The 55,845-nt window shown below is 60.7% G+C and carries 55 protein-coding genes (2 of these 55 only partly in view); 28 read left to right on the top strand and 27 right to left on the bottom strand.

Annotation, left to right across the window (positions count from 1 at the left end; all coding sequences use genetic code 11):
- Positions 1-155, top strand: the 3' portion of a protein-coding gene (locus HPQ64_RS10230; protein WP_172888236.1) for an SCO family protein. It extends 589 nt beyond the left edge of the window; 155 of the gene's 744 nt are visible here — the last part of the coding sequence; its start codon lies beyond the left edge, outside the window; it ends in the stop codon at positions 153-155.
- An 87-nt stretch (positions 156-242) separates the two neighbouring features.
- On the opposite strand, the gene HPQ64_RS10225 is transcribed toward HPQ64_RS10230, so the two are convergent.
- Both HPQ64_RS10225 and HPQ64_RS10220 read right to left on the bottom strand, forming a co-directional pair.
- Positions 243-1,019 (bottom strand): HpcH/HpaI aldolase family protein, encoded by a 777-nt coding sequence (locus tag HPQ64_RS10225; protein WP_172888235.1) that lies wholly within the window; start codon positions 1,017-1,019, stop codon positions 243-245.
- Between the two features lie 149 nt (positions 1,020-1,168).
- Positions 1,169-1,492 carry a DUF1476 domain-containing protein gene (locus HPQ64_RS10220; protein ID WP_172888234.1) on the bottom strand — a complete coding sequence of 108 codons (324 nt, stop codon included), beginning with the start codon at positions 1,490-1,492 and terminating at the stop codon, positions 1,169-1,171.
- A gap of 288 nt (positions 1,493-1,780) precedes the next feature.
- Between HPQ64_RS10220 and purC the strand changes: the two genes are divergently transcribed.
- From purC to purQ, 4 genes are all read left to right on the top strand, one after another.
- Positions 1,781-2,578 (top strand): phosphoribosylaminoimidazolesuccinocarboxamide synthase, encoded by a 798-nt coding sequence (purC, locus tag HPQ64_RS10215; RefSeq protein WP_172888233.1) that lies wholly within the window; start codon positions 1,781-1,783, stop codon positions 2,576-2,578.
- 110 nt (positions 2,579-2,688) lie between these two features.
- Positions 2,689-2,928 carry a phosphoribosylformylglycinamidine synthase subunit PurS gene (purS, locus tag HPQ64_RS10210; RefSeq protein ID WP_172888232.1) on the top strand — a complete coding sequence of 80 codons (240 nt, stop codon included), beginning with the start codon at positions 2,689-2,691 and terminating at the stop codon, positions 2,926-2,928.
- Between the two features lie 10 nt (positions 2,929-2,938).
- A complete protein-coding gene (locus tag HPQ64_RS20615) occupies positions 2,939-3,046 on the top strand; it encodes a phosphoribosylformylglycinamidine synthase-associated small membrane protein (protein WP_281358263.1) in 108 nt (35 codons plus the stop codon).
- Positions 3,047-3,233: 187 nt separating this feature from the next.
- On the top strand, positions 3,234-3,908 hold the full coding sequence (gene purQ, locus HPQ64_RS10205; RefSeq protein WP_172888231.1) for a phosphoribosylformylglycinamidine synthase subunit PurQ: 675 nt from the start codon (positions 3,234-3,236) through the stop codon (positions 3,906-3,908).
- Between the two features lie 22 nt (positions 3,909-3,930).
- On the opposite strand, the gene HPQ64_RS10200 is transcribed toward purQ, so the two are convergent.
- The gene (locus tag HPQ64_RS10200; RefSeq protein WP_172888230.1) at positions 3,931-4,719 is read right to left on the bottom strand and encodes a helix-turn-helix transcriptional regulator; all 789 of its coding nucleotides are present in this window, start codon (positions 4,717-4,719) and stop codon (positions 3,931-3,933) included.
- A gap of 201 nt (positions 4,720-4,920) precedes the next feature.
- Here HPQ64_RS10200 and HPQ64_RS10195 point away from each other — a divergent pair, with 201 nt between their 5' ends.
- Positions 4,921-5,457, top strand: a complete 537-nt coding sequence (locus HPQ64_RS10195; RefSeq protein ID WP_172888229.1) for a peroxiredoxin-like family protein — start codon at positions 4,921-4,923, stop codon at positions 5,455-5,457.
- A gap of 57 nt (positions 5,458-5,514) precedes the next feature.
- Positions 5,515-6,627 carry an enolase C-terminal domain-like protein gene (locus HPQ64_RS10190; protein ID WP_246270398.1) on the top strand — a complete coding sequence of 371 codons (1,113 nt, stop codon included), beginning with the start codon at positions 5,515-5,517 and terminating at the stop codon, positions 6,625-6,627.
- Between the two features lie 228 nt (positions 6,628-6,855).
- On the opposite strand, the gene HPQ64_RS10185 is transcribed toward HPQ64_RS10190, so the two are convergent.
- Complete coding sequence (locus HPQ64_RS10185; protein ID WP_172888228.1) at positions 6,856-7,101, bottom strand: DUF1127 domain-containing protein; 246 nt, start codon at positions 7,099-7,101, stop codon at positions 6,856-6,858.
- 105 nt (positions 7,102-7,206) lie between these two features.
- Here HPQ64_RS10185 and HPQ64_RS10180 point away from each other — a divergent pair, with 105 nt between their 5' ends.
- The 5 genes from HPQ64_RS10180 (at position 7,207) to HPQ64_RS10160 (ending at position 12,169) form a co-directional block, all read left to right on the top strand.
- A complete protein-coding gene (locus tag HPQ64_RS10180; RefSeq protein WP_172888227.1) occupies positions 7,207-8,643 on the top strand; it encodes an aminotransferase-like domain-containing protein in 1,437 nt (478 codons plus the stop codon).
- 130 nt (positions 8,644-8,773) lie between these two features.
- The gene (gene purL / locus HPQ64_RS10175; protein WP_172888226.1) at positions 8,774-11,002 is read left to right on the top strand and encodes a phosphoribosylformylglycinamidine synthase subunit PurL; all 2,229 of its coding nucleotides are present in this window, start codon (positions 8,774-8,776) and stop codon (positions 11,000-11,002) included.
- A gap of 26 nt (positions 11,003-11,028) precedes the next feature.
- A complete protein-coding gene (locus tag HPQ64_RS10170) occupies positions 11,029-11,262 on the top strand; it encodes a BolA family protein (protein WP_172888225.1) in 234 nt (77 codons plus the stop codon).
- A 62-nt stretch (positions 11,263-11,324) separates the two neighbouring features.
- The gene (gene grxD, locus HPQ64_RS10165; protein WP_172888224.1) at positions 11,325-11,657 is read left to right on the top strand and encodes a Grx4 family monothiol glutaredoxin; all 333 of its coding nucleotides are present in this window, start codon (positions 11,325-11,327) and stop codon (positions 11,655-11,657) included.
- Between the two features lie 236 nt (positions 11,658-11,893).
- Complete coding sequence (locus HPQ64_RS10160) at positions 11,894-12,169, top strand: antitermination protein (protein ID WP_172888223.1); 276 nt, start codon at positions 11,894-11,896, stop codon at positions 12,167-12,169.
- 66 nt (positions 12,170-12,235) lie between these two features.
- Here HPQ64_RS10160 and HPQ64_RS10155 read toward each other — a convergent pair whose 3' ends face one another.
- From HPQ64_RS10155 to HPQ64_RS10130, 6 genes are all read right to left on the bottom strand, one after another.
- Entirely contained in the window at positions 12,236-13,501 is a 1,266-nt protein-coding gene (locus HPQ64_RS10155) for an Hsp70 family protein (RefSeq protein WP_246270396.1), read from the bottom strand.
- A gap of 151 nt (positions 13,502-13,652) precedes the next feature.
- Positions 13,653-14,606: a tRNA 2-thiocytidine(32) synthetase TtcA gene (gene ttcA, locus HPQ64_RS10150; protein WP_246270656.1), complete on the bottom strand. Its 954-nt coding sequence runs from the start codon at positions 14,604-14,606 to the stop codon at positions 13,653-13,655.
- A gap of 157 nt (positions 14,607-14,763) precedes the next feature.
- Entirely contained in the window at positions 14,764-15,381 is a 618-nt protein-coding gene (gene rpsD, locus HPQ64_RS10145) for a 30S ribosomal protein S4 (RefSeq protein WP_172888220.1), read from the bottom strand.
- 212 nt (positions 15,382-15,593) lie between these two features.
- Positions 15,594-16,370 (bottom strand): glutamate racemase, encoded by a 777-nt coding sequence (gene murI, locus HPQ64_RS10140; protein ID WP_172888219.1) that lies wholly within the window; start codon positions 16,368-16,370, stop codon positions 15,594-15,596.
- Positions 16,367-17,179 carry an RNA methyltransferase gene (locus HPQ64_RS10135; RefSeq protein ID WP_172888218.1) on the bottom strand — a complete coding sequence of 271 codons (813 nt, stop codon included), beginning with the start codon at positions 17,177-17,179 and terminating at the stop codon, positions 16,367-16,369. The genes murI and HPQ64_RS10135 overlap by 4 nt, the downstream gene beginning before the upstream one ends.
- Before the next feature lie 76 nt (positions 17,180-17,255).
- Complete coding sequence (locus tag HPQ64_RS10130; RefSeq protein ID WP_172888217.1) at positions 17,256-18,989, bottom strand: hypothetical protein; 1,734 nt, start codon at positions 18,987-18,989, stop codon at positions 17,256-17,258.
- A 729-nt stretch (positions 18,990-19,718) separates the two neighbouring features.
- Here HPQ64_RS10130 and HPQ64_RS10125 point away from each other — a divergent pair.
- Together HPQ64_RS10125 and HPQ64_RS10120 are read left to right on the top strand one after the other, a co-directional pair.
- Entirely contained in the window at positions 19,719-20,300 is a 582-nt protein-coding gene (locus HPQ64_RS10125) for an HdeD family acid-resistance protein (protein ID WP_246270395.1), read from the top strand.
- Positions 20,301-20,515: 215 nt separating this feature from the next.
- The gene (locus HPQ64_RS10120; RefSeq protein WP_172888216.1) at positions 20,516-21,727 is read left to right on the top strand and encodes an NADP-dependent isocitrate dehydrogenase; all 1,212 of its coding nucleotides are present in this window, start codon (positions 20,516-20,518) and stop codon (positions 21,725-21,727) included.
- A gap of 93 nt (positions 21,728-21,820) precedes the next feature.
- Here HPQ64_RS10120 and HPQ64_RS10115 read toward each other — a convergent pair whose 3' ends face one another.
- A complete protein-coding gene (locus HPQ64_RS10115; protein WP_172888215.1) occupies positions 21,821-23,125 on the bottom strand; it encodes a cyclic nucleotide-gated ion channel in 1,305 nt (434 codons plus the stop codon).
- A gap of 393 nt (positions 23,126-23,518) precedes the next feature.
- Here HPQ64_RS10115 and HPQ64_RS20610 point away from each other — a divergent pair, with 393 nt between their 5' ends.
- Entirely contained in the window at positions 23,519-23,647 is a 129-nt protein-coding gene (locus HPQ64_RS20610) for a hypothetical protein (protein WP_281358262.1), read from the top strand.
- A 78-nt stretch (positions 23,648-23,725) separates the two neighbouring features.
- Here HPQ64_RS20610 and alaS read toward each other — a convergent pair whose 3' ends face one another.
- Together alaS and recA are read right to left on the bottom strand one after the other, a co-directional pair.
- Entirely contained in the window at positions 23,726-26,386 is a 2,661-nt protein-coding gene (gene alaS / locus HPQ64_RS10110; RefSeq protein WP_172888214.1) for an alanine--tRNA ligase, read from the bottom strand.
- Between the two features lie 280 nt (positions 26,387-26,666).
- A complete protein-coding gene (recA, locus tag HPQ64_RS10105; RefSeq protein ID WP_172888213.1) occupies positions 26,667-27,731 on the bottom strand; it encodes a recombinase RecA in 1,065 nt (354 codons plus the stop codon).
- Positions 27,732-27,989: 258 nt separating this feature from the next.
- Here recA and HPQ64_RS10100 point away from each other — a divergent pair, with 258 nt between their 5' ends.
- The 5 genes from HPQ64_RS10100 to HPQ64_RS10080 all read left to right on the top strand — a co-directional run bounded on the left by HPQ64_RS10100 (position 27,990) and on the right by HPQ64_RS10080 (position 33,681).
- Entirely contained in the window at positions 27,990-28,934 is a 945-nt protein-coding gene (locus HPQ64_RS10100; protein ID WP_172888212.1) for a PfkB family carbohydrate kinase, read from the top strand.
- Positions 28,935-29,029: 95 nt separating this feature from the next.
- Positions 29,030-29,944, top strand: a complete 915-nt coding sequence (locus HPQ64_RS10095; RefSeq protein ID WP_172888211.1) for a pseudouridine-5'-phosphate glycosidase — start codon at positions 29,030-29,032, stop codon at positions 29,942-29,944.
- Between the two features lie 143 nt (positions 29,945-30,087).
- Entirely contained in the window at positions 30,088-31,257 is a 1,170-nt protein-coding gene (locus HPQ64_RS10090) for a cell surface protein (protein ID WP_172888210.1), read from the top strand.
- 18 nt (positions 31,258-31,275) lie between these two features.
- The gene (locus HPQ64_RS10085; protein WP_172888209.1) at positions 31,276-32,214 is read left to right on the top strand and encodes a DUF6384 family protein; all 939 of its coding nucleotides are present in this window, start codon (positions 31,276-31,278) and stop codon (positions 32,212-32,214) included.
- Between the two features lie 24 nt (positions 32,215-32,238).
- Positions 32,239-33,681: a coiled-coil domain-containing protein gene (locus tag HPQ64_RS10080; protein WP_172888208.1), complete on the top strand. Its 1,443-nt coding sequence runs from the start codon at positions 32,239-32,241 to the stop codon at positions 33,679-33,681.
- A 3-nt stretch (positions 33,682-33,684) separates the two neighbouring features.
- On the opposite strand, the gene HPQ64_RS10075 is transcribed toward HPQ64_RS10080, so the two are convergent.
- Entirely contained in the window at positions 33,685-34,116 is a 432-nt protein-coding gene (locus HPQ64_RS10075) for a MarR family winged helix-turn-helix transcriptional regulator (RefSeq protein ID WP_172888207.1), read from the bottom strand.
- Positions 34,117-34,197: 81 nt separating this feature from the next.
- Here HPQ64_RS10075 and HPQ64_RS10070 point away from each other — a divergent pair, with 81 nt between their 5' ends.
- On the top strand, positions 34,198-34,623 hold the full coding sequence (locus HPQ64_RS10070) for a DoxX family protein (RefSeq protein ID WP_172888206.1): 426 nt from the start codon (positions 34,198-34,200) through the stop codon (positions 34,621-34,623).
- Between the two features lie 204 nt (positions 34,624-34,827).
- A complete protein-coding gene (locus tag HPQ64_RS10065) occupies positions 34,828-35,328 on the top strand; it encodes a hypothetical protein (protein WP_172888205.1) in 501 nt (166 codons plus the stop codon).
- A 31-nt stretch (positions 35,329-35,359) separates the two neighbouring features.
- Here HPQ64_RS10065 and cckA read toward each other — a convergent pair whose 3' ends face one another.
- The 7 genes from cckA to HPQ64_RS10030 form a co-directional block, all read right to left on the bottom strand.
- Complete coding sequence (cckA, locus tag HPQ64_RS10060; RefSeq protein ID WP_172888204.1) at positions 35,360-37,906, bottom strand: cell cycle histidine kinase CckA; 2,547 nt, start codon at positions 37,904-37,906, stop codon at positions 35,360-35,362.
- A 112-nt stretch (positions 37,907-38,018) separates the two neighbouring features.
- Positions 38,019-39,110 (bottom strand): flagellar biosynthesis protein FlhB, encoded by a 1,092-nt coding sequence (gene flhB, locus HPQ64_RS10055; protein WP_172888203.1) that lies wholly within the window; start codon positions 39,108-39,110, stop codon positions 38,019-38,021.
- Between the two features lie 13 nt (positions 39,111-39,123).
- A complete protein-coding gene (gene fliR / locus HPQ64_RS10050) occupies positions 39,124-39,897 on the bottom strand; it encodes a flagellar biosynthetic protein FliR (RefSeq protein WP_172888202.1) in 774 nt (257 codons plus the stop codon).
- Positions 39,898-39,927: 30 nt separating this feature from the next.
- The gene (fliQ, locus tag HPQ64_RS10045; protein WP_172888201.1) at positions 39,928-40,194 is read right to left on the bottom strand and encodes a flagellar biosynthesis protein FliQ; all 267 of its coding nucleotides are present in this window, start codon (positions 40,192-40,194) and stop codon (positions 39,928-39,930) included.
- Between the two features lie 28 nt (positions 40,195-40,222).
- A complete protein-coding gene (gene fliE / locus HPQ64_RS10040) occupies positions 40,223-40,540 on the bottom strand; it encodes a flagellar hook-basal body complex protein FliE (RefSeq protein WP_172888200.1) in 318 nt (105 codons plus the stop codon).
- 68 nt (positions 40,541-40,608) lie between these two features.
- The gene (gene flgC, locus HPQ64_RS10035) at positions 40,609-41,019 is read right to left on the bottom strand and encodes a flagellar basal body rod protein FlgC (RefSeq protein WP_172888199.1); all 411 of its coding nucleotides are present in this window, start codon (positions 41,017-41,019) and stop codon (positions 40,609-40,611) included.
- A 37-nt stretch (positions 41,020-41,056) separates the two neighbouring features.
- Positions 41,057-41,467 carry a flagellar basal body protein gene (locus tag HPQ64_RS10030; RefSeq protein ID WP_172888198.1) on the bottom strand — a complete coding sequence of 137 codons (411 nt, stop codon included), beginning with the start codon at positions 41,465-41,467 and terminating at the stop codon, positions 41,057-41,059.
- Positions 41,468-42,039: 572 nt separating this feature from the next.
- Here HPQ64_RS10030 and HPQ64_RS10025 point away from each other — a divergent pair.
- Positions 42,040-43,686, top strand: a complete 1,647-nt coding sequence (locus tag HPQ64_RS10025; protein ID WP_246270394.1) for a FliO/MopB family protein — start codon at positions 42,040-42,042, stop codon at positions 43,684-43,686.
- A gap of 65 nt (positions 43,687-43,751) precedes the next feature.
- Positions 43,752-44,450: a flagellar type III secretion system pore protein FliP gene (gene fliP / locus HPQ64_RS10020; protein WP_246270649.1), complete on the top strand. Its 699-nt coding sequence runs from the start codon at positions 43,752-43,754 to the stop codon at positions 44,448-44,450.
- A 160-nt stretch (positions 44,451-44,610) separates the two neighbouring features.
- Here fliP and HPQ64_RS10015 read toward each other — a convergent pair whose 3' ends face one another.
- From HPQ64_RS10015 to HPQ64_RS09995, 5 genes are all read right to left on the bottom strand, one after another.
- Positions 44,611-48,345: a tetratricopeptide repeat protein gene (locus tag HPQ64_RS10015; protein WP_172888196.1), complete on the bottom strand. Its 3,735-nt coding sequence runs from the start codon at positions 48,343-48,345 to the stop codon at positions 44,611-44,613.
- Between the two features lie 105 nt (positions 48,346-48,450).
- Complete coding sequence (locus HPQ64_RS10010) at positions 48,451-49,209, bottom strand: MotE family protein (RefSeq protein WP_172888195.1); 759 nt, start codon at positions 49,207-49,209, stop codon at positions 48,451-48,453.
- Positions 49,206-49,694 (bottom strand): DUF6468 domain-containing protein, encoded by a 489-nt coding sequence (locus HPQ64_RS10005; RefSeq protein ID WP_172888194.1) that lies wholly within the window; start codon positions 49,692-49,694, stop codon positions 49,206-49,208. Before HPQ64_RS10005 ends, HPQ64_RS10010 begins: the two co-directional genes overlap by 4 nt.
- A complete protein-coding gene (gene fliM / locus HPQ64_RS10000; RefSeq protein ID WP_172888193.1) occupies positions 49,691-50,914 on the bottom strand; it encodes a flagellar motor switch protein FliM in 1,224 nt (407 codons plus the stop codon). Before fliM ends, HPQ64_RS10005 begins: the two co-directional genes overlap by 4 nt.
- A 7-nt stretch (positions 50,915-50,921) precedes the next feature.
- On the bottom strand, positions 50,922-51,428 hold the full coding sequence (locus HPQ64_RS09995; protein WP_172888192.1) for a flagellar basal body-associated FliL family protein: 507 nt from the start codon (positions 51,426-51,428) through the stop codon (positions 50,922-50,924).
- 278 nt (positions 51,429-51,706) lie between these two features.
- Between HPQ64_RS09995 and flgF the strand changes: the two genes are divergently transcribed.
- Genes flgF through flgH form a run of 4 tightly spaced genes read left to right on the top strand, consistent with a single transcriptional unit; the run spans position 51,707 to position 54,984 of the window.
- Entirely contained in the window at positions 51,707-52,444 is a 738-nt protein-coding gene (flgF, locus tag HPQ64_RS09990) for a flagellar basal-body rod protein FlgF (protein ID WP_172888191.1), read from the top strand.
- A gap of 26 nt (positions 52,445-52,470) precedes the next feature.
- A complete protein-coding gene (flgG, locus tag HPQ64_RS09985; RefSeq protein WP_172888190.1) occupies positions 52,471-53,253 on the top strand; it encodes a flagellar basal-body rod protein FlgG in 783 nt (260 codons plus the stop codon).
- A gap of 13 nt (positions 53,254-53,266) precedes the next feature.
- The gene (flgA, locus tag HPQ64_RS09980) at positions 53,267-54,232 is read left to right on the top strand and encodes a flagellar basal body P-ring formation chaperone FlgA (protein ID WP_172888189.1); all 966 of its coding nucleotides are present in this window, start codon (positions 53,267-53,269) and stop codon (positions 54,230-54,232) included.
- Positions 54,232-54,984 (top strand): flagellar basal body L-ring protein FlgH, encoded by a 753-nt coding sequence (gene flgH, locus HPQ64_RS09975; RefSeq protein ID WP_172888188.1) that lies wholly within the window; start codon positions 54,232-54,234, stop codon positions 54,982-54,984. Before flgA ends, flgH begins: the two co-directional genes overlap by 1 nt.
- 164 nt (positions 54,985-55,148) lie before the next feature.
- Here the strand turns inward: flgH and HPQ64_RS09970 are convergent, their stop codons facing one another.
- Positions 55,149-55,845: the 3' portion of an HD-GYP domain-containing protein gene (locus HPQ64_RS09970; protein ID WP_172888187.1), read on the bottom strand. The gene runs 461 nt beyond the window's last position; only the last 697 of its 1,158 coding nucleotides appear in the window; its start codon lies beyond the right edge, outside the window; the stop codon is at positions 55,149-55,151.

Raw genomic sequence — 55,845 nt, 5'->3', positions numbered from 1 at the left:
ACATTCAGGTGGTCGGCCATGATGAAAAAGGCGGCGCGATCTATTCGCACGGCAGCCTCATCTACCTGATCGGGCCGGACTCGAAGCTGATGACGATACTGCCCCCGGTCTATGGCCCGGAGCATATGGCCAAGATTATCTCGCGATATATCTGACATATGGCCTTACAAAAAAGCCGATGCATCGATGGATAACCGGTGCATCGGCTATTGCGCATTCTGCCAAGGGCGTATCGGCCTTCCCTATCCCTCCAACGTCGACAGCAGCTCAGCCGCGCCTCCGGTGATGAAACCCGCATCCGAGCCGAGCGTGACGAATCGAAATCCCATCCCGATCGCCGCCTTGGCATGGTCCGGCGACATGCAATAAATCGCCGCGATCTTGCCCTTGGCATTGACACGCGCGGCGATTTCAGCGCTTGCGTCCATCGCCACCTTGCCGGTCGGATCGACACCCTTGCCTTCGGACAATGTGAAGCTGAGGTCGCTTGGACCCACATAGATGCCATCCAGCCCCTCCACGTCCAAGATGTCGTCGAGCGCGGCAAGCGCGGTCGGCGTTTCGACCATGGCAAAGGCGAGCGTTTCCTCGTTCGCGCGGCCCGTATAATCGGGCAAGCCGTTATAACCAAGCCTGCGCGCGGCATGATGAGGAGCCCAGCTGCGCGCGCCGAGCGGCGGAAATTTCATCGCGGCGACGAGCGCCATCGCATCCTCGGCGGAATTCACCATTGGCATGATGACCGCCTCAGCACCGAAATCGAGCACGCGCGAGGCCGTCGCAAAATCGTCGACGGCAACACGGACGGCCGGATGCGCGCCGGCGGCGATAATCGTGGCGATCGCATCGCGCGCAGACGCGATGTCGTGCAGCCCATGCTGCATATCGAGCGTCACCGCCTCGTAGCCGGCGTGGGCCATCAATTCCGAAAGGATCGGCGCGGCAAGGGCCGACCAGGCCGTTACCACGGTCTCACCGGCGCGAAGCCGGCTTGCAAGCGAAATGCGGGAATCGGTCATGAAATCCAGGATCCAATGAGTCGCGAAGGCAGGCAGCAATGAAATCCTGCCCCGGGCACGCCCGCAAGGGCTACATCAAAAAAAGTAAGACACCGCCCAATGCAGGGACGATGTCTTCTCTCAAGAATAACTCCGCGGAAAAGCCGGTGTCAGCCTTCGGTGCGGATCTGCTCGATCGCCTTCTGGAGGAGTTCCTGCATCGTCCGGCGGATCTGGTGATCGGACTGTTCCACGCCGGCTTCGTCGAAATCGGCGCGAACCTTGCGGAACACGTCCTCGTCGCCCGGCTCCTCGAAATCGGCGCGCACGACCGATTTCGCATATTCTTCCACCTTGTCGCCCTCATAGCCGAGCTTTTCAGCCGCCCAGAGGCCCAATAGCTTGTTGCGCCGCGCAATCGCCTTGAAGCGCAATTCCTCGTCATGCGCGAATTTGTTTTCGAAGGCCTCTTCACGCCTGTCGAACGTGCTCATCAGCTTGTCTCCTGCCAATCGACGATCCGCGGAGAGAATACTCCCCCCTAACCCCATATGGGCGCTCGATGCCGTTTTGCATATCCCCCATGGCTTGCCAAATCAACGCGGGATCGCCCTGACCATAGGATGTATTGGATAGCCATATACTAAGATCACACACATGATTGTGCTTTTTCCGGCGATCGTGTAGGTTCCGCGCCACAAAAGTGGGGGCCGAAAGACCGTTCGCCGCCAATCCGTCCTCCCCGACACCGGCGAACCAATAAACGGAGTTCCTGCTGGAACATGGATTTCCTGTTTACAACACGGTATGTGCCAATGAACCGCCGTCGGCGAATATATGAGGGCAAGGGCAAAATCCTCTATGAGGGCCCGGAGCCGGGAACGCTCATTCAGCACTTCAAGGACGATGCGACTGCTTTCAACAACAAGAAGCACGAGATCGTCGACGGCAAGGGCGTGCTCAACAACCGCATCTCGGAGTTCATCTTCAACCAGTTGAACGCCATCGGCATTCCGACGCACTTCCTGCGCCGGATGAACATGCGCGAGCAGCTGATCCGGGAAGTGGAGGTCGTCCCGCTGGAGGTGGTCGTGCGCAACGTCGCCGCCGGCTCCCTTGCCAAGCGGCTCGGCCTTGAGGAAGGCATGCAGCTTCCCCGCTCGATCATCGAGTTCTACTACAAGAACGACGAACTCGACGATCCGCTCGTCTCCGAAGAGCATATCACGGCCTTCGGCTGGGCGACGCCCCAGGAGCTTGACGACATCATGGCGCTTGCCATTCGAGTCAACGACTTCCTGACCGGCCTTTTCCTGGGCGTAGGGATACGCCTTGTCGACTTCAAGATCGAATGCGGCCGCCTTTACGAGGGCGATCTGATGCGCATCGTCGTTGCCGACGAAATTTCGCCGGACAGCTGCCGGCTGTGGGACATCCAGACTAACGACAAGCTGGACAAGGACCGCTTCCGGCGCGATATGGGCGGCATGCTCGAAGCCTATCAGGAGGTGGCGCGCCGTCTCGGCATCCTGAACGACAACGACCGCCCCGCAGGATCCGGGCCGGTGCTCGTGAAGTAATCCGGGAAAAAGGCCGCAACACTGCGGCCTTTTTCTTTGCCGCGCATGAATGTATGGATTGGCGGCCAAAAGTTCCCTTAATGGCAGATCACACGATCCGGAAAAGACAGATGAAAGCACGCGTTACCGTCACGCTGAAAACCGGCGTTCTCGACCCGCAGGGCAAGGCCATCGAAAACGGGCTTGCCTCCCTCGGTTTTGACGGCGTGGGCGAGGTGCGCCAGGGCAAGGTCTTTGATATCGCGATTTCCGATCGCGATGCGGAAAAGGCCAGGGCGGACCTTTCCGCCATGTGCGAAAAGCTTCTGGCCAACACGGTGATCGAGAACTACGCGATCGAAATCCTTTAAGACCGGCACAATGGATGACGACAATGCGAAGGCAATCCGATTTCTGGCGATAAAGGCTGCTGTTTTCGTCCTCTTGCCGGCTGTTCTTGCGCTAATTGCCGCGCTCTTGCTCGTCTGACACGATACTAGTCACGCGAATCTGAAGTTCGTCTTTATTCGCGGCATACGCTGAACGAACTTCAGATTCAAAAAGGGTGACTAGCCAAATATATGTTTCCAGTGTGGTTTCCGGATTTGAAATACGCTCCGGAGGCTGCTGCTATAATGAAGCGTATTTCAAATCCGCCACACTAGGGCTCCGCACCATGAAATCCGCCGTCATCACCTTCCCCGGCTCCAACCGCGAACGCGACATGATGAATGCGCTGAAGCTGATCACGGGACATGAGTCGGCAGCCGTCTGGCATCAGGACACGGCGCTGCCCGATGTGGACCTCGTGGTTCTTCCAGGCGGATTTTCCTATGGCGACTATCTGCGGGCCGGCGCAATCGCCGCCCGCTCGCCGGTCATGCGCGCGGTTGCGGAAGCCGCAAACAAGGGCGTGCTCGTATTGGGCGTTTGCAACGGCTTCCAGATGCTGACCGAAGCAGGCCTTCTTCCAGGTTCGCTGATGCGGAACGCAGACCTCCACTTCGTCTGCCGGGAGGTGAAGCTTGAAACCGTCAACACCGCTTCCGCGTTCACGCGTGGATTTAAACCCGGCCAGGTCTGGCGCTGCCCGGTCGCCCATCACGACGGCAATTATTTCGCCGATTCGGAAACGCTTGAGCGAATCGAAAGCGGAGGCCAGGTCGCCTTCCGTTATGCCGACGGCACCAATCCGAACGGGTCGGTCAACGAAATCGCGGGTGTTCTAAACGCGACGGGCAATGTGCTCGGCATGATGCCGCACCCGGAAAACCTTGTCGATCCGCTGCAAGGCGGCACGGACGGGCGCTCGCTTTTCGCAAGCATCGCAAACCTCATGGAAACCGCCTGAGGCGGTAGCGCCGCGCCCAGCCCTATTCCGCGGCTTCCAACGCGGGCCTGCGGTCGGCGCGCGGCGGATGCCCGTAAGCGCGCTGATACGCACGGGTGAAGGCAGCGGCGCTTGCGAACCCCACTCTTCCCGCCACCGTCTTGAGCGGCAGGCCGCTGGCAATTTCCTGACGGGCAACGATAAGCCTCCACTGGGCGAGATAAGCGCCCGGCGTCTGGCCCACGACATCGCGAAAATTAGTGGCGAAAACTGTGCGGGACATGCCCGCCACTTCCGCCAGATCCTCAAGCTTCCAAGTACGCTCCGGCGCCTCGTGCATTGCAACCAGGGCCAGCGCGATCTGCGGATGCGACAGGCCGGCGATTAGCCCATGGCTGGCCGCGCCGGTTTCCATCGCATAGCGCAGGAGGCGGATCACAACGACCTCGCAAAGCCGGTCCACCGCCGCCTGGCGCCCGCAGCGCGGCGACTCCAGCTCATCACGCAGAACACAGGCGACCGCGGCAAGCGCGGGCGCCCGGGAAAGCTCCACGCGCACCTCTTCAGGCAACGCAAGCGACAAGGGAGAATCCTCGCCGCCGAGTTCCACCCGTGCGGCCACAGCCACGCGGCCGCTCGCGCAAAGCGAGCCTCCGTCCCTGGGGCGGAAAATCAAAGCTTCCAGCGGCGGCCTGCCCTGCCTACCGTCAGCTGAAGTCGTGATGTAGAGATTTGGCTTTGCCGTCGCACCTTCCACGCAGGCCACATGGGCGCGGATACGGAAGCGGTCGATCAATGCCGACAACCGGTCGACACCATGGCTGATGGTCATGTTCACACTCTCGGCATCCGAACGCAGGATCAATAATCGAGTATGGAATTTTGCGAAATGTACGCTAATTGAGCATCCGATGCTAGCCGCTTGCCGGGTTATTTCTCTTCAAATCAACGGCGCGGCGATCATCTTAGGGCCTGGACCCTAGCCCAGCGAATCCGACAAACGCCATCGAAGCAAAGTGCAGGAGAGTATTTCATGCTGACACCGCGCCAGCCCGTGCCCGATCTGAAAGTCGAAACCCTGAACCATGGTACGTTCGACTTGCAGGCGCAAAAGCCAAAATTTGCGACGATCGTCGTTTTCTACCGCGGCCTGCACTGCCCGATCTGCGCGACATACCTGAAGGAACTGCAGCGGCTTCTTCCCGATTTCGCCGAGCGCGGCATCGAGGCGGTAGCGATTTCCTCCGACACCAAAGAGCGGGCCCAGGATTTCGCGGAGCGCGCCGAACTGAAGGAACTTCGCCTTGGCTATGGCCTGTCGTTGGCGGATGCCCGCAAATGGGGCCTCTATATCTCCACGAGCCGCGGCGAAACCTCCATCGGTGTCATCGAACCCGACCTCTTTTCCGAACCGGGTGTCTTCATCGTCAAGCCCGACAACACGCTTTACTTCGCGTCGGTGCAAACCATGCCGTTCTCCCGGCCCGTCTTCAAGGATATGCTGCCTGCGCTCGATTTCGTGCAAAAGGTGGACTATCCGGCGCGCGGCGAATACACGGGCGCAGTGTAACGCTCGAGCGCAATCTGCCGTAAAATTGGCCGCCGGAAATTTCCGGCGGTCTTTTTCATGGGGCTTGAGACTATGACAAATGCAGAACGCGCTTCCCTGACCGGCAAGATCGACAGGATAACCGCACGAGCCGTGAATGCCCCGATAGAAGCTCCGGTCAAGACCGCGTCGGGGGAAATCCGGCAGGCACCGCTTGTCGTCATCGACATCGATACAAGCGACGGCATCCGGGGAACGAGCTACATTTTCGCCTACACGCCGCTAACGTTGCGCGCACTTGTGACATTCATGGAAGATCTGGGCCCGACGCTCATCGGCGAACCGGCGGCGCCGGCATCGATTTACAAGGAGTGCGAAGGCAGGTTCCGCCTTCTTGGCCGGCAGGGTGTCGTCGGCATGGCTCTTTCCGGTATCGACATGGCTTTATGGGACGCGCTGGCGAAAGCGGCTGGCGTGCCGCTGGCAGTTCTGCTCGGCGCCGACATCGCGCCCATTGAAGCTTATGACAGTTATGGCGTCGTCGATCCCAAGCGCGACGCCAAGCGGCTGGAAACGACGCTGGAGCGCGGCTTCGGGGCGATAAAGATCAAGCTTGGGCTCGGCGCAATCTCCGACGACGTCCATACGCTAAGCGAGTTGCGGCAAGTCGTCGGGCCGGAAGTGCGCATCATGGTCGATTACAATCAGTCGCTCGGCGTGACCGAGGCTCTGGAACGTATCGAGGCGATCACGGAATTCGATATCACCTGGGTGGAAGAACCTGTTCCCGCCGAAGACCTGACAGGCCATGCGCTCGTGCGGGAAAAATCGCCGATCCCGATACAGACCGGCGAAAACTGGTGGTTTCCGGAAGGAGCGGCGAATTCCATTGCCGCGGGAGCGAGCGACCTCGTGATGCCCGATCTCATGAAGATCGGCGGCGTGACGGGCTTCATGCGGGCAGCGGCGATGGCGCAGGCAGCTTCGCTTCCCGTTTCCAGCCATCTCTTTATCGAAGCTTCGGCCCATGTTCTGGCGGCAACCTCGAACATCCAATATCTGGAATATCTCGATTTCGCAGGTTCAGTGCTCAAGGAACGTATGCTGCCGGAAAATGGCCGCGTCATCGCGCACGGGCCCGGCCTCGGGCTCGATTGGGATGAGGACGCGCTGAAACACTACGCCGCGTGAAAAGGGTTCAGCAGCCGCTTCATTGCGGAAGATGGAAACGCCAGGCCCCGGACCGTGCGCGGACAATGAACAAACCCTTGATGCGGCGGTTCAAGAAAATCTTACGTAGTGCTTGAATTTGACGCACAAGAGTTCGACCGGCCCGCGGCCTGAATTTTACTTCCGGCCACGGGCCGCCAAAGCGGGCAGGCTGCAGGTTGCCCGCTGTGCCTGGAGACGGCCGACCCACTACATCCAGAAGGGCTTGCGTGCTTCAGCCTCTGCATCGGCGCGACCAAGGCCGATATCGGCCAATTGTTCATCCGTGAGCTTTGCCAGGTCGCGGCGGGACAACTGCTTGCGGTAACGGGCGAAGAGATAGCTCGTATTCGAGCGTGCGAAACCAAGCGGAGATGGAATTCGTGGGTCGCAGGTCAGCGATTCAACCAGACCCAAAAACCGCTGAACCAACGATATTGTACCTATTGTACCCATTCCAACCTCACAAATTTACTTAGAAGAGGTAAGATTGCTCCCCTTCGATTGTGATTTCTTATATCAATTGACTCTTAATATTGATCAAGATAGATAATTGTCACCATGACAAATTGGCTCCCCGATATATCCGAGGGCGAAGGGCCGCTCTATGTGCGTCTGGCCGACCGGATCGAATCCGATATCGACAAGGGCGTTCTGCCGGGCGGCGCAAAACTGCCGCCTCAACGCGATCTCGCCTACGACATCGGGGTGACGATCGGCACCGTGGGCCGGGCCTATGCGCTGGCACGCGAGCGCGGACTTGTGAGCGGAGAGGTCGGGCGCGGCACTTACATCCGTTCCCGTGACAACCTGATGTCCGGAAACAACGCGCTGGTGGAGGGCAAAGGCCTTGCCACCAGCATAGAATTCGCGGGAACGCGTGCGATCCTGCCCGAACCGGGCACGATCATGATGGACAGCAGCGCGGCGCCAGACATTGGCCAGTCGGCAATTCTTGAACGCATCCTTATGGATATCAGCCGAACGCATCCGCATGAAATCGCCAGCTACTCGCGCACGCACCCGCGCAACTGGCTGGAGGCGGGGAGCCGCTGGGCCGCCTGCGGCGGCTGGACACCCCCACCGGAAACAGTCGTTCCGACAATCGGCGCCCATGCGGGGATCTGTGCCGTTCTCTCCGCAATGACAGCACCCGGTGATCTTATTGCTTTTGAGAACCTTACCTACAGCTCATTCGCGCGAACCGCGCCGTTGCTTGGACGACGCGCGATTATCGTCGATTCCGATGAAGAGGGGGTGCTCTCGGAAGACTTCGAGCGGCTATGCGCCCAATGGCACCCGAAAGTACTGTTCCTCATGCCGGCCATGCGCAATCCAACCCTCGGCATATTACCTGACGCGCGCCGCCGCGAGATCGTGGAGATTGCCAGGCGATACAACGTCTGGCTGATCGAGGACGGCGTCTACGGCGCCATGATCGAAGATCAGTCCACGCCAATTGCCGCGATGGCTCCGGAGCGGACCTTCCACGTCACGAGCCTTTCCAAGGCGATTGCCGCCGGCGTTCGCGGCGGCTACGTGGTCTGCCCTCCAGCCTATGTCCAGCGCATCCTGACCGCACACAAGATGACGGCTGGCGGCATGATCTTTCTGCTGGCCGAACTTGCAGCGAGGCTCGTGCTTTCGGGTGCGGCGGACCAAATCCGGGAGAAGGTCAGGGAAGTCGTCGCCGAGCGCGAGGCTCTGGCGAGGGAAGTGTTCGCGGGCTTCGATTTCCGCTCTCACCCCAGAGTGCCTTTTCTCTGGATGAAACTGCCCGAGCCGTGGCTTTCCGGAACATTCAAGAAAGCCGTCCTGCAGAATAACGTGCTCATCGACGATGAGGACGAATTCAAGCCTGCGCGCACCGACAAGGTCCATCACCGCGTCAGGTTCGGATTTACGGCACCGAAAACGCTTGAAGATGTAAGGACCGGTTTTGAAGTGATACGGCGTCTCCTGGCCGAACCGGCGGCAAGCTACGACGATTATTCGTAAGAATCCGGGCATCGATAACTCGATAATCGGGAATTGCGCACTTTCGCGCAGTTCCCCTCGGTCATCGCATCTGCTAACAAGGCGCGGCAATTCGGACCCTCGCGACCAACGCCGCTGCCCCGGACGAAACATGATCCCCAACGACATCAAGATCACGCCAGACCTCATCGAATCCCACGGGCTGAAACCCGACGAATACGAGCGCATTCTCTCTCTCATCGGCCGTGAGCCGACTTTTACCGAGCTTGGCATCTTTTCCGCCATGTGGAACGAGCACTGCTCGTATAAATCTTCGAAGAAATGGCTGAGAACGCTGCCGACCAAGGGGCCGCGCGTCATACAAGGACCTGGCGAGAACGCTGGCGTCGTCGACATAGGCGACGGCGAGGCGGTGGTCTTCAAAATGGAAAGCCACAACCACCCCTCCTACATCGAGCCTTATCAGGGTGCGGCGACGGGCGTGGGCGGCATCCTGCGAGACGTCTTCACCATGGGCGCAAAACCGGTCGCGGCCATGAACGCGCTGCGCTTCGGCGATCCCGACCACCCTCGAACGAAGCACCTTGTTTCCGGCGTTGTTTCCGGCGTCGGCGGATATGGCAATTCCTTCGGCGTACCGACCGTGGGCGGCGAAGTGGAATTTCACCCAAGCTATAACGGAAACTGCCTCGTCAATGCCTTCGCGGCCGGCATCGCGAAGACGGATGCGATCTTCTACTCCAAAGCGGAAGGTGTCGGCCTGCCCGTCGTTTATCTCGGCGCCAAGACAGGGCGCGACGGCGTCGGCGGCGCGACGATGGCAAGTGCGGAGTTCGATGAAACCATCGAGGAAAAGCGCCCGACCGTTCAGGTCGGCGATCCTTTCACCGAAAAATGCCTGCTCGAAGCCTGCCTTGAACTCATGGCGTCCGGCGCGGTGATCGCGATTCAGGACATGGGCGCCGCCGGGCTTACCTGTTCCGCCGTCGAAATGGGCGCGAAGGGGAACCTCGGCATCGAACTCGACCTCGACGCCGTGCCGGTGCGCGAGGAGAACATGAGCGCCTATGAGATGATGCTCTCCGAAAGCCAGGAGCGCATGCTGATGGTGCTGCGCCCGGAGCAGGAAGCGGAAGCCGAAGCGATTTTCCGCAAGTGGGGCCTGGATTTCGCAATTGTCGGAAAGACGACAAACGACCTGCGCTTTCGCGTGATCCACCAGGGCATCGAGGTTGCCGATCTTCCGATCAAGGAGCTTGGCGACGAAGCGCCGGAATACGACCGCCCGCACGTCGCAGGTACGGCGCGCCCGGTGATCGCGGCATCCGATGTCGCGGAACCGGATAACTACGCTGAGGCGCTCCTGACGCTGATCGGTAATGCGAACGGCTCATCCCGCCGCTGGGTCTATGAGCAATACGACACGCTGGTCCAGGGCAATTCAGTTACGACGCCCGGCGGCGATGCCGGGGTCATCCGTGTGCCGGGCGAAAACGGGAAGTCGCGCAAGGGCCTGGCGTTTTCAGTCGACGTCACGCCACGTTATGTCCTTGCGGACCCGTTTGAGGGCGGCAAGCAGGCGGTTGCCGAATGCTGGCGCAACATCACGGCCGTGGGTGCCGAACCGCTTGCCGCGACCGATAACCTCAATTTCGGAAATCCGGAAAAGCCGGAGATCATGGGGCAGCTCGTCGGCGCGATAAAAGGCATCGGCGAAGCGTGTTCTGCGCTCAATATGCCGATCGTTTCCGGCAACGTCTCGCTCTACAACGAGACGCACGGCGAAGCGATCCTTCCGACACCGGCGATCGGCGGAGTGGGCCTGCTGCCGGATGTGACGTATCGCGCCAAAGCCGCATTCGATGCCGAAGGCGATGTGATCCTGATGCTTGGCGGCGAGGGAACGCACTTGGGCTCGTCCGCATATCTGCGCGATATCCTGGGCCGTGAGGAAGGCGCACCGCCACCTGTCGATCTGGCAGCGGAAAAGCGAAACGGAACACTGGTACGTCAGTTTATCGGTGCCGGGCGCGTGACGGCGGTCCATGACATTTCGTCCGGCGGACTGGGTGTAGCACTTGCCGAAATGGCGATTTCCGGCGGCCTTGGGGCATCCGTCAAGGTTGGCGTGCCTGCGCATGCCGCGCTCTTCGGCGAGGATCAGGGCCGCTATGTCGTTACCTGCCGCGAAGACGCGGTTGACGCCATCATCAGCGATGCGAAAGACGCGGGCGTGCCCCTCATCCGGCTTGGTACCGTTGAGGGCGGCGAATTGACTGTTGAAGGAATCCTCTCCATATCCGTTGCAAAGCTGCGTGAAGCCTATGAAAATTGGTTCCCGAGCTACATGGCGGGGCAAACGGAAATCCCCGCGGAATAACAAACGGAACGGGAAGGAAACCGCTTATGGCGATGGATGCACGTGAGATCGAGACCCTGATCCGGGACGCGTTCCCGGACGCCAAGATCGAGATCCGCGACCTCGCCGGCGACGGAGACCATTATGCCGCCGTCGTCGTCTCCGATGCGTTTACCGGCAAAAGCCGGGTGCAACAGCATCAGATGGTCTATCAAGCGCTGAAGGGAAAGATGGGCGGCGAATTGCATGCGCTTGCCCTTCAGACTTCGGCGCCGGAATAGACCCCGAAATCGAGAGCCCGCTCGCCGGACCTTGACCCGGCGCAACGAAAGGACAAAGTCAAATGAGCATTCAGGACTGGATCAAGAGCGAAGTCGATTCCAACGATGTCGTGCTCTTCATGAAAGGCACCCCGGCCTTCCCGCAGTGCGGATTCTCCGGCCAAGTCGTGCAGATCCTCGACTACGTGGGCGTGCCCTACAAGGGCGTCAACGTGCTTGAGGACGACGAGCTGCGCCAGGGCATCAAGGAATTCGCCAACTGGCCCACGATCCCCCAGCTTTACATCAAGGGCGAGTTCGTGGGCGGTTGCGATATCATCCGCGAAATGTTCCAGAATCAGGAACTGCAGTCAGCCTTTGAAGAAAAAGGCATCTCAACGAGCCAGAGCGCCTGACACCCTCTTTTCCACAGAAAAATCAAAGGCAGGCCATGGTTTGGCCTGCCTTTTTCGTGCTTCGAGCCAAGTGTGACGCAGAGGCACCGGAAATACCGGGCGAATCACTTTATTCTGAATGAAGGATGAATGCCGGTTTCACCTTCTGGTCAGCAGTCTGCCGCCATTCTCCATCCCACAGCCGCGATCTTCCGAGCGGGTATCGGAGGAAACGGAGTGATCGGGAGGAAGCCGGAATGAGCAGAGCCATTAGAAGGTTGACGGGAGTTGCCGCCCTGGCAGCGCTTGGCTTGGCAGCCGTAGCCCTTGCCGGCGAACAGGCAAAGGGACTGCGTGAAGTCAATTGCGCCAGGCTTACGGTCTTTGCTCCCCGGAATGGTCTAACCAGCGAAGATCTCTGCCGCGACTATGGCGGGCTTGCGAAAAGCGCCTCGACCTCTGAAACGCCCGCCCTCGTCATTCTCGTCAGGAACCAGCCTGTCGGCAACGCGAACGGATTGCACATGCGCTAAAAAGCATACCTTTCGGGAGCGAGAAATCGGCCAGCCAATGGGCATTTTCGATCTAAGGTCTGGACCCTAAGCTGTTCGAGCCATGTCTTGCGCACAACTGCCGAATTTGCGGGCCGCGTCGAGCGCCAGCCCCGACCCTACACTGCCGAATACGTCTCCCTGCACAATGCGGGCGCGGCTAAACTTCTTCGTCAAGCGATCGCGCACATAAGGGATCGATGCCGACCCTCCCGTCAGGAAGACCGTGGACACGGCAGCCGCCGGAACCCCCGCGCGAAGAAGACATTCGTCCAATGCGCGTTCCACGCGCCCGACCGAGGCATGGATCGCCTCCACAAGGTCATCGACCGTAATATCGACCTCGAGATCACCGGCGGGAAGCGGCAGGTGCAAATTGTGGGCGTCGGCTTCCGACAAGGCGACCTTGGCACCTTCCACGCAACCGGCAAGCGCGTGCCCGAGGCGGTGCTCCACCAGATCGATCAGCCTCTCGACCCTTCCCGATTCCAGTGCATCGTAACGCAGTTCCTTCAGTTTCTGCGCCGCCTGTGATGTGTAGAGGAAGTTGATCCGGTGCCAGGTGGCAAGCTCGTAATAGGCCCACTTCGGCAAATCGCGCTTGCCGTCTCGGGCAAGGGCCCCCAATCCGAACTCGGGCATGACACTTTTGAGGCTCAGCAACCGATCGAAATCCGTGCCTCCGATATGAACGCCGGAGCTGGCCAGAATATCATTTCGCCGGTCGGCCCGCGCGCGGCCCTCCGGGCTGACCCGGACGACCGAGAAATCCGACGTGCCGCCGCCAAGGTCGACGATGACCGCAAGCTCTTCTTCTTGCACCGTCAATTCGTGGTCAAGGGCTGCCGCAATGGGCTCGAACTGGAATTCTATCGACGTGAAACCGGCATCGCGCGCAATTGCCTCCAGCTCATTCTGGGCGCGTCGGTCGGCTTCGGCGTCGCCATCTACAAAAAATACCGGCCGCCCGAGAACGACCTCATCCAATGCACAGCCCGCCTCAATTTCAGCCCGCCGCCTGACTTCACGCATATAGAGACCGATGATTTCGTCATAGCCCCAGCGCCGCCCCTTTATCGGGGTTTTTTCCGCCATCGTGGCGGAACCCAGGACGCTTTTGAGGGAGCGCATCAACCGGCCCTCAACCCCCTCCACATAATGACGCACCGCGTCGCGCCCGAAACGCACGTCTTCATCTTCGAAGGAAAAAAAGATCGTGCTCGGGATAACCGCGCGGCCGCCTTCAAGCGGCAGAAGCCGCGACGTTCCAGAATCTGCAAGCGCCAATGTGGAATTCGATGTGCCGAAATCCATGCCGCATGGCATGCTAGCAACCATTGGTTCAAAACCCCTGTTCGTTCGCGGATTGGCTTCGGCGCGGCCGCAGGCAAAAATGCCGGCCTGTTCCCGCATCAAATACGGGCACATTCGCCACCGTAGAGGGTGAAATTGGAGAGATGTGCGGCTATTGCGCCGCGAAAAGTTTTTCTGTCATGGCGAGGCTTGCCGCGCAAGGCTCTTCCGCCTCACCTTCCCCCGACATTGCCGCAACGGTGGGTGCGAGGTTGGAAAAGTCGTAAAGCTTCCGGTCCAGAAGATGCGACGGACGTGTGTGGGCAAGTGCGCGCGCCATGACGCCAAGCCGCCCCGGCGCCTGCTTTTCCCATCTCTCCAGCATTTTCTTGATCTCAGCGCGCTGCAGGCCATCCTGACTACCGCAGAGATCGCAAGGGATGATCGGGAACTCCATCGCCGAAGCGAATTTCGCGATATCCTTCTCAGCACAGTAGGCGAGCGGGCGAAGCACCATAAGGTCGCCCTCGTCGTTGACGAGCTTTGGTGGCATGGACGCAAGCCGCCCGCCGTGAAAAAGGTTCATGAAGAAGGTTTCGAGAATATCCTCGCGATGATGGCCGAGAACGATGGCGTCACACCCTTCTTCACGCGCTGTGCGGTAGAGAATGCCCCGGCGCAGGCGAGAACAGAGCGAGCAATAGGTCTTGCCGGCCGGAATCTTGTCCGTGACAATGGAATAGGTGTCCTCGCGAATGATGCGATGCTCAATGCCGTGCTTTTCGAAGAATTCCGGCAGGATATGGCCCGGAAAACCCGGCTGCGCCTGATCGAGATTGCAGGCCACGAGCTCCACGGGAAGAAGACCGCGCCACTTCAAGTCCATGAGGACGGCAAGCAGCGTGTAGCTGTCCTTGCCGCCGGATAGGCATACGAGCCATTTCGCCGGGCGTCCTTCGCCCGGCAGCATGGAATAATCGTCGATAGCCTGGCGGGCCTCGCGCAGAAGGCGTTTCCTGAGTTTCTTGAACTCCACCGACGAGGGCGCATCGCGGAAAAGCGCGGGGCAGTCTGCCTCTGCTGCGCCGTCCTTGCCAGATTGCTCAATACCGTTGGCCGTCGTCAGTTCGCTCACGTTCCAATCCCGCCAGATAAGTTGCATCCCGTTCGCAGCGCACAATGCCCGAGCGCCGAATCGGACGCAAGCAAAGAGCCTGCATCACCGACAAATGAAAAAGGCCGCCCAAACGAGCGGCCTTGATCGAAATTTGCAACAGATTCGCTTAACGCGAATAGAACTCGATGACGAGGTTCGGTTCCATCTGCACCGGGTACGGCACATCGGAGAACTGCGGCACGCGGCTGAATGTGGCCGTCATCTTGTTGTGGTCGGCGTCGATATAGTCCGGCACATCGCGCTCGGCCAGTTGAGTGGCCTCCAGCACCAGCGCCATCTGCTTGGACTTTTCCTTGACCTCGATGACGTCGCCCGGCTTGCAGCGGTAGCTCGGGATGTTGACGCGCTTGCCGTTCACCTTCACGTGACCGTGGTTGACGAACTGGCGTGCGGCGAAGACGGTCGGCACGAACTTCGCGCGGTAAACGATCGCATCGAGACGGCGCTCGAGCAGGCCGATCAGGTTCTCGGACGTATCGCCCTTGAGGCGCGAAGCTTCCTTGTAGACCTTGATGAACTGCTTTTCGGAGATATCGCCGTAATAACCCTTCAGCTTCTGCTTGGCGCGCAGCTGCACGCCGAAGTCGGAAAGCTTGCCCTTGCGGCGCTGGCCGTGCTGGCCCGGGCCATATTCGCGGCGGTTAGCCGGGGACTTCGGGCGGCCCCAGATGTTTTCGCCGAGGCGGCGGTCAATCTTGTACTTCGTGCTATGGCGCTTGGACATTCGCCGTTTCCTTTTTCGTGTTGGTCTTTTGAAGGAATGACCCTTCTCAAGGAAACGCGCCCTCCTCTCCCCGTTACCAGGTCGACAGGACCGCCGGCATCTTGCGCCGCCTGCAGGTCCACGGGTGCGTAAAAAGCCATGGCGGGCCAATCACGACCCGCCAAGCTCGCGCGGTGTTTAGTGGATCGCGGGCATCATGTCAAACCCCGGCATCAGAAAACATGCGGATTTTCGCCGATAAACGGCAGGTAATCGAACGCTTCCCCTCCCGTCGAAATATAGCGTTCGAACCGCTCAGCACTCGCGTCGGGTCCTTCTATGACAGCGGCTAGACGGCGGGCGATGGCCGGAGCCGGGTCGATCCAATCGACGTCCCAGGGCGCAAGCGCGCGCATATCCTCAAGGAGAAACGGGTAATGCGTGCATCCAAGAACAATCGTATCGGTTCGCCTGCCGGCCTTTTCCCGGAAACAGGGCACAATTTCGGCGGCAAGGCGCACGCTGTCCACAGGACGCCCTGCAAGCTTGTCCTCCGCGATGCGGGCAAGGCCCGTTGCGCCGACAAGGGTGACGGCGACATCCGGCGCGAACTGGCGGATAAGATCGAACGTGTAATCCCGCTTCACCGTGCCGGGCGTTGCGAGGATGGACACCAACCCGCTTTTCGTGCGCTCCGCCGCGGGCTTGACCGCGGGCACCGTGCCGACGACGGGAATATCGAGCTTTGCCCGCAACCCCGGCAGAACAAGCGTGGAGGCCGTGTTGCAGGCAATGACCACAGCGCATGGGTCATGTTCGGCCACATGTCCCGCAGTCAGCGCAACCACGTGATCGGCAAGTGCCGCTTCATCCCAGTCGCCATAGGGAAAGGCGGCGAAATCCGCCAGATAGACGATCGAGAGGCCGGGCAGGAGCGCCCTCACCTCACGCGTGACCGACAGGCCTCCGATGCCGGAATCGACGATCAGGACCGGCCGGTTTTCGCTCATTTTTCGCCCTGCCCTTCCGGCTCGTCTTTACGCGGTCGCGTCGGGCGGCGTTCGAGCGCCGCAATCACGCCCCTGAGCGATTTCACCTCCTGACGGGTGAGGTTCGCCTTTTGCAGGATATTGCGAAGATTGAGCACCATCGACGGCCGTTTTTCCGGCGGCCGGAAGAAATTCACGTTGTCGAGCGCCGATTCCAGATGCTCGAACAGACGCACGACATCCTCCTTTTCCGCAGGAGGGTGGGTCTCCCCGTCCACGCGGAAGGGAAGCGCGCCATACGTTGCCTTCATGCGCCACTCATAAGCGCAGACGAGCACGGCCTGCGCGATATTGAGCGAGGCGAAATTCGGATCCACCGGAAGCGTGACGATCTCATCGGCGAGCGCCACTTCCTCATTGTTGAGGCCCCAGCGCTCACGCCCGAAGAGGTATCCCGTCTTCAGCCCGTCGCGCCCATAACGGCAGAGCGTTTCAGCCGCCTCGTCCGGCCCGCGCACGGGCTTGGAAATCTCGCGCGACCGCGCCGTCGTGGCAAAGACGAACCTGAGATCGGCAATCGCAGCCTCGACGCTGTCGAAAACCTGAACATTGTCGATGACGTGATCCGCGCGGCTTGCGGCCGCTCGCGCCTTCTCGCTCGGCCAGCCGTCGCGCGGGTTGACGATGCGCAGGTCCACAAGGCCGAAATTCGCCATGGCACGGGCGGCCGTGCCGATATTCTCGCCAAGCTGCGGTTCGCACAGGATCACCGCCGGCGGCAGAACGTCGACAGTCACGGTTTCAGGGTCGATACGGGCATTTCGCGTCATGGCGCGGGATTTAGCTTAAGACAGGGAATAAGGCTAGAGGGAGAACAAATGACGCATCCCGCCTTTTAGGAAAGCTTCAGCGCAGCCGATGTACTATGCCTTTCAGTTCGCCGTTCACCAACGCCGGCGGACGTCTCAATTCTTCCTCAAACACCTCGTTTCCCCATCCCCACAGGCCCTCGAATGGTGCGACAAGAGCTCTTGGCTCAACAGCAATAGTAGCCTTTCCTGAAAGGCGGTCCGCGTACCAGTCAGTCCACACATCCCAATGCTCAACCCGGCCAAGGAGCGCGTGGCGCAAGTCCATCCAGCGCGCGGCGAAGGCCTCCGGCATCTCTTCGTCGTACCACAGCGGGGCAGCGGCAAGGTCCACAGCAGAAGCGCCGTCGATCACGAGCGATCGGTCCGAATTCATTGCGCGGTAAAATGCGCGTGGAGCAGCGGTGTGCGATAACCAAGCTTCATCGACTTCCCGTAAGAAGTCATCCGCCCTCAGATTCTCGACATCCGAATAGTCCTTGGGATCGAAGCCGGCGATGAGCGGGTAGATCGCAGCGGATGCCGTACTCACGGCGTCACTCCGAGCATATTTCAGCCCTCCACCGTAGATTCGCGCCGCCATCGCTGCGCCGACGGCGATACGCGTGGCGAGAATAGCGCCGCAAACTGGAGGGTCCCGATTATAGACCGCGCGCTTTTCCTGTGAGGATTCCCTCAATTCCGGCTGGAACATGGAAAATGCGCGAACGAATGCGAAGCGCGCGGAGCGCATCGTATTTTCGCTTACGAGCGCGGGAGCGGCCGCCAACCAGCTGATCGCGAGAACGCGAAAGTTGGCGAGCAAAGGTTGGAGAACAATTTCATCCCGTATCAGGACTTCCTCGTATGTCAGCGGTATCGCACGCAATGCATTTCTCACTGCGATCATCGCGTGTACCGATACATTGCACGACAAGGCCCATAACTGAAATTCGTTCTCGTCAAATACCGGTTCGTCCATGCGCCATGCTTTCGCCATCGGCAAGCTTGCGGTTGTCGTGGATCTGCCGCCCTCTAAAGACTGGCCTATGAGCCTTGCCTCATACCAGTTCTCGGTCGTCTCATCTTCGTCGTCGATAGCCTCCAACCATAACTTCAAGTCGACCCAAAGCCGGGCGAAGGAACGTGGCATGCCGGCATCGTGCCATAGGCCACACCGAATAAGTTCCCTCGGCTCCAAGCCGGCAACCAGCAACCGGCAATCAGTCAAGAAAGCGTCGCGCACCGCATCCACGTTCGCTGTGAGCAACTCCTGGAAATAACGATGGCTGATATACGGATCGGCGGAGTATCCAGAGACATTCCTCTCCAACGATGACCTTTCCGGCAACTTATAAGGCCCTACGAATCGGATTGCCTCCTCGGCCCTCTTCAAAAGCTCTCTCAGTTCACAGACTGCGGATTGCTCGGCATTTCGAGCGGGAAACTCCAGAGCTGCCGAGAAAGCTGCCCAAGCGCTGATAACTTCGGGCACACTGCCCCCTCGGGAATAGTTGCAAAATTCCCCTAGCGACTTGTCGAGCTGCTTGCGAATGAGCTCCTTTTCGACTTCTACAGCCTGAGGATCAAAGTCCTCCAACTGCCGGAAGTCATGCTTGAATGCGAGCAAACGCAAGGCCGGCATGGCAACCTGCTTTGGTGGGATCAGTTCATAGCAGAGAGCCGGTATCACCCTGAGCGCAGTGCGTATCGCAATGACGATCAGGGCTCGCGCCGGCAGACGCTCAAGCTCGGGCACCAGTTCTTCAAAATCTTGAGGATCTACGCCCATCGCCGTTTTCAATAGGTCAATAAAGGAATAATTTCTGAAGTCTTGTCATAAGGCGATTAAGATTTTCATAATGCGATCTGAAGTTGCATACAGGGATCTTCCCGGCCCTTCCCATGCACCGATACCTCCGCACGCTTTCGCGCCGGAGCTTAAAGACTGGGAACGGTGAGGCGCGGCATCGCCGCCTCTGTGCTTTTTGTAATGAGGGTCGCGGTTCCGCCGCGCCTCACCCATGACGTTGTCTCCCGCGGCCTCACTCGCATCCGCGACCGGCGCCGTAACCGAAAGCTTTTCCCCGAACTTTTCGGCAAATACTCCCGAAAGAGCCTCGCCGTCTTATCCGGACCTTCGGACTAGCGACCGGCCACCCGCACTACAGCGGCCACCCACCGAGGGGAGCACGCCAGCCTAATCAGGTCCGTTAAGCCCTTTAAGCCGGCGCCGTCACGCCCCCGGCTGTCATGAACGGTCGGTCCGTCACGGTCCCACGAGCAGCCGGGCGATGGGAGGTATTATGGGTGTGGTCAAAGAGGCGGGGATTATTTTTTTGGAAATACATTCTCAGCCCGCGAACGCTTCGAATGCCATAACGGCGAAACACCACCAGATTTCCCTTGTCATCCTCTCTACTTTACGCTGCGATAGATTATTGATGCCCGGCAAGGGTCTCGACGTGTTGGCGAATTCGCCTTGCCTGGATGAACGCGGCAATCGAAGGGGGTGGCTGATATGACAAATCAGGCAGACGCAAACATGCAGGCGCAGGTAGCCCAGGTGACGCAGACCGTGCGCGAAAAATGGGCCTGGTTTCTTGTGCTCGGCATCGTGCTCGTCATTTGCGGGCTTATGGCCATCGCCCTTCCCTTCGCAACGACGATCGCCGTTGCACTGGTGATCGCGGCCGTTCTCCTGATCGGCGGTGCCGTGCAGGTATGGCAATCCTTCTCGGTTCAGGGATGGGGCGGTTTCCTCTGGCAGCTCATCACCGGCATCGTCGCGATCGTGGGCGGTATTCTGATTTACGCCAACCCGGTGTTCGGCGCATTCGCGCTGACCTTGGTGGTTGCCGCCGTTTTCGTCGCTCAAGGGATAACGCAGCTTATCCTCGGCTTTCGCCTAAGGCCGCACGACGGCTGGGGCTGGATCGTCGCCGGCGGCATCATCTCGCTGCTTGCCGGCATCATGATCTGGGCGGAATTCCCTTTTTCCGGCACATGGGCGCTCGGCATCCTCGCGGGCTTTTCCATCGCGTTCAACGGGTGGAGCTACATCGCCATAGCGCTTGCCGGCAAGCGGATGGCCAGAGGCTGAAAATTTTTTGTATCGCCGCGAGCTGAAATATCGCGGATTTTCAACGCTCAGCCGAATTGTTGACTTCCAGCTAGCTTTGCCTTTGCGCCGCCCTTTGCTATAGGGGCCGCGCAAGGGCCGCCCGACGCCGGATTTTCCGAAGCGCAAGCGGCGGCGAAACGAATTCTCCAGCGCATGCGCGCCGGTTCCAGTCGAAACGAGAGGTCAACAGCATCATGGCGAAGATCAAGGTCGAAAATCCGGTCGTCGAACTCGACGGCGACGAGATGACGCGGATTATCTGGCAGTTCATCAAGGACAAGCTGATCCACCCCTACCTCGACATCGACCTGAAATACTACGACCTCGGCATCGAAAAGCGTGACGAGACGGACGACCAGATCACCGTCGATGCGGCCAATGCGATCAAGCAATACGGCGTCGGCGTGAAATGCGCCACGATCACCCCGGACGAGGCCCGCGTAGAGGAATTCGGCCTGAAGCGCATGTACCGCTCGCCGAACGGCACGATCCGCAACATCCTGGGTGGCGTGATCTTCCGCGAGCCGATCATCATGAAGAACGTCCCGCGCCTCGTACCGGGCTGGACGCAGCCAATCATCGTCGGCCGTCACGCCTTCGGCGACCAGTACCGCGCGACCGACTTCCGTTTCCCCGGAGCCGGCAAGCTGACGATCAAGTTCGTCGGCGACGACGGCCAGGAGATCGAGCATGAGGTGTTCCAGGCACCAGGCTCGGGCGTCGCCATGGCGATGTACAATCTCGACGATTCGATCCGCGATTTCGCCCGCGCCTCGATGAATTACGCGCTGAACCGCAAGGTGCCCTGCTACCTTTCCACGAAGAACACGATCCTGAAGGCCTATGACGGGCGTTTCAAGGACCTTTTCCAGGAAATCTACGAAGCCGAGTTCAAGGAGAAGTTCGAGGCCGCCAAGATCTGGTACGAGCATCGCCTGATCGACGACATGGTGGCGGCCGCACTCAAATGGTCCGGCGGCTACGTTTGGGCCTGCAAGAACTACGACGGTGACGTACAGTCCGACACGGTGGCGCAAGGCTTCGGCTCGCTCGGCCTCATGACCTCCGTGCTGATGACGCCGGACGGCAAGACCGTAGAAGCGGAAGCCGCCCACGGCACCGTGACGCGCCACTACCGCATGCACCAGAAGGGCGAGGAGACATCGACCAACCCGATCGCCTCGATCTTCGCCTGGACGCGCGGCCTTGCCCATCGCGCCAAGCTCGACGGCAACGACGAGCTGGCGAAATTCGCCGCGACGCTGGAGAAGGTCTGCATCGATACGGTGGAATCCGGCCACATGACCAAGGATCTCGCACTCCTCGTCGGCCCGGACCAGAAGTGGCTCACCACCAACGGCTTCCTCGACAAGATCGACGAGAACCTGCAGAAGGCAATGGCCTGAAGCTTATCGCTTGTCTGAACGGATCGGGCGCCCCCCTGCGGGCGCCCTTTTCGTTTCAGGGGTGAGCTTTACCGGGCGATCCGCGCCCTCCGATCAGCTTCGGTCGGCCGGCTCATCCTCGCCGGATGCGGGTTCAGTGAAAAGCTCGGGCTCGTCCTCGTTTGCCTGCGAAGTTTGGTCAATGGTCTCGGACAAGGCCGCTTCTTCCTGTTCCAGCTCTTCATCGGCGATGTCGATATCTGGATAAAAGGTCGTGGCGGCACGTTCCTCGGCTTCCTTCAGGATCCGCTCCGCAAGCTCGGGCCGGCGCTGCATGAGGACGCCAAGGTCGCTGGCGCTCAGCGCCATGAGGTCCGTACGCTCCAGTGCCGTGACGGTCGCCGCGCGCTTGCGCGGCCCCACCATCGCCATCTCGCCGAAGAACGCCCCTTCCCCGAGTTTCAGACGCGAATGGCCGAAATCCGCCTCGACCGCGCCATTGGCGATGAAATACATGCAATCGGCATCCTCGCCTCTTTCGGTAACAATCTCGCCGGTGTTTATGGTGACGGCGCGAAGAAGCTTCGCGATATCGGCTATCTCGGTTGCCCTCAAATCCTCAAACAACGGCACTCGCGCCACCATCGCCCAGGTGACGACGAACTCGCGGGAGTGGATTTCGCGTGCGAACGCCGTCGCCACGATGCCGATGGGCAAGGCAAACAGGCCATAGCCCATCAGCATGACAAGACCGCCCAGCATTTTCCCGATAACCGTTGTCGGCACGACATCGCCATAACCAACTGTCGTCAGAGTGGCCAGCGCCCACCACATCGCCTGCGGAATGGAGCCGAATTTGTCCGGCTGCGCGTGCCGCTCCACGAGATACATGCCCGTCGCGGATACCAGAACGGCACCGAAGATAATGACGAAACTGGCGATCAACGCATGGCGTTCCTGGGCGACCGCGCTGATGAGCGAGCGCAGGGCCGGAGAATATCGGGCAAGCTTCAGGAAACGTACGAGGCGCACGATCACGAAAGCCTTGAGAGCCGCATCCGACATGAAAAGACCGACAATAAAGGGCAGTACAGCGAGGAAATCCACGATCGCCCCGGGTTGTAGCGCGTAGCGAAGCCGCGCTCCGAAAGGCCCGAAACGGCGCAGCGGCGGATGAAGGTCCGCGACCCAGAGCCTGGCAAGATATTCGGTGAGGAAGGCGATGCCCGCCACCGCCTCGGCAAGGGCGAACAGCCGGGCATATTCGGCCGATATCCGCGGCACAGTGTCGAGCAAGGCCATCACCACGGTCGCAAGTATGAATGCGACCAGCACCATGTTGACCCGCCGCCCGAACGGGTCTCCGGTCACTCCCTTTTCCAGCAGTCTGTACGTCGCCGCCTTGTAGTTTTCCGTCATGATCCCGCCAGCATCAGCCCTGCTTGAACCCGGCGTCCCCGTTTCCGTCCCGCAAGCGTCCCCGGGATAAGATCGGCATCGCCATCCAGCCCCTTAACCGGCATCGTCGGGCGAGCGCGAATAAATGGCAAGTCGGGGGCGGCACTTACAGGTTATGCCACGAAAGCTGCCGCCACCGCGCGCAGCGCCGACCAACGCCTCCGGGGCTTTTCGGACGCATTTCTGGCGTGTTTCACTGGCCGTGAAAAGTCGGGGGGCATGGCAACTTCCATCTGCTGCCACATCTATTGGGAATGGAGAGACGGTACGCATGCCCGCGCGGAATGAAGAAAACTCATTCTCCGGGCGTTCGATGCCGCTTGCAAACCGTGGCAATCGAGACGGAGGAATCCAATGCCCGAATACGATCCGGAAAAGGTGCGCGGCGGCGCCACCACCAGGAACCACATCGTCACGAAGGTGCTGGTTATCTCCATGTCGCTGGCAGCGGTCGCGCTGGTCGCCGTGGTCCTGGTCTTGTGATCGGCGCCTCACGACCTTACCGCACAACGGATTTGGGGGCCGAAAGGCAGCCCCCCGGTCGCAGGTTCGCGGTATCGCTCAATCGCCGGCAATGGCCGAGGCAATCGCTTCGACCGCGGCATCCGCCCGGCCGGCGTCGCTGCCGCCGGCCTGAGCCATATCGGGGCGACCGCCACCTCCGCGCCCGCCGAGCGCTTCGGAACCGATCTTCACCAGATCGACCGCACTGATACGGTCGGTAAGGTCCTTCGATACGCCGACCACAATCGAAGCCTTGTTTTCCTCGCCCTTGCTGATCAGCACCACGACGCCGGAGCCAAGGCTCGCCTTGCCTTCATCGGCAAGACCCTTGAGGTCCTTCGGATTGATGCCTTCCACAACGCGGGCCATGAACTTCACCCCGCCGACGTCGCGCACACCCTGCGCCTCGCCGCTGCCGCCGCCACCCATTGCGAGCTTCTTTCTGGCATCGGCCAGTTCGCGCTCCAGCTTGCGGCGTTCCTCGATCAGCGATGCGACGCGCGTCGCGACATCGGCGGGCGTGACCTTCAGAAGCCCGGCCACCTTGCGCAGGCGCTTGTCCTGAGCTTCCAGATAATCGCGCGCCGCTTCGCCCGTCAGCGCCTCGATGCGCCGAACGCCGGCGGCAACCGCCCCTTCCTGGACGACCGTAACGAGGCCGATATCGCCCGTACGGCGCACATGCGTGCCGCCGCATAGCTCCAGCGAATAGGTATTGCCCGCCTTTTCGCCCCGGGTCGCCCTGCCCATGGAGACAACGCGCACCTCATCGCCGTATTTCTCGCCGAAAAGTGCCATTGCGCCCCGCTCAATCGCCTCGTCGACTTCCATGAGATGCGTTTCGACGGGCGCATTCTGGAGAATGATTTCGTTGGCGATCGCCTCGACTGCGCGAAGCTCTTCCGCATCGATCGGCTTGGGGTGGGAAAAGTCGAACCGGAGCCGGTCGGGCTGCACGAGCGAACCCTTCTGCGCCACATGCGTGCCCAGAACCTCGCGAAGCGCCTCATGCAGAAGGTGGGTTGCCGAGTGATTGGCGCGGATGGTGCCTCGGCGGAGATGATCGACCTCCATTTCGACCGCGAGATCGGGCGTGACCGTGCCTTCTTCCACCGTGACGCTGTGGACGAAAAGTCCGTCCGCCTTCTTTTGCGTGTCCGTCACACGGATGCGAATGCCGGAGGCGCTCATCATGCCGGTATCGCCGACCTGGCCACCGGATTCGCCGTAAAACGGCGTTTGGTTGGTGACGATAAAGCCGGAATCGCCTGCCTTGAGTTCGCAAACCTCCTCCCCGTCCTTGACGAGCGCGGAGACGATGCCCTCAGAGGTTTCCGTCTCATAGCCCAGGAACTCGGTGGCGCCGACACGTTCCTTGATTGTGTACCAGACGGTATCCGTCGCCGCCTCGCCCGATCCGGCCCAGGCGGCACGCGCTTCCGCCTTCTGCCGCTCCATGGCCGTCTTGAACCCTTCGGTGTCGACGGAAATGCCGCGAGCGCGCAGGGCATCCTGCGTCAGATCGAGCGGAAAACCATATGTGTCGTAGAGCTTGAAGGCGGTCTCTCCGTCGAGCTCAGCGCCTTCGCGCATTTCGCCGGTCGCATCGTCCAGAAGCGACAGACCGCGCTCGAGCGTCTTGCGGAAACGCGTTTCCTCAAGCTTTAGCGTTTCGGTGATGAGCGCCTCGGCACGTGCAAGTTCGGGGAATGCCCGGCCCATTTCACGCACGAGCACCGGCACCAGCTTCCACATCAAAGGGTCGCACGCGCCGAGAAGATGCGCATGGCGCATGGCGCGGCGCATGATCCGGCGCAACACATAGCCGCGCCCCTCGTTGGAGGGCAAGACGCCGTCGGCGATCAGGAAACTCGTCGAACGCAAATGATCGGCGATCACACGGTGGCTCGCCTTCGCCTTGCCTTCCGCGTCCACTCCGGTCGCGTTCTCCGAAGCGGCAATCAGCGCCCGGAAGAGATCGATGTCGTAATTGTCGTGAACGCCCTGCAGGACAGCAGCGATACGCTCAAGCCCCATGCCGGTGTCGATGGAGGGGCGCGGCAGGTCGACGCGCTTGTCCGCCAATTGTTCGTACTGCATGAAAACGAGGTTCCAGACCTCGATGAAGCGGTCACCATCCTCTTCCGCCGAGCCCGGAGGCCCGCCCCATATGTGGTCGCCGTGATCATAGAAGATTTCGGAGCACGGTCCGCAGGGGCCGGTATCGCCCATCGCCCAGAAATTGTCCGAGGTCGGGATACGCAGGATCTTGCTTTCGGGTAATCCGGCAATCTTTTTCCAGAGATCGAAGGCTTCATCATCTTCGGCATAAACGGTGACCAGCAGCCGTTCCGCGGGAAGGCCGAATTCCTTTGTGATCAGGTTCCAGGCAAGCTCGATCGCACGATCCTTGAAATAATCGCCGAAGGAGAAATTCCCGAGCATTTCGAAGAAAGTGTGATGGCGCGCGGTGTAACCGACATTGTCCAGGTCGTTGTGCTTGCCGCCTGCGCGCACGCACTTTTGCGAGGTGGCGGCGCGGCTGTAATCACGCTTTTCAAGACCCGTGAAGACGTTCTTGAACTGTACCATTCCGGCGTTGGTGAACATCAGCGTCGGGTCGTTGCGCGGTACAAGCGGGCCGGACGAGACGACCTCGTGCCCGTTCTTCGCAAAATAGTCGAGAAACGCCGACCTGATTTCGTTTACACCGCTCATTGAGCTTTCTTTCACCTTCGTGTGTGGAGCCGTTAGCGGGAATTCCGGCCGGTCCCGGCGGCGATCAAGGCTCTTTGCCCTGTTTCGCGCCAACTCGCACCGCCCCGCCTCCGGCAGGCAAATTTCACTGCTCGCCTTTTATCCGCGGGCCTTGAAGCTGTCCAGCCAAGGGCAAGTCCACGAATGCAAAAAGGCCCTGGCGCGTCTTTCGCCAAGGCCTCTTCGATTTCAATCGACACAAACTCAGGCAATCCCTGCGAAACAGCCACCGGCTCGCAAATCAGGCATCCCCGGCATCCCCGGCGGGATCCGTGATCCGCTCCGCGATGAGGCCGGCGTTCTGACGGATAGCCTGTTCGATATCCTCGGCGACTTCCGGGTTCTCCCGCAGGAACTGCTTGGCGTTCTCACGCCCCTGCCCGAGGCGCTGGCTGTTGTAGGAGAACCATGCGCCCGATTTTTCGACGATGCCGCCTTTGACGCCGAGATCGATAAGCTCGCCCATCTTGGACACGCCCTCGCCGTAAACGATATCGAATTCGACCTGCTTGAACGGCGGCGCGAGCTTGTTTTTCACCACCTTTACGCGCGTCTGGTTGCCGACCACCTCGTCACGGTCCTTGACGGATCCGATACGGCGAATGTCGAGACGCACCGATGCATAGAACTTCAGGGCATTGCCGCCGGTGGTCGTCTCCGGAGAGCCGAACATCACGCCGATCTTCATACGGATCTGGTTGATGAAGATGACCATGCAGTTGGAACGCGAGATCGAACCGGTGAGCTTGCGCAGCGCCTGGCTCATGAGCCGCGCCTGCAGGCCGGGCAGGCTGTCGCCCATCTCGCCTTCAAGTTCCGCCTTCGGCGTGAGCGCGGCGACAGAGTCGATCACCAGGATGTCGATGGCGCCGGACCGCACGAGCGTATCGGCGATTTCCAGCGCCTGCTCGCCGGCATCCGGCTGGGAAATCAGCAGGTCGTCGATATTGACGCCGAGCTTGCGCGCATAGATCGGGTCGAGTGCGTGTTCCGCGTCGATGAATGCGCAAATCCCGCCCAGCTTCTGGGCTTCCGCAACCGTGTGCAGCGCAAGCGTGGTCTTGCCCGAAGACTCCGGCCCGTAGATTTCTACGATGCGGCCCTTGGGCAGACCGCCGATGCCGAGCGCGATATCGAGGCCGAGCGAGCCTGTCGACACCGTCTGCACCTCCACCGCCTGCCCCTGGCCGAGGCGCATGATCGAACCTTTGCCGAAGGCGCGTTCGATCTGCGACAGCGCGGCGTCGAGTGCTTTGGTCTTGTCCATCTGGTTGCCCTCTACGAGGCGGAGTGTGCTTTGCGACATGTAATGACCCGCTCCTTATTCCACGATTGCGCTCGGCGTTTCAATCCAAGCTTTTGTACACTTTTTGTTCCTGAATTAAAAGCCGAAATAACACTCTGCAAATTATACATAATTATCAATATGTTCAGCGTATGTTCCATCTGTGGATTGCAAAAATTACGTTAGGTCATTTGATACTTGCCGCTTGAACCCGCGAGCGGAAAAGGAGAATCATGACCCGCTTCCGCACAGGCTTTCCCCAGCGCACAAGAAAGTTTCATGCCCGACCGAAAATCCCCCTGCAAGGTCGCCGCGTTCGGCGCGATCAACCTGGATACGATCATCAAGGCCAGGCGGGCGATAGAACGCGACACCTCCACGCCCTCCGATTTTAGCGAGGCGCCCGGTGGCGTGGCGGCAAATGTCTGCCGCGCACTGTCGCGATGCGGCGTGCCGAGTGCCCTGGCAGGTTGCATCGGACAAGACGAGGCCGGTGCAACGCTGAAGAGGATGCTTGCGCAGGCCGGAGTTGACGTGTCCGGCGTAAGGGAACTAGACAAACCGAGCGGACGCTATGTCGCATTACACGATCCCGATGGCGCTCTTGTGGCGGCGGCAATCGACGGCGAGATTGTGGACAGCCTCCCGTCCGATTTCTTCGACGATATGAGGGCTGCCGCCTCATCGGCGGATATCTGGTTCGTCGACGCGAATCTTCCGGCTGCCGTGCTCTCGCGGCTTGCCGCCATGACCGGGGACAGGCTGCTTGTTGCCGACGCCGTCTCTGTCGCCAAGGCGGCAAGGCTTGCCGCTATTCTTCCCCGCCTCGACATGCTGTTTTGCAACCGCTTGGAAGCGGTGCAACTGATGGGGGCACCTCCCGGCGAAGAGGCGATTGACCTCGCCATGAAGCTCGCCAGGCAAGGCGCAAGAGCCTGTTGCGTCACCGATGGCACCCACCCTGCCGGTTGCTGCATAAACGGGGAAAGCTTTTCGATTTCCCCTCTCCCGGCAAAGGTTGCGGATGTGACCGGCGCAGGAGACGCCCTGATTGCCGGCTGGATTGCCGCCCGGTTGAAAGGCCTGGATGACCGCACAGCACTTGAGGCCGGCCTCGCGGCCTCGGCAATAACCGTGGAGGCAACGGGCAGCGCACCCGCCGGCCTGAGCTGGGACGCGATCGAAGAGCGCTGCCGTAATCCGGCCGCATCGGCCCGCGGATAGGTTTTCCAACCCGATCACCTCCACACACCCTTCCGGACATAACCGGTCCAATGCTAGTCGATGACGGAACATGCAAGCCGCCCGAAAGGCAGGAAATGAACGAGATACTTAAAATTGCGCCCGAGGTTTCAGCCGCGCTCGAAGCAGGCGGCGCCGTCGTCGCGCTTGAATCGACGATCGTCACCCACGGCATGCCCTGGCCAAGAAACGTTGAAACGGCGCGCCAGGTGGAAGCCGACATTCGAGAGGAAGGAGCGGTTCCCGCGACCATCGCCGTTCTTGACGGCGCAATCCGCATCGGGCTGTCGAATGGAGAGCTGGAGCGTCTCGCAAAGGCCGACCACGTGATGAAATGCTCGCGCGTGGACATCGCCTTTGCGGTCGCGACCGGGCAGCCGGGCTCGACGACGGTCGCGGCGACGATGATGGCCGCCCATGCCGCCGGGATCGCCGTCTTCGCGACAGGGGGCATCGGCGGCGTTCACCGAGGCGCGCGGGACAGCTTCGACATTTCCGCCGACCTTGACGAGCTTGCCCGCACGCCCGTTTGCGTGGTGGCCGCCGGGGCCAAGGCCCTTCTGGACCTGCCGAAGACGCTGGAAGTACTGGAAACGAGGGGCGTACCGGTGGTGGGCTACAAGACGGATCGCTTTCCGGCTTTCTGGTCGCGTGAAAGCGCCCTTCCCGCCCCCTACCGGCTCGAAACCCCAGCGGAGATCGCAAAACTTCTGCAAACGCGACGGCTCTTCGGCGACCATGGCGGCGTGCTGGTCGCCAATCCGGTCCCGAAGGAGCATGAAATTCCGTCGGGCGAAATGGAAGGCTACATCGATGCCGCGCTCAAGGAAGCATCCAAGCGCACCATTTCGGGCAAGGACGTCACTCCCTTCGTACTTTCGCTCATTTTCGACCTGACCGGGGGCCGCAGCCTCGAGACCAACATAGCGCTAGTCCGCAACAATGCGCGGCTTGCCGCGCGAATTGCCCTGGAGACCTGCAACGAAGGATAAAAAGGCTGGCCCTTGCGTCTTTGCAGTGTAACATTCCGTAAGGATAAGGATTAGTCATTCGGATCGTTTCGAAATCTGGCACAGCGTGTTCGGAAACGCCGGGCGAAAGTGGCGGAATTCACCAGGCGAACGGGGAGTTGACGATGGCGGAAACAAGCCTTTCACCGATGCAGTATCTGGACAAGGCGGTCGGAGCGCTCAGGGAGATGGGCTTGATGCCGGATTCCACCGGCGAAGCCCCAATCAACGCCCTTCTGCAACAGATTTCGGATCTTTCGCCGGACAAGATAGCCGTCATTACCCGCACGCTCGGCCAGGCCTCGACCTTCAACGAAGTTGTTCGCAACGAAATCCAGGCGATGGAGATCGGCGAACGATACGAGGCCATCACGGAAGCCTTCAATTCCATTCGTGATGATGCCAAATCTCTCGTCGACCAGCTTGCCGACGGCAAACTTTCCTTCCTGGAAAACCTTTCCAACAAATGGCGCGACATGACGCGCGGCTCGATCTCCGACCGCTTCGACAAGATCCGCGATACATACCTGGACGTGGCGCACGACACGAAGGACCAGATCGAACGCGAGCAGCGCATCCTGGAAGCTTATCGCGACTATCGCGGCGCGCTGAAGCAGGCGGAAGTCCTTGCGCTTGAAGTGCTTAACACGGCGACGGCCAAGCTCGATGCCGCGAAGCAGTCGCTTCAGAACGCGAGCGAGACGGTTCAGGCGTACGAGGGCGACGATGCCGCCGAAAAGGCAAAGCTCGAACTTGCCCGCGACGAAAAGATGCGCGCCATGCAGGACGAGGAGAAGCGTTATCAGGTCGCCAAGGATCTCGCCGACAATCTGACGATCGGCTACAACACGTCGGAAGTCATCATGGCGCGGCTGATGCAGACCACGAATGCCAAGGAGCGCATTTACGCGCAATCCGTCAGCTTCTTTTCCACCAATGAATCCGTGCTGACCGCCCTGAACGCCTCCTTTACGGGCCTGCAGGGGCTGCATGAATCGACCGAGACGCTCAATTCCATGAAGGAAGGCGTTTCCAAGAGCCTGGAGACGCTGGCGGAGATCGGCGACCAGGTACAGGAGGCCGCGCTCAAAGCGGGCTACGGCCCGACCGTACAGGCGGCGGCTGTTAAGAAACTCGTCGATTCCGTTGTCACCTTTCAGGAAAACTCGCGCGAGATCATTTCCGAAATGCGCGATCAGGCAACCAGGAACTCCGAGGAAATTCGTACCGCGGTGGAAGACGGCAAGCGGCGCCTTGCAAAGCTTGCCGCCGAAGCCAAGGCGCTGCCCGCTTGAGGCGCGGCGGGAACCGCGATGCCAAGCACCTCCAAGCCCGCGCAACCGCCGCTCGACGACCTGATGATGGCGATGGACGTGGTCGATACGCTACGCCATGACGAAGCGCTTGCGTTGAAGGAACTCACCTCAGACCAGCGCGACGAGGCAATGGTCAAGCGCCTGCGGGATATCTACGAAAGCCAGGGCATCGAGGTGCCGGACCGCATTCTTCGCGAAGGCGTGGAGGGACTGAAGGAAAACCGCTTCGTCTACAATCCCCCGGCCAGCGGCTTCAGCCGTACCCTGGCGATGTTCTACATTCGCCGCAACATCTGGGGCAGATGGCTGGCGATCGGATTCGTCGTACTTGTTGCCGCTGTGCTCGCCTATCGTTTCCTGGTGATTGTGCCGGCGGAACGCGCTGCCGAAGACCTGCGCGTGGAACTTACCCAAACGCTTCCCGGCGAGCTTGAAGCCACGGCCGGGCGGATTGCCGAACTCAGCCGGGAGGAAAGCGCCGTCGAGGATGCCGAGCGCTTGCTCTTCGAAGGTAAGCGGGCGGCGAAAGCCGGTGAAGCCGAAGCTGCGCGCAAGGCACTTTCCGACATGAAGGCGTTGGAGGCACGGCTTTCGTCAGTCTACGAAATACGCATCGTTTCGCGCCCGGGCATGCCCACGGGCGTTACCCGCATACCCGACGTCAACCTGTCGACCGAAAACTATTATCTCGTGGTGGAGGCGATCGGTCCCGACGGTAACGCGCTCGAACGCGAGGTCATATCCGAAGAAGACGGCGCCCGGAAGCGCGTCCGGATCTGGGCCCAGCGCGTGCCCCGCGCGACGTTCGATGCCGTGCGACAGGACAAGGAAGCGGACGGCATCGTCCAGGAAAACCTGCTTGGGCGAAAGGAGCGGGGACGGCTTGACCCTGACTGGGTCATGGCGGTCGAAAGCGGAGCAATCACCCAATGGTAAAAGCGTGAAGGAAATCGCGCCGACATGCTGAGCGGACGGCAGACCCTCGGATCCATCGAAAAGGCCTTGGCGGAATTGCGCCGCGAGGAAGCGGCAGTCAATGCCAGACTCGAGAAATGCGATATCGAAATCACGCGGTTGCGTGAAGAACAACTGTCCGGATTCCGCGAACTGGCCGAATTCCGGCTTGAAGGCGAGCGGAAGGGCGAGTTGAAACGGCGCCTGAGTTCGGCGAAGGATATCATCGGCGAACTCCTTCGCAACCGGGCGCGCGAGATAGAGACGCTTCGGGCCGAACGCACCGGAATGGAAGGAAAGATTGCAAGGGCGACGGAGGAACGCACCCGTTTAACAAGTGAGCGGGAAGCGCTGGCCGACAGGCTTGACGAGGTGATGGAGCACGTTGACGACCGGCTGGCGGAAGACGGTGAATACATCGCCCAGAAGGAGAAGGCGGAGGCAATCTGCGCTACAGCCGCAGCCGCGCGGGAAAAGGCGCGCCAGGCCGAAGCGGATCGCGACGAAAAAGGTGTCGCCTATGAATCCGACCCGCTGTTCCTGTACCTTTGGAACCGGGGGTTCGGCACATCCGCATACGCCCACACCGGCCTGATCCGCTTTCTGGACAGATGGGTCGCCCGCCTTATCCGCTATCGGGACGCCCGGCCAAATTATGCGATGCTGACGGAAATTCCGCTTCGCCTCGACCAGCATGCTACCGACCGCGAACAGGCCGCGAAAGAGGAGATGAACCGACTTGCGGAAATGTCACGCGCCGCCGCGACCGAAATCGCAGGCGAAGATATCGCTGGGCGTATCGCTGCTCTGGATGACGACATCGATCAGCGCTCGCAGATGCTCGACCAACTCGAACAGGACCTCTCCAAACTCGTCGAGGAAGAACGCGTTTATCTCGACGGCGAGGATGAAGCCTTCAAAAAGGCGCGCGAGGCGCTTGCCGCTTCCCTTGGCGCCCAAAGCCTTAAGGAGTTGTGGCAGGACGCCCTCGCCACGCCCTCGCCGGAAGACGAGAAGATCGTTCGCCGGCTGCAGGAGATCGCGGACCGCAGGAAAAGCCTGGAATTCGACATATCCAAGGACAGAAGCATCCTTTCCGATATCGGGCGCCGCCGGGCGGAACTTGCCCGCGTGACGAGGGAGTTTCGCCGCAGCGGCTACGACGACTGGAACTCCACTTTCTCGGACGACAATCTCGCTTCCGTTTTGCTCGGAGAACTTGTCCGCGGTGCGATTACCGGAGCGGAATATTGGGCGCGTGCGCAACGGTCGCACCGCAGGCGCACAAACCGCGGACGCGGCGTCGGATTTCCGGACGGATTCGGCCTTCCCGGCTCCATGGGCGGTCCGCTTTCCGGGCGCCGCGGGCGCTCGAGCGGCGGATTTTCCACCGGAGGCACCTTCGGCGGCGGCAGCGGCGGCGGCTTCAAGACCGGTCGGACTTTTTAACGATCAGAGCACCCGTCTCAGCAAAGCCGACAAGGCCTTGAGTTCCTCTTCCTGGAATCGGCTGGCGAAAGATGCCGCTACCGCGTCGCGGTAGACCGGCCACATCATCTCGCGCAATTCACGCCCCTTGCGGGTGATCTGGATGGCGGCACCGCGGGCGTCGCTGGCGTCGTGCACTCGCTCCACCACGCCCTCGGCCGCCATCCTGTCGATCAGGCGGGAAAGATTGTATTTCTCAAGCAGCATGCGCCCGGCGAGATCCTTGTTTCGCAGGCGCCCTTCGCCCTCGCGCGCCAACTCCAGGAGCACATCGTACCAGACGAGTTGGGGCAGGCCCGCTTCCTTGAGGGCGGCTTCGACGCGAGAAAGCGCCGCGCGCGACGCGAGGATCAACCCCACCCAGGCTCTTTCTCCACCGGCGGTCAAGGTGGTCATGCCATGGAACCCCATTTTTGTTGCGATTGCATCAAAAATCTCCTATATCCGTTGCAATTGCAACATAAGGAGTCGAACGTCATGACAAACAGTCAGGACCTTTCCGGTATCGGAGCGATGCTTTTGCGGGTTTCTCTCGGCATCATGTGGATCGCTCACGCCTCGCTCAAGTTCTTCGTCTTCGGCATTGCCGGCTTCGCGGGCTGGCTCGAATCGCAGGGCCTGCCCTCGATCTTCGCCTTGCCGGTGCCGCTTACGGAGACCATCCTGGGCCTTGCGATGGTCCTTGGAATCTACAGCCGTTATGCGGCTATTCTGCTTATCCCGATCCTCCTCGTCGCGACCACCATCCACATCGGTAACGGCTGGGTATTCAGCAACGAAGGCGGCGGCTGGGAATATCCCGTTTTCCTGTTTGTGGCGATGATCGTGCATATCCTCATCGGCGACGGCTCCCACGCCGTCAAGCCTGCACGTCTGCCGATCGACGGAGCATCCGCGGCCTAACATCGGGACAGCGGAACAAGACCGTTGGTCACTCCATACGAACCGCCACCGGCCCGGCATTCCCGGGCCGGTTTTTTCTGCCCAATATTTTCCGTGACACCGCACTGAGGTTTTTTTAACCATAGGTAATCGATCATTCGAACCAGATTGGGTGTCGCGGCCGGTCCGTGGCTCGCCGAACCGGATACCAATGGGTCGTTCACCATGTATCGCTTGCTTGCCGTTGCATTCGCCGCCATTGCCCTCGCCGCTTGCCAGTCCTCCCGTTCGCCGGTGCCGGGCGCGCAGCAACAGGCGGCCCTTACCGTGCCACAGGGCGCGCAGTCCGCATTGGTCGTCGCAAGTCCGGAGACGGTTCGGCAAACGCTTGTCAGCGGCGCGGCGGAGCGGGGCACGCCAATCGTCCAGAACGAGCCGAACATGGTAGTCCTCGAACGGCTTGTCACAGAGGAAATCCCGGCCCTGGACCAGGAATTCGGCCCGTCCGACAACGGCGACCGCAAGTTTCGCATTCGCATCCGCTTCCAGGGCACGGCATGCGACACGCTCGTTGTGCAGGAAGTGTTCGTGGTCAACAACGCAAGCACCGCACTCGAGCAGGTTTTCGCGCTCACGCAGCCGCAGTACAATAATCCCGAAAGCCTGATCGGGTTGAAGCGGAAAGCCGAAGCCGCATCGGGCTGCACTGGAGCGATCTCCGGATAGGTGGTTGCTGCTCGACAGTTGCCCCGCTTTGTCAGCTGCCGAGCACTTCCTTCACGACCGTCGCAAGCTGCTTCAGCGTGAAGGGCTTGGGCAGGAAGGTGAACTTCTCGTTCTCGGGAAGGTTCTTTTCGAAGGCTTCTTCGGCATAACCGGACACGAAGATGATTTTCAGGTCGGGCTGCGTCTTGCGCAATTCGCGAAGCAGCGTTGGTCCGTCCATTTCCGGCATGACGACGTCGGATACCACAATATCGATCTTGCCGCCGGTCTCTTCCATGATTTCCAGCGCTTCCGTACCGCTAGACGCTTCATGGACCGTGTAGCCGCGCGATGAAAGCGCACGCGCGGCAAACGCTCGCACCGCCTCCTCGTCCTCGACAAGAAGGATGGATGCGGAGCCCGTCAAATCCGATAGCTGCTGTTGCTCGACCGGCTTTTCGACCGGCTTGTCGCTTTCCTTGCGAACGTGGCGCGGAAGGAAGATGCGGAACGTCGTGCCCTTGTCCACTTCGCTGGAGCAGAAGATGAACCCGCCGGTCTGTTTGATGATGCCATAGACGGTGGAAAGGCCGAGACCCGTTCCCTTTCCCACTTCCTTGGTGGAGAAGAATGGTTCGAAGATCTTTTCCATCACCTCCGGCGGCATGCCGTGGCCCGTATCGGACACCTCGATCAGCACATATTCGCCCGGCGGCATGCCACGAGTGTTGTCGAAAGACTTCGAGCTTTCCTCGCTCACATTGCTCGTGCGTATTGTCACCTGGCCGCCCGTCGCCATGGCATCGCGCGCGTTTACGGCGAGATTGACGATCACCTGCTCCAGCTGGTTGAGGTCCGCCATCACCGGCCAGAGATCGCGCCCGTGCACGACCTTGAGTTCCACCTTCTCGCCAAGCAGCCTGTCGAGCAGGATCGACAGATCGGCCAGCACATCATCGAGCGCGAGTTCCTTCGGACGAAGCGTCTGGCGGCGCGAAAAGGCAAGAAGCTGACGAACGAGACCCGCCGCACGGTTCGCGTTCTGTTTGATGTTCATGATGTCCTGGAAAGACGGATCGCTCGGCCGGTGGCTTGCAAGCAGAAGATCGGAAAAGCCGATTATCGCGGTCAGCACGTTGTTGAAGTCATGCGCCACACCGCCGGCAAGCTGCCCGACCGCCTGCATCTTCTGGCCCTGCGCAAATTGCGCTTCGAGAACCCGCTGCGCGGTGGTCTCCAGCGCGTAGACAATTGCCACCTCCCCGTCTTCCGCGCCGTCGCGAACCGCGGAAATATAGAACGTGGCGCTTCGCCCGTCCTCGCGGTCGTCCAGACGGGCATCGACCGGCGGAATCTCCCCCTGCCCGTCGAGTGCCTTGTCGAGTGCTTCCTTCAGCGCGCCGCGCGAGCCTTCCGCGATCAGGTCGAGAAGGGCAACGCCGTTCGGTCCCGTATCGCTCACGCCGAACAGGCGCAGGAACTGTGCGTTCGTCTTGCCGACCTGCCCCTCGCGGTCGATCGAGGCGATGGCGATCGGCGTGTTGTTGAAAAACCGGGCGAAGCGCACTTCGGACGCGCGAAGCTCTTCGGAAACATCCTCGCCCGGCGACCGGTTGAGCACCAGCGTGCGGCTCTCGCCCGCAACACCTTCCGCGCCGAAGGGAACACGGTGGATGATCCGGACCGGGAATCCCCGGCCATGTCGTGTGACGAGGTCAAGATCGAACGTCTCGCTCTTCACCTCGCCGGCCTTTCCATAAATCGAACGCAAGAGCTCGGCCCCGTCGCCGCTGATAAAGTCGGACAGGTCGATCTCACCGGCATCGAATTGCGCAAGATCGTATCCCAGCCAGTCCGCAAGCGTCGCGTTCAGGTAAACCAGGCGCCCGCGCGCGTCGCAGGAGAAGAACCCCGCCGGCGCGTGATCCAGAAAATTGATGACGCGCTGAAGTTCCTGGAAAGACATTTCCTGGTCGGCGCGATCGCGTGTGATATCGGCAATCTGCCAGGTCGTGCAGTCCCGTTCGCGCCCGTCCGCGCCAAGCGGGATTCTCACCGGGCGTACGCTCACCCTGTACCAGTGCGGCTCGCCCTGCGTCTGGCCAAGGGGACAAGGCAGCCGAATTTCCTCCCGGGCGCTGCGCTGCTCGCGGGCCGCCTGCGACAGGCGGAAAAGCGCATCCGCCGCATTGGGATCGGCGGAGAAGACCCGCTCCACGCTGCGTACATCGGCTGCCACGTCCGCGCCGGTAAGCGTCGCATAGGCCTGATTGGCATAGATGATCCGGCCATCCGTGTCGGTGATCGTCACGCCGTCGGCGAAGTTTTCGAGAAATGCGGAGGCAATGGGGCTGGGGGAGCCGCGCCCGGAAAACCTCAAGAGGCCTATCGCGCCGGCAAACAGCGAGAAGACGCCAACGACGGCAAGCACGCCGAGCAGCACCAGGACATAGGGTTCGGCCTGTTCGCGGTTCATCAGGGCAAAGGCGGACGCCGCGGCAATCAACCCCAGCGCCAGCAGCATCAGGAGCCCGATATTGCCGGTACGTTCCGTCCGGTCTATCACCGGTTGTGTCGGTTGCGCGTCGTTATCGCTCATTTGCCTGTATCGCCCCCTGCCCCGGGCCGCGCCCGCCGACGCTCTCGCCTCCCAATACTTACCAAGGGAATCGGTTACCGCACCGGGAAAATCAACCGATAACCCGAAGTGGTCAGGTTTTTCCAGTTCTTCCCCGCCAACCTCTGCGCCGTTTCAGGTTGAGAACAAAGCCGATAACTTCCGCAACCGCCTTGTAGTGTTCTTCGGGAATCTCCTGATCGATGTCGATCGTTGCATACAGCGCGCGGGCAAGCGGCGGGTTCTCGACCACCGGAATATCATGGCTTTTCGCGACTTCGCGGATCTTGAGCGCGACGGTGTCGGTTCCCTTGGCAAGGCAGACGGGAGCACTCATGCCTTCCTCATATTTCAGTGCGACTGCGTAGTGCGTCGGGTTGGTGACGACCACCGTTGCATCCGGCACTGCCGCCATCATGCGCTTGCGCGAGCGTTCCATGCGAAGCTGCCTGAGCCGCGCCTTGATGTGTGGATCGCCTTCGGTCTGCTTGTATTCTTCCTTGACCTCCTGCTTGGTCATCTTCTGTTTTTCGAACCAGCGATGGCGCTGATAGAGCAGATCCACCGCCGCCACCACGGTCATGAAGGCAATGATGGCGATGATCAGCTTTATGATCAGCTCTCGCGTTTCCGCCAGCATGAGGGAGGTCTCACGGAAGATCATCGTGTCGATCTGATCGCGCTCCGGCCAGAGAACGGCGGCCATCAGCCCGCCCACGATGACGATTTTCGCAACACCCTTGCCGAAGTTGACAAGGCTTTCCGACGAAAAAAGCCGCTTGAACCCCGAAACCGGAGAGATCTTGTTGAGTTTCGGCTTGATCTTTTCGGCAGACCAGACGAGGCGGTGCTGAACCAGGTTGCCGGCAACAGCCATGACCAGCAGGATCAGAAGCGGAAGCGCGAGCGATTTGGCGATGCCCGTCCCCGTCTGATACCAGAGTTCCCTCAGGCCGCCTCCCTCCACGGGAATCGTATGCGCGAATTCGAAATAGGCGCGCAGCGTATCGCGCAAGCCCGCCGCCGCGGGCTTCGCCATGATGGCGATCGAAAGCCCGATGCCGAGCAGCACGAACCAGGCCGAGACCTCCTGGCTTTTGGCGACGTCGCCTTTCTTGAGAGCATCGTCCAGGCGTTTTTGGGAAGGGTCTTCCGTTTTTTCAGAATCGTCGGATTCTTCGGCCATTTGCCTCCTCCAACTATCCGGCGACGAAACGGCCGATCGCCGTTTCGAAATGTTCCAGATACCAGCCCATGATCGTCATCAAAAGTGCAAGCAGGATCAGGATGCCGATGACGATGTTGAGTGGCAGCGCGATAAAGAAAATCTGCATCTGGGGCATAAGCTTGTTTAGCAGCCCGAGCCCGAAATAAAAGACAAGGCCGACCACGATGAAAGGCGCGCTCATCTGTACGGCGATCTCGAAGATGTCCGCCACCATCTGCGTCGAAAGAGCCGCGAAATCGCCCACCGGCATCCAGTCGGCAGGTGGAAACAGCGTGAAGCTGTCGTGAAGGGCGGCGATGATCAGGTAGTGCGTATCGGTCGCGAAAACCAGCGTGACACCGAGAAGGCCGAGGAATGTACCGACGATAGCCCCTTGCTGGCCTTCGTTCGTCGGATCATTGGCGAGCGCGAAGGCAAGGCCAGACTGACTTGCGAAAATGACGCCGGCGATCTGCAGGGTGTAGGTGATGAGTTTCGCCGCCAGCCCGATGAAGAAACCAATGGCCATTTCGCCGGCGAGCAGCGTCAGGAGTCCGGCCATCGGCATGGCCGGTGAAACGGGATAAAGAGGTGCTGCTATCGGGTAGAACACGAAGGTCAGAAGAATGGCCATCGTCAGGCGAACCCGCGTGGGGATGGATGTTTCCCCAAGCACCGGCATCAGCATCAACATGGTGCCGAGTCTCGCAAAAACCAGCACGAACACCGTGGCGACCTGAGGCAGAAAGTCGAGATCAAGCGTCATCGCCGGTCACTCTCCCGGGGCCGGCCTTGCCTAGCCGCTGGCAACGATGAGATCAGCCACCGTATTCGTGAACCCCGACAGCGCCTGCCCCATGAAAGGCAGCGCCAGCAACAGCGTGACGAAGATTGCGATGATTTTCGGTACGAAAACCAGGGTCATTTCCTGGATCTGCGTCAGCGCTTGGAAGAGTGCGATGACGATACCGACCAGCAGGCCGATGATCATGACCGGGGCGGAAACGATGATGAGGGTCCAGATGCCTTCCCTCGCAACATCCAATACTTCCGCGCCGGTCATTTCACATCCTTTGTCATCATGAACGCCGTCAGATCGGCATCCTCAGAATTTCCTGATAGGCGGAAATCACGCGGTCCCTGACGGAAACGAGCGTTTCCATGGCAACCTCGGTTTCAGCCACGGCGGTGACGACGTCAACCACGTCGGACTTGCCCTGAACGAGGCCCAACGCCTTGTCGTCCGCTTCGCGTCCCTGCTCGACGACCGATGTGACCGCGGTCCTGACGAGCGCGCCGAAATCCGGTGTTTCGTCATTCTGCGCCGAGATTACCTGATTCGTAAGCCCCGCCGTCTTGTTATAGGCATTTGCCGCCGCTGCGGGCGTGGAAAAAACTGGCGATGTCATGGCCTCAACTCCCATCGATTTGAATTTTCTTGCCGGGGGCCAATTTCGTTATTCTGGTGCACTTGATCTTAGGCGCGAAGGATCTCGAAGGTTCTCTGGAGCATCCTGCGCGTTGTTGTAATGACGTTCAGATTTGCCTCGTAGGTGCGCTGGGCATCGCGCATGTCCACGGTCTCGATCAGCGTGTTGACGTTGGGAACACGCACATAGCCGTTCTCATCCGCGGCCGGGTGACCCGGCTCGTATTTCCGCCCGAAGTCGGACTGGTCCATCTCGATCTTGCCGAGCTTGACCATTTCCGCCCCCATCTCCCGGTCGAGGGCCACCTGAAACGTCGGTATCTTGCGCCGATAGGGCTCCTCCTGCGGGGTTCGCCCGGTGGAGCTTGCATTGGCGATGTTTTCCGCGATCACACGCATGCGGCCGTTCTGTGCCTTCAAGCCGGATGCGGCGATAAAAAGCGATTTCACAAAGTCCATTTTCCGGCCTCCGTTACCGGGTGGCCCAAACCTTCAATCAGGCGCCCCTGGAGGATAAAGCCGTGCGTATCAGGCCCAGCCCCTTGCTGTAGAGCGTCGTGGCCGCCTGGTAATCCAGAAGGTTTTGGGTCACTTTCATCATCTGTTCTTCGAGCACGACCGTGCTCCCGTCGGGCGTCGTCTCGAACGACGGCGCCTCCTCGACCTTCGCGGAATATTCACCCCGCTTAAGGCTTCCCGACAAATGCCCTGCGTCGGTGGTTACCGTGTCGAGCCCGCTGGAAGTGAGGGCTAGTTGGTTCGAAAAATTGAATTCTTTCAGGTCCCGGCCGGCAAATCCGGGCGTGTCGGCGTTCGCCACGTTTTGCGACAGAACGCCCTGGCGAACCTGATGCCACTGCATCTTCGCCTTCAGCACCTGGAAGACAGGCAAATCCGAAATGGGCATGATCTTCTCCGTTGGCTACTGGGTAGAAATTGCCGACGGAGTGGTTAATGAGAGGTTAACAGTTAACGGGTGTTAAACCAGTTCGGCGCGAAAGCGGCTGATTTCCGCGCCTAAAAATTTCCAGATTTCGCATTGTGCAATGTAAACTCGGCATAATTTTCCAAACCTTGTTAACCTCGCAAGATGGTGAGAATCATCTATTACGCTTATAAAAAGGCGCAGACAGCGCATTCAGAGGCTGCTTAGAGAGGTGCCGGGAGTGTTCGCAGTGAGTCGCCGCTCCAGTTACTCGAAACAGAAGTTCGTCGCCCATGGCGGCATGCTCTAGACAAACTTCGGATTCACAAGGGTGACTGGTAAATCTGTGTTTTCAGCGTGGTATTCGAAATTGAAATACGCCTCGGTTTTGCGGCTGCCTGCCGGGCGCATTTCAAATTCGCCGCACTAGCGCCGGACCGCATCAGTTGATAGGACCGCCACCGAAGGCAGTAAGGTAAGGTAGCCGCCAATGCCTGCGAACCCGCCCCGGGACAGGGCGGAACCGATCGGCACGAGAACGGGATTCAATTGGTATGAGCGAATGGCTGATAGAAACCTTTGAAATGGACGCCGGCTTCGCCCGGGGCGTTCAGTTCTTCATCGCCGTGCTGATCGTCCTTGCGCTCATAGCGGTTTTCGTGTGGATATTGCGCCGGATCACCGGCTCTAGAATGTCTGGCAATCGCAACCGGCAGCCGCGAATTGCGGTGATGGATGCCACCGGCCTTGACGCGCGCAGGCGTTTGGTGCTGATCCGCCGCGACAACGTGGAACATCTTCTGCTTATCGGTGGGCCGAGCGATGTGGTTGTCGAGCAGAATATCGTGCGCGGTGTACCGGTCAGCGCGAATTATCCACGGCCCGGGCAGCCGGCGCAGATGATGCCCGAGCCTTCGGTGGCCGGGGAACCCGCAACCGCCCCTTTGGCGGCGCAAACGCCATCCCCACCTGCACCTCAGGCAACCACGGCCCAGCAGCAGCCTCCACGACCGGCCGCAAAACCGCAACGTCCCGAAGCTTCGCAACGTCCGACCCAGCCCTTGCGCTCGCCCGCCGCGCCGCAACCGTCGCAGCAGCGCGCGCCTTCTCCCGGTCCCCAACCGCCGCAGGAGCGGCCCGGAGGCTCCTCCTCGCCGCAGCGGCGCGCTGGAGCGGCGGTCGCCGCCGCAGGTGCCGCGGTAGCCCATCTCGCCAAGGACCTGACGTCGAAGGCGCCCCCCGAAAAAACGGCCGGACAACAGGCTCGGCCTCCACAGGACACCGATAGGAGCACCGTGCGAGAGCCGCATCGCTCCATATCACCGCCGTCTTCGGGCCCTGCGGCATCCGCGCGCTCGGCCTACCCGCAACGCCCCCAACAAGAAGCGCCGCAGCCGCCCCGGGCGCCAGCTACGCCTCCCGTACCGCCCAGAGCGGCTGGCGATAACGCCACCTCTCCACGCGCCGAGCCTAAAATGAGCGGCCAGCCCGGTGCCTCGAAACCTTCAGACGCAGCAACCGCCGCACCTCCCGTGGCGCCGGAACGCCCGGCCGGTCCCGATCTCGATCTTACGAGCCATCTGGAGGAAAGCCTGCGCGGCGCGCTTGATCAGCCCTCCGAAAAGCAAAGCGGGGCGGACACGAAAACCGAACCGGAGCTGCGCGCGGTCAGGAAAGAACCGAAGCCTGCACCGCAGCGCGAGGCACCGGAGGTTTCGCCGCAGAAGCTTTTCGGTGAACCTGCGCCCGCCCCAAGTGCGGTGACCGATCCCGACAGGAAAGCCACCGCGTTCAGCCCTGCAGAGAAAAAAGCCGAAACGCCGCGGAGTGAGATATCGGATCCGGCTTCCCCCCGGGACCAGGCTTCGGAACTCGATACGGCATCGAAGGGAACGACGCCTTCTTCCGCGCCGGCAAAAAACGCTGACCCGCAAGGCCGGCCCGGCGAGGGACCGGCTGCGGCCAACGCCGACGTAAAGGCGGAACCCAAAGCCGAAATGCCGCCCGCGCCTAAGGACATAAAATCCGCCGGCGATACCGGCGAACCGATAGACGACCGGAAATCCGGCGAAACCTCGAAGGAAGCGTCCACAGACGCAGCGCCAGAGGCTAAAAAGAATAACGATCCTGTGACCATCGACGCCATTGAAGAAGAAATGGCAAAGCTTCTCAACGAGATAAGTGGAAACAGGAATAAATGAAGTCGGCTATTTTCCGGCAGTTGATCAGGAAGGCAGCGCCTCTCCTGGCCGGTGCGGTTGCGTTGATGGCGCTCGCTGCGTCACCATCCTATGCTCAGGGACTTTCGGTCGATTTTGGCGAAGGAACAACGCTAACGGAACGGGCGGTCCAGCTCGTTGCCCTGCTCACTATCCTGAGCCTTGCGCCGTCGATCATCGTGATGGTGACGAGTTTCACGCGTATCGTCGTCGTACTTTCGCTTCTGCGCTCGGCCATCGGGCTTCAGACGGCGCCTCCCAATGCGGTCATGACGAGCCTGGCGCTGTTTCTCACCGCCTTCATCATGGCGCCTACGTTTCAGACGGCCTATGACGATGCCATCCAGCCCCTTGTCGAAGGCACGATCGAGCTCGACCAGGCGTTCGAGCGCGCAGCAATACCCTTTCACACATTCATGCGTGCAAATGTGAGAGAGAAGGACGTCGGGCTTTTCCTTGAGCTATCCGGTCAGGAGACGCCGGAAACGCCTCAGGATATCAGCCTGCGCGTGCTTGTCCCGGCCTTCATGATAAGCGAGCTGCGGCGCGCTTTCGAAATTGGCTTCCTTCTATACCTGCCGTTTTTGATTATCGATCTCGTAATCGCGTCGGTCCTCATGTCGATGGGCATGATGATGCTGCCGCCGATCGTGATCTCCCTCCCGTTCAAGCTGATATTCTTCGTGCTTGTGGACGGCTGGAACATGGTCGCCGGCAGCCTGGTGCGAAGCTTTGCCGGCGGTTAGAGAAAGCAAGGCTTGGCCGATTGAAGGGCAACGTATGCCCAGACTAGGCGGCGGGAGCGGCTCGCCGTAATTGGGCGCAAACTCTGAAGCCTTAGCCCTCGCCTCGCATTTCAAGCTCTGTCAGGCGGGAAAATAACTGCCCGCAACACACAGCAGGGTATCAGCCTTGCGGTGCGGCGGAGCTGCCGGCATCCGCCGCCGGCCCGATGCTTGCCGCGTCGCCGTCCGTGGCGTTGCGCTTCTTTCCCGATCTGGCGACAAGATTGCCGTTGGAGGGCCGCAGGTATTTGCGTTGATACTCCGACAGGAAAATATCGAGCGAATCCACCTGATCCAGACTGTCAGCAACGGAGAGGAATTCCACACCACGGCTGTTGATCGGGCGGGTTGCCACCTCGAACGCCGCTCCCTGCGGGCTGTCCGCCATCTTGGGAGCGAATTTCGTGCGCAGCCGGTCGAGGGAAAACTGATCTTCGGCAAGCGAGTAGGCGACGGCGGCACGCAAAACATCGGACCGTTCACGCTCGCTGAGCGGCACGTTGTCGCCCCATCGACTGCCGCTCATTTCCTCAAGCTGTTCACCGGCGTCGCGCCAACGGCCCGCCGCCCAGAATGTATCGGCCCGCAGCCGCTCCACATCCTCGCCGCGCATGTTGCGTACGATCTCGAGCGCGAGGTCGGGACGGCCGCTTTCCGTCAGGGCCCGGGCTTCCACGATGTTGCGTTGGCGCTTGAGGGTGCGGGGAAGCTGCGCCTGCCGGGTCCGGTTGAGAACGCGCAAGCTTTCGGCCGGTTTTCCGTTCATCAGGTAGACCACCCCAAGGTCGGCCGCGATTTGAGCGCGTGCCGCGCCCTTGAGGCGGTTGTCGACCTGGTGTTGCAGGAGTTCCGCCGCCTGATCCAGCAGATCAACGGAAATCAGCCGGCTGGCGAGATGGCGCACCATTTCATCGCCGCGATGGCCGACGGGGGTCAACTCGCGGAAGTCATAAAACAGGGCAAGCGCTTCTATCGCGTCCATCTCGTCTGCCCTGCCATCCAGAAAGAGCGATGCGAAGACGGCATTCATGTCTTCCTGGAGAAGGCGCGTGGTCGGAGAATCCGGATCGGCAAGGACAGCAGCCTTCATATTCTCGAATGCCGCACGATAATTGCCCTGTTTTACATAGAGTTTGGACAGCAGACGCAGCGTCTTCAACTCCGTCTCGTCACCGCGCCAGGATGTCGCGAGAGCGGCGAGCTGTTCGATCGCCTCGGTGGTGTTGATCTCGCCATCCCTGTAGCGGATGCGCACAGAACGGTACACTGCCTCGGCCGCATGCGGTCGGTCTATCGAACGCCGTACCAGGTCGAAGGACGTCAGGGCTTCGCGAGACCTGCCCGAGGCATCGGCGATCCGCCCTCGCAGAAGATCATAACGGGCGGCTTGTGCGGGTGAGACAACACTGGGGTCAACCTCAGAAAGAACCTGAGAGGCTTCGCCGAAGTCGTTGGCTTCGACCAAAGTTTCCGCGGCAGAAAGATTGAATTCGTTCTCGATAGAGATCGGATAATTGCCAATCACGGCGCTTCCCCTCGGGAATGCGAGCCTTGCCTCATTCCACTTCGAAAGGGACGCGCTTGCGATCGTCTGCCAAACGGCGGCGTCAGGACTGTTTCTGAGTGCCGGGCGGCTCAGATGTTTTTCGGCAACCTTCGGGCGGCCGGCCAGCATCTGCGCGGCGCCGAGCATGAGGTTGAAGCTCGCGTCACGCTCGATCGCCGGATCGTCCTCGGCGGCCAGATGCATCATGGCAAGGGCTTCTTGTGCGAGGCCATGGGCAAGGTAAAACCGCGCGAGATCCATTCTCGGGCCGCGTCTTTCGCCTTCGGGCGTCGCTGCGATCTTGAATTGGAGGTTTTTCGCACGCGTCAGAAAATCCGGCGTGCTCGCCGTCATGAGCGCGCCCAGATTGATCTGGCCGGGCTGGTCCGGGTCGATGATCGTCTCGAGAACGCGGGTGCCCTGCTGCAAGTGCTCATTGGAGAGATACAGGCCGCGAGGCCCTTCGATCCGCACGACGTCGCCATCCGTTTCGACTTTCAGGTATTCCGCCTTCTTGCGCAGGGCCACGCCGTGTGCCGACATCAGCGCGTCCAGTTCCACGAAGGCCTGCGGCTTGATCAGCCCGCGTGACGGGCCGAAGGCGGTAACGGCGATGATCTCGTCTCCTACAAACGGATCCTTCAGCCGGCGGACATGCTGCGGTTCTTTCATCGGCACGTGGAGGATCGTCCCGCCATCGCTTCGTACATTCCGCTTGATTTGCAAGGGCCGCGAAGGCTCTACAATCGTCTCTCCAAGCGTCAACACCCAGTTGTCACCTTCGGCAGCCACGGTTGCGAGCGCGTTTTTCGCAAGATCGATGCGCACGCTCTGCCAATCTTCAAATTCCTCGATTTCAACCGCTTCGGCGGTGTCGCCGAGCACCGAGCGCATTCCCCTAACATCGACGGGATCGTTGGTGTCGAAAACGAGCCAGACGCTCTGGTAGCGGCGGAAAACCGCCGAAGACACCGGCCTGGAGAACGGAAATACAACCCGCACGGTATTGCCTATCCGGCGCGCCTCCGCGCCGACGAAGCGGCGGGCGTCCTCCCCGTAATCTTCCGGCAGGCTTTCCGGATTGACCTCCTTCAGAGCGTCGGCGCCACTGGCGCTCTTGAGTGCCGCCAGATCGATTGCCGATGGAACCGCCTCGCCGACAGCGCCTTGCCCTTCATCGCCCGGTTCCTCGACATTGCCGGATATGGTCGATCGCTGTTCCTTCGACGGCGCCTTCGCCGTTTTCCCGTCATCGGCCGCAGCGCCGCCAGCATCTTCCGTGTTTGTGGAAGTCGCGTCCGCCTGGGCGCCGGCGGATTTCGCCTGCAGGAGGGCGGCAGGCACCGGGCCGGCGGCGGTTTTCTTCCCGTCGTCCGGATTTGCGGGCGAGCCTTGCGTTTCGACGACATCGCGGGCACCCGCCGATACGGGCGGGGAAAGTTCGGCATCGATCGATTGGTTGATCGGATCGCCGTCTTCGCGTTCCGGCGTCACATCGACGACATAGGCATTGTCCTCGCGAAAAGCGCGAACGTTCACGCCCTTGGCAAGGCGCAATAGAAACTTGAGCTTTCCGTCATCGCTGAAGGAGGTCGCATCGACGATGCCACGCGGCAGATGGGCCCTCAGATCCGAAAGATCGAGCTTCGCATCGTGGTTGAAGGTTACCCTGACGATGTCATTTTCGCGAATGAAGGCGGAATCGAATGCAAGATTCCACTGAAAGGACAGCCTGGTGAACGTGGGATGCGAACCGATACGCAGGTCGACCATGGGTTCGGTCTGGCCGCGCAAGCGCGCCTGCTCCAGGGCCCTCGCCTTTTTCAAGGCTTTCTCCGCGCGTTTCGCCAGTTCCTCGATCACACTGTCTGGAAGGCGCGGCGGAGGTCCGTCCCAACCGCTTGGAAGCAGGTCGATAAAAAGCTTTTCGCCCGCTTCCATCGTGTTGATGCGGAACTCCCGCGTGAGCGCGAAGCGAACCGCCATGCCGTCCGGATCCTGGCGGGCGATGGATACGAAATTCCCAAGCTTTGCCGGGACATCCCCAACATCGACATCGATCGGTTCGTGAAACGTAACGCGCAGGACGTTGTTGGCGACAAGCGCGTCATATTGCGGAAGAAGGCTGCGTTCGGGAAAGGCCAGGACGAGGCGGCCATAGCCCTCCTCTTCCGCCGTCGCCGTCAATTCGGCCTTGAGCGGAGCCGCGCCGGCAAGCGATACGTTCAGTAAGCCAAGCGCCAACGCGAGCACGAACTTCGCGGCCAGCGCAATCACCCTCGGAAAGCCCGATCTGGCTCCGCTTCGCATCTCGTTATCAATCCTCGGCCTGTCGCAACGCAATTGACGACACGAATTTATACCGGCGGGCTTAACGCCGCCTTACGGGGGCCGGCACAGTGAAAATCTTTTCCGTCAATTTCCCTGAATCTTGGGAAGCTCCGGTTTCGCGTCCGCCATCTTCGGTTCCTCGCGGCGAAGCGCGCCGCTTGCCAGGGCGATCGTGAGCCTCTCGGCCGCATCGGCTTCCATTTCGGCCATGACGTCGGCCATTTTCCGGGGCTTCATCTGGCTGGCGACGCGAACGAGGATATTCATGTCGAGACGACTGAAGATGCGGGCGGCGTCCTTGGCGCGCATGGATTCATACATCAGGACGACGTCCTTCAGCTTCTCTTCCTGCTTCTTCTTCTTTTGATCCTCAAGCCCCTTGATCCGGGTTTCCGCTTCCTCGAGAGACTTGATCTTTTCATTGATCCGGTCTTCGGTCGCCTTGAGAAGCTGCTCGCGAAGTTCGAACTTCCGCTCCCGGCTGTCGAGGTCGCGTCTTCGATCGCTCAAGCTTTCAAGAACCCTGCGTTCCGCGGGAGACCCGCCAATCTCAAGCGGCTGACGGCCATTTTCGTCGAAGACGTCGAATGCGGGCGGCAGGACCGCATCCTCGCCTTGCGGCGTATTTTCGGAAATGGAAGGTTGCGCCGGCTGGCCCGTTCCCGCACCCTCCGCTTTCGCCGTTTTCTGTCCGGTAGCGGTTTCGCTCGCATTCGTCTGCTGCGCCACGGCCGTTTGCACCGGTGAGAGGACATAGGCGCCATCCACCGTAAGGCCGATGATTTTCAGCCCCAGAAGAGCCACCGCCGAAGTTACGAGCGCCGGTATCAGTCTCAGCTTCACGCCGCTTTTTCCCCATTACGCTTTCGGAATTGCTCAAGACGCGCCGCCGCTTCGCTTGCAGCATCGCGCAGGTTCCTGACGGAGACGGTCGACGCGGAACGCGGCGCTACGGCGGGCACTTCAGCAGGTGCCGGAACAGGGTCGCCGGCCGGCTTGCTGGCAGCCGATGCGATCTGGCTGATCCGCTCCAGCACGATGCCTCCTGCCTCGATCTGCTCGGCCAGTTGCCTTGAGAGGCGGTCGGCCTGGTTCAGGCGGTTACCGAGGGTCCTGTCGGTATCGCCCGCCGTCGTCTTCAGCCCGACGATCGCCCGTTCGGCGATTTCCGAGGCCGTAATCAGTTCCGATATCGTCGCGCGCAGCGACTCCTCGTCGGCGCGCAAACGCTTGAGACGGCGGTTCAGCGTCCAGCAATAACCGATGGTCACCAGCAAGAGCCCGGCAACCAGAGATTCGATTAGGATTCCGATCGGCAGGTCGCTCATGACGTTTCCATTTCCTTTTGCATCGCGCGCTCGAATGCGGCGAGCGTCATCTTGGGCTTTCGCAAGCCGCGGTTGACGCGAATTGATATTGCATCGTCCACCTTGCCGAGCGTGCCGTCGGTCAGGTGAATACCGCCGCATTTGATGGCGACGTTGTCTTGCGGACCGACATCGAAGACCAGTGTCTCACCGACGTTGAGGCCGAGAACCCGCCCGAGTGGCAGTTGGGTTTCATAAAGAACAGCGTCCACATCCACCTCGGCGGAGTAGATCTCCGTGGCCAGATGGCCCTCCCAGATCGGGTCGCGGCCGAACTTCTCGCCCATGAACATTTGGAGCAGCAGATCGCGGATCGGCTCCAGCGTGGCATAGGGCAGCATGATCTCGATCTTGCCGCCGCGATCTTCCATGTCGATGCGAAGCTCGACCATGATCGCCGCGTTTGCCGGCCGGGAAATCGCGGCAAACCTCGGGTTGGTCTCAAGCCGCTCCAGATTGAAATGCACCGGGGAAAGCGGCGAGAAGGCCTGCTCCATGTCGACCATGATCAGTTCGAGCATGCGCCGGACAAGGTTGATCTCGATCGTCGTATAGGGCCTGCCTTCGACACGGACGGCCGACGTTCCGCGCCCGCCGCCCAGAAGCACGTCGATAATCGAATAAATGAGGCTCGATTCGACGGTCACCAGGCCGAAGCCGTCCCATTCCTCCGCCTTGGTGACGCCGAGGATCGCCGGCAGCGGGATGGAGTTCAAATAGTCGCCGAAACGCACCGAGGAAATATTGTCGAGCGACACTTCCACGTTGTCGGAGGTGAAATTGCGCAGCGAAGTCGTGGTCAGCCGCACGAGGCGGTCGAACACGATCTCCAGCATCGGCAGGCGCTCGTAGGTGACCATTGCCGAGTTGATCAGCGCGCGAATGCCGCTCTGGTCGTCCGGCAGCGTATCCTCGAGGTTGAAGCCGAGGAGATTGTCGATCTCTTCCTGGTTAAGGATCCGGTCGGCGCCGCGCGATGCGCTTTCAAGCTCCGGTTCGCTGTCGTCGATCATCGCCGCCCATTGGGAAGCGATATCGTCAGCGGCGGCAACGCCCTGCTCCTCCAGCGCCGCGCCCCAGGCAGCGGCGAGGTCGACATCTTCCTCTTCATCGCCGCGCTGTTCGGCAAGCGCCTCGCCCCACGCCTCGTCGAGGTTGTCGAGTTCTTCTTCATCCGCCATAGCGCACCTACTGAATCAGGATTTCCTTGAAGAGAACGGCTTCGACCCGCGCCGGATAGACGGCGGTATTGATCCGGCGAAGCAATTCTTCCTTGAGTCGGAACAAACCGGAAGACCCCTCCAGGTCCGTCGGACGCAGTTCGCGCAGATAGATCTGAAAGGCGTCGAGAACGCGGGGAAGGAACGGTTCGATCCGGTCGATGGTGGCGCGATCCGAAACCTCGAGCGCGATGCGCACCTTCAAATAGGTGGCGCGACCGTCGGTCGACAGGTTCACCGTCATTTCCGGAAGATCGTAGAAGACGACTGGCTTCTGGATCGCCGCGTCGTCCCCCACCCCTCCGGTGCCGCTGAATATCGCGCTGTCGGGAAGGAAATAAATGGCCGTTCCGGCAACCGCCAGCAGGACGGCGGCACCGCCGCCGATCATGGCGATCCTTTTCCTCTTGCCGCGAGCCGGCGTGGAACCTTCCCGTTCCTGGCCGGGCTCGACCGCATCCGCTTCCGCAGTCATCCAACCCCCGCTGACTGATTGAGCCCTCCGCAGGCACAAATCTATGGTCGCAATGGTTAACGAGTGGTTACCAAGCCATTAACCATTCTCACAAAGTGGGTAATTTTTGCCGCCCGGCACGGCCTGCGCGGAGATATCTGCCTGCCAAGGGTGTCGGTTCGCCATTTAATTAAATGTTTTCAATAGCTTAAAAAATGGCACGGCACGTGCTTCATGGTTAACGAGCGCTTGTCTGGGGAGACCGGGCGCTCGCTGGGGAGCACAAGGAACAGTTAATTATGGAGAACGCACTTCTTATTGGCCTGTCTCGGCAGACGACCCTTCGTAACCAACTCGACGTCGTCGCCAACAACATCGCCAATATCAACACCACAGGCTACAAGAGCCAATCGATTCTGTTCGAGGAATATTTGATGCCTGTCGCGGAAGCTTCCGACTTCCAGGGGCAGGACAAGACCCTTTCCTATGTCGTCGACTACAAGTCGATCTACGACCAGAGCCAGGGCGCCTTCACGCAGACGGGCAATCCGCTGGATATCGCGATCAGCGGCGAGGGTTTCTTCGTGGTCGAGACGGAAGACGGCGAGGCCTATACCCGAAACGGCGCCTTCCATCTCGACAACACCGGCCAACTTGTCACCGCGGACGGCAAGCCCGTGCTCGGCGATGGCGGCCCGCTGCAATTCGCACCTGAAGATGGCACGATTTCCATCGCCGAAGACGGCACGGTCTCAACGGATCTTGGCGAGAAAGGCAAGCTTCGCCTCGTTCGCTTCGAGGATCCTGAAGACCTCGACCGCATCGGAGAGAACCTCTTCGAAGGCGAGGATGCGGAGCCCGTTCTCAACCCGCGTTTGACGCAAGGCACGATCGAGCGTTCCAACGTTCAAGGCGTCGTCGAAATCACTCGCATGATCGAGATCACCCGCAGCTATCAGGCCGTTTCGAAGATGATTTCCGACGGCAACGACCTCTCGCGAAAAGCGATCGAGGAACTCGGCACCATCCGCGCCTGAGCCGCACGAAAGGAGTTTGAAAAGTCATGAAAGCCTTGCACATCGCCGCCACCGGAATGAGGGCGCAGGAACTTAACGTTGAAGTCATTTCGAACAACGTGGCCAACCTCCGGACAACGGGTTTCAAGCGCCAGCGCGCCGATTTCCAGGACCTGCTTTACCAGAACCAGCGCCGCGTCGGCACCGCCACTTCGGATACGGGCACCATTGTGCCGACGGGCGTCCAGATCGGCTCCGGCGTGAAGACAGCCGCGACGGCACGCATCTTGACGCAAGGCCCGATTGCCCAAACCGGCAAGGACACCGATGTCGCCATTCGCGGAGAAGGCTTCTTCCAGATCCAGCTCCCGAGCGGCGACACCGCCTACACGCGCGACGGTTCCTTCGAACGCGATGCGAACGGCCAGCTCACGACGGTCGACGGTTATCCCGTCCAGCCGGGCATCGTCCTGCCCGAGGACAGCCGCGACATCACGGTCAACGCGGAGGGTGTGGTCCAGGTCGCGGATGCCAACGGAGACATTCAGCAGATCGGCCAGATCCAGCTTGCCCGTTTCATCAACAAGTCAGGCCTCGAGGCGATCGGCGACAACCTTTTCCTCGAAACGGCATCGAGCGGCGCGGCGATCGTCGGCAATCCGCGCGACCCGGGCTTCGGCGACCTTCAGCACAAGCACCTGGAAGCTTCGAACGTGGAAGCGGTGACGGAAATCTCCGACCTGATCGCGGCGCAGCGCGCATACGAGATGAACTCCCGCATTATCCAGGCGGCGGACGAAATGTCCTCCACCGTTTCGCAGCTGCGCTAAAGGGGGCGTGATCATGCTGATACGCCTCGCCGCTTTCGCAGTTTCCAGTGCACTTGGGTTTACCGGTGCATTGGCCGACGCCCCGCTTCGCTCCGAAGTGGTGGTTACGCGCGATATCGTCACCGTAGGCGATTTCTACCCCGATGCGGGCCGTTTCGCGGATACGCCGCTTTTCCGCGCGCCGGATCTCGGCACCAGCGGCAGCGTACCTGCCAGCGTCGTGGCGGATCGGGCGCGCGATGCGGGGTATGAGCAAGCAGCGGCGGACGGTCTCATCCGGGTCCACGTGCGGCGCGACGCCATACGCATAGACGCCCACCACATCGAGGAAGAGATCCGCCGGGAACTCGTCCTCCGGGCCCCGCATCTCAAGGCGTCCACTCTCGAGCTTTCCCTTTCCGGCTTCTCCGGCCCCCGCTTGGCCGATCCCGCCGCTGTGGAGCCGCTCGCAATCGAAAGCCTTACCTGGGACGAAGAGGCGGGCCGGCTCGATGCGGTTGTCGCGATCTCAACCGGGACCGCCAGGGAAACCTTCCGCCTACGCGGCAGGGCGGTCGAACTTGTCGAGGTCTATGCGCCGGCTGCCCGGATCGATCGCGGCGCCGTCATCTCCAGGGGAGATCTGACGGCCGTGAAGCTGCCGCGCAACCGTGTGAACGAACGGATGATCACCGATCCCGAGGAAGCGGTGGGTCTTGCCGCGAAACGCAGGCTTCGTGCGTCCGCTCCGCTGCTGTCGGGCGATCTGCAGCCGCCGGTGCTCGTTGAGCGGGGTGACAAGGTCACCCTTGTCTACAAAGTTCCGGGCATGACCCTGACCGCGCAAGGTCAGGCAATCGCCCAAGGCGGCAAGGGCGATGTCGTCGACATCATCAATCTTCAGTCCCGCCGCACCATTTCCGCCACCGTCGTTTCCCGGGGTCGCGTCGTGGTCGACGCCGGTTTCCAGAGGACAGCCAGCCTCGAGGGGGCACGCTGATGTCACGTACCGCCGTATTTCTCAAAACCGCCGCCGTGATCGTGCTTGGGCTGACCGCAGCCGGCTGCGGCGCCGCCGACCGCCTGTCGGAAGTCGGCAAACAGCCCGCTCTCACCGCGATCCAGGATCCAACGACCATGCCTGGCTACCGCCCCGTGCGCATGCCGCTGCCGACGCCGGTTCCGGTCCACTACAACAACAATTCTCTCTGGCGGTCCGGCGCCCGCGCCTTCTTCGAGGATCAGCGCGCCAGCAAGGTCGGCGACATTCTGACCGTTCTGGTCACCATTTCCGATCGCGCGGAATTCGACAACGAAACGGAGCGCGAACGTGAGGGCACCGACACCTCGGGCGTCACCGGAGCCCTCGGCAACGCGATCGACACGATTTTCCTGCCGGCGGGATCCAGTTCCAGCGATCTGGCCTCCACCGAAGGCACGTCGCGCTTCCGTGGCTCAGGCTCGGTGGACAGGGAGGAACGCCTGCGCACCACGGTTGCCGCCGTCGTCACCCAGGTTCTGCCGAACGGCAACCTGGTTATCGAAGGGCGTCAGGAAATCCGCGTGAACTTCGAGGTTCGCGAGTTGATCGTCGCCGGCGTCGTCAGGCCGGAAGATATCTCTTCGGACAACACGATCCTGAGCGACAAGATCGCCGAGGCCCGCATCGGTTATGGCGGCCGCGGCCAGATCACGGACTTCCAGCAGCCCCGTTATGGCCAGCAGGTGCTCGACATCGTTCTGCCGTTCTGAGCAACGCAAATTTAGCCCGCCGCCGGGAACCCGCCCGGCGGCGGCGGATCTCCCCCGCCGTTCGATCGCTCCCCAGCCAGAACGGCAAAAAACCGGCATGGCGCCTTGCTCCCCGGCACGCCATGCCGGTTTCTTTTTTTTAGGATTTCAAGCCGGGCGGGATTTCAGGCAACTGTCCAGCGGGAGTTTCCCTCTTCCGGCCTGAGCGGGTGAATACCCTCCTTCAGGACCGGGCGGCCAGGCGATTTGGGCAGAGGGTGCCGCCTGGCGAATGCCGTGTCGAGGACGATGGGCCTAAAAGCGGCAAGCAATCCGGCGTCGATCTTGGAGCCCGCCATTCCGGCCATGATCGCGATTGCCTCCGCCGGAGATTTCGCGGGCCTGTAGGCGCGTCGTTCCGTCAGCGCGGCGAAGGTATCGGCGATGGTCACCATCCGGCTGAGCGGCGATATCCGCTCTCCTTTGAGGCCGAATGGATAGCCGGAACCGTCCAGATATTCGTGATGGGAACGGACTGCCTGAACGACAACCGGCTCCACGCCGCCCTGCATTCGCAGGATCTTCGCTCCAAGTTCGGGGTGTTCCCTTATCCTTGCGACCTCGCCATGATCAAGGCGGCCTGCCTTCTCCTGAAGGCTCACGGGGATCAGCATCTTGCCGATATCGTGCAGGAGGCCGGTCATCGCCAGAAGCCGGAGGTCTTCCTCGGCAAGGTCCAGCGCCTGACCAAGCGCGGCGGCATAACCGGCAACCGCAATGGAGTGCCGGCACGTCGGGTCGTGGTGCAGGCTGGCCGCCTTGACCATCTGACCAACCCCTTCGATGCTGACCGCATGCGATACCTTGCCCGCGCCCGGCAAA

Source organism: Hongsoonwoonella zoysiae, assembly GCF_013266695.1.
GTDB lineage: Bacteria > Pseudomonadota > Alphaproteobacteria > Rhizobiales > Stappiaceae > Hongsoonwoonella > Hongsoonwoonella zoysiae.
Note: the sequence above shows the minus strand (reverse complement) of the source record. Positions and strands in the feature narration are given on the sequence as shown.

Bases quoted from the DNA above. Each gene is read 5' to 3' on its own strand.
- HPQ64_RS10225 (WP_172888235.1), bottom strand. From the start codon at position 1,019: ATGACCGATTCCCGCATTTCGCTTGCAAGCCGGCTTCGCGCCGGTGAG.
- HPQ64_RS10220 (WP_172888234.1), bottom strand. From the start codon at position 1,492: ATGAGCACGTTCGACAGGCGTGAAGAGGCCTTCGAAAACAAATTCGCG.
- purC (WP_172888233.1), top strand. From the start codon at position 1,781: ATGGATTTCCTGTTTACAACACGGTATGTGCCAATGAACCGCCGTCGG.
- purS (WP_172888232.1), top strand. From the start codon at position 2,689: ATGAAAGCACGCGTTACCGTCACGCTGAAAACCGGCGTTCTCGACCCG.
- HPQ64_RS20615 (WP_281358263.1), top strand. From the start codon at position 2,939: ATGGATGACGACAATGCGAAGGCAATCCGATTTCTGGCGATAAAGGCT.
- purQ (WP_172888231.1), top strand. From the start codon at position 3,234: ATGAAATCCGCCGTCATCACCTTCCCCGGCTCCAACCGCGAACGCGAC.
- HPQ64_RS10200 (WP_172888230.1), bottom strand. From the start codon at position 4,719: ATGACCATCAGCCATGGTGTCGACCGGTTGTCGGCATTGATCGACCGC.
- HPQ64_RS10195 (WP_172888229.1), top strand. From the start codon at position 4,921: ATGCTGACACCGCGCCAGCCCGTGCCCGATCTGAAAGTCGAAACCCTG.
- HPQ64_RS10190 (WP_246270398.1), top strand. From the start codon at position 5,515: ATGGGGCTTGAGACTATGACAAATGCAGAACGCGCTTCCCTGACCGGC.
- HPQ64_RS10185 (WP_172888228.1), bottom strand. From the start codon at position 7,101: ATGGGTACAATAGGTACAATATCGTTGGTTCAGCGGTTTTTGGGTCTG.
- HPQ64_RS10180 (WP_172888227.1), top strand. From the start codon at position 7,207: ATGACAAATTGGCTCCCCGATATATCCGAGGGCGAAGGGCCGCTCTAT.
- purL (WP_172888226.1), top strand. From the start codon at position 8,774: ATGATCCCCAACGACATCAAGATCACGCCAGACCTCATCGAATCCCAC.
- HPQ64_RS10170 (WP_172888225.1), top strand. From the start codon at position 11,029: ATGGCGATGGATGCACGTGAGATCGAGACCCTGATCCGGGACGCGTTC.
- grxD (WP_172888224.1), top strand. From the start codon at position 11,325: ATGAGCATTCAGGACTGGATCAAGAGCGAAGTCGATTCCAACGATGTC.
- HPQ64_RS10160 (WP_172888223.1), top strand. From the start codon at position 11,894: ATGAGCAGAGCCATTAGAAGGTTGACGGGAGTTGCCGCCCTGGCAGCG.
- HPQ64_RS10155 (WP_246270396.1), bottom strand. From the start codon at position 13,501: ATGGATTTCGGCACATCGAATTCCACATTGGCGCTTGCAGATTCTGGA.
- rpsD (WP_172888220.1), bottom strand. From the start codon at position 15,381: ATGTCCAAGCGCCATAGCACGAAGTACAAGATTGACCGCCGCCTCGGC.
- murI (WP_172888219.1), bottom strand. From the start codon at position 16,370: ATGAGCGAAAACCGGCCGGTCCTGATCGTCGATTCCGGCATCGGAGGC.
- HPQ64_RS10135 (WP_172888218.1), bottom strand. From the start codon at position 17,179: ATGACGCGAAATGCCCGTATCGACCCTGAAACCGTGACTGTCGACGTT.
- HPQ64_RS10130 (WP_172888217.1), bottom strand. From the start codon at position 18,989: ATGGGCGTAGATCCTCAAGATTTTGAAGAACTGGTGCCCGAGCTTGAG.
- HPQ64_RS10125 (WP_246270395.1), top strand. From the start codon at position 19,719: ATGACAAATCAGGCAGACGCAAACATGCAGGCGCAGGTAGCCCAGGTG.
- HPQ64_RS10120 (WP_172888216.1), top strand. From the start codon at position 20,516: ATGGCGAAGATCAAGGTCGAAAATCCGGTCGTCGAACTCGACGGCGAC.
- HPQ64_RS10115 (WP_172888215.1), bottom strand. From the start codon at position 23,125: ATGACGGAAAACTACAAGGCGGCGACGTACAGACTGCTGGAAAAGGGA.
- HPQ64_RS20610 (WP_281358262.1), top strand. From the start codon at position 23,519: ATGCCCGAATACGATCCGGAAAAGGTGCGCGGCGGCGCCACCACCAGG.
- alaS (WP_172888214.1), bottom strand. From the start codon at position 26,386: ATGAGCGGTGTAAACGAAATCAGGTCGGCGTTTCTCGACTATTTTGCG.
- recA (WP_172888213.1), bottom strand. From the start codon at position 27,731: ATGTCGCAAAGCACACTCCGCCTCGTAGAGGGCAACCAGATGGACAAG.
- HPQ64_RS10100 (WP_172888212.1), top strand. From the start codon at position 27,990: ATGCCCGACCGAAAATCCCCCTGCAAGGTCGCCGCGTTCGGCGCGATC.
- HPQ64_RS10095 (WP_172888211.1), top strand. From the start codon at position 29,030: ATGAACGAGATACTTAAAATTGCGCCCGAGGTTTCAGCCGCGCTCGAA.
- HPQ64_RS10090 (WP_172888210.1), top strand. From the start codon at position 30,088: ATGGCGGAAACAAGCCTTTCACCGATGCAGTATCTGGACAAGGCGGTC.
- HPQ64_RS10085 (WP_172888209.1), top strand. From the start codon at position 31,276: ATGCCAAGCACCTCCAAGCCCGCGCAACCGCCGCTCGACGACCTGATG.
- HPQ64_RS10080 (WP_172888208.1), top strand. From the start codon at position 32,239: ATGCTGAGCGGACGGCAGACCCTCGGATCCATCGAAAAGGCCTTGGCG.
- HPQ64_RS10075 (WP_172888207.1), bottom strand. From the start codon at position 34,116: ATGACCACCTTGACCGCCGGTGGAGAAAGAGCCTGGGTGGGGTTGATC.
- HPQ64_RS10070 (WP_172888206.1), top strand. From the start codon at position 34,198: ATGACAAACAGTCAGGACCTTTCCGGTATCGGAGCGATGCTTTTGCGG.
- HPQ64_RS10065 (WP_172888205.1), top strand. From the start codon at position 34,828: ATGTATCGCTTGCTTGCCGTTGCATTCGCCGCCATTGCCCTCGCCGCT.
- cckA (WP_172888204.1), bottom strand. From the start codon at position 37,906: ATGAGCGATAACGACGCGCAACCGACACAACCGGTGATAGACCGGACG.
- flhB (WP_172888203.1), bottom strand. From the start codon at position 39,110: ATGGCCGAAGAATCCGACGATTCTGAAAAAACGGAAGACCCTTCCCAA.
- fliR (WP_172888202.1), bottom strand. From the start codon at position 39,897: ATGACGCTTGATCTCGACTTTCTGCCTCAGGTCGCCACGGTGTTCGTG.
- fliQ (WP_172888201.1), bottom strand. From the start codon at position 40,194: ATGACCGGCGCGGAAGTATTGGATGTTGCGAGGGAAGGCATCTGGACC.
- fliE (WP_172888200.1), bottom strand. From the start codon at position 40,540: ATGACATCGCCAGTTTTTTCCACGCCCGCAGCGGCGGCAAATGCCTAT.
- flgC (WP_172888199.1), bottom strand. From the start codon at position 41,019: ATGGACTTTGTGAAATCGCTTTTTATCGCCGCATCCGGCTTGAAGGCA.
- HPQ64_RS10030 (WP_172888198.1), bottom strand. From the start codon at position 41,467: ATGCCCATTTCGGATTTGCCTGTCTTCCAGGTGCTGAAGGCGAAGATG.
- HPQ64_RS10025 (WP_246270394.1), top strand. From the start codon at position 42,040: ATGAGCGAATGGCTGATAGAAACCTTTGAAATGGACGCCGGCTTCGCC.
- fliP (WP_246270649.1), top strand. From the start codon at position 43,752: ATGGCGCTCGCTGCGTCACCATCCTATGCTCAGGGACTTTCGGTCGAT.
- HPQ64_RS10015 (WP_172888196.1), bottom strand. From the start codon at position 48,345: ATGCGAAGCGGAGCCAGATCGGGCTTTCCGAGGGTGATTGCGCTGGCC.
- HPQ64_RS10005 (WP_172888194.1), bottom strand. From the start codon at position 49,694: ATGAGCGACCTGCCGATCGGAATCCTAATCGAATCTCTGGTTGCCGGG.
- fliM (WP_172888193.1), bottom strand. From the start codon at position 50,914: ATGGCGGATGAAGAAGAACTCGACAACCTCGACGAGGCGTGGGGCGAG.
- HPQ64_RS09995 (WP_172888192.1), bottom strand. From the start codon at position 51,428: ATGACTGCGGAAGCGGATGCGGTCGAGCCCGGCCAGGAACGGGAAGGT.
- flgF (WP_172888191.1), top strand. From the start codon at position 51,707: ATGGAGAACGCACTTCTTATTGGCCTGTCTCGGCAGACGACCCTTCGT.
- flgG (WP_172888190.1), top strand. From the start codon at position 52,471: ATGAAAGCCTTGCACATCGCCGCCACCGGAATGAGGGCGCAGGAACTT.
- flgA (WP_172888189.1), top strand. From the start codon at position 53,267: ATGCTGATACGCCTCGCCGCTTTCGCAGTTTCCAGTGCACTTGGGTTT.
- flgH (WP_172888188.1), top strand. From the start codon at position 54,232: ATGTCACGTACCGCCGTATTTCTCAAAACCGCCGCCGTGATCGTGCTT.